General features: G+C 73.4%; 48 protein-coding genes and 1 pseudogene (2 of these 49 cut by a window edge). 23 read left to right on the top strand and 26 right to left on the bottom strand.

Features of this window, described 5'->3' with window-relative positions:
- From RM446_RS10710 to RM446_RS10700, 3 genes are all read right to left on the bottom strand, one after another.
- Positions 1-688 carry the start of an aminopeptidase P family protein gene (locus RM446_RS10710; protein WP_311545062.1) on the bottom strand. 824 nt of this gene lie to the left of the window's left edge, so the window shows 688 of its 1512 coding nt (coding positions 1-688); the start codon lies at positions 686-688; its stop codon lies beyond the left edge, outside the window.
- Positions 689-859: 171 nt separating this feature from the next.
- Entirely contained in the window at positions 860-1084 is a 225-nt protein-coding gene (locus tag RM446_RS10705; RefSeq protein ID WP_311545061.1) for a DUF3099 domain-containing protein, read from the bottom strand.
- 33 nt (positions 1085-1117) lie between these two features.
- Positions 1118-2155 carry an oxygenase MpaB family protein gene (locus RM446_RS10700; protein WP_311545060.1) on the bottom strand — a complete coding sequence of 346 codons (1038 nt, stop codon included), beginning with the start codon at positions 2153-2155 and terminating at the stop codon, positions 1118-1120.
- Between the two features lie 163 nt (positions 2156-2318).
- Between RM446_RS10700 and RM446_RS10695 the strand changes: the two genes are divergently transcribed.
- Positions 2319-3191, top strand: a complete 873-nt coding sequence (locus RM446_RS10695; RefSeq protein ID WP_311545059.1) for an alpha/beta fold hydrolase — start codon at positions 2319-2321, stop codon at positions 3189-3191.
- A 90-nt stretch (positions 3192-3281) separates the two neighbouring features.
- Here RM446_RS10695 and RM446_RS10690 read toward each other — a convergent pair whose 3' ends face one another.
- Positions 3282-4316 carry a nitronate monooxygenase gene (locus tag RM446_RS10690; RefSeq protein WP_398694909.1) on the bottom strand — a complete coding sequence of 345 codons (1035 nt, stop codon included), beginning with the start codon at positions 4314-4316 and terminating at the stop codon, positions 3282-3284.
- 91 nt (positions 4317-4407) lie between these two features.
- Positions 4408-4848: a pyridoxamine 5'-phosphate oxidase family protein gene (locus tag RM446_RS10685; RefSeq protein ID WP_311545057.1), complete on the bottom strand. Its 441-nt coding sequence runs from the start codon at positions 4846-4848 to the stop codon at positions 4408-4410.
- A 211-nt stretch (positions 4849-5059) separates the two neighbouring features.
- Between RM446_RS10685 and RM446_RS10680 the strand changes: the two genes are divergently transcribed.
- The gene (locus RM446_RS10680) at positions 5060-5296 is read left to right on the top strand and encodes a hypothetical protein (protein ID WP_311545056.1); all 237 of its coding nucleotides are present in this window, start codon (positions 5060-5062) and stop codon (positions 5294-5296) included.
- A gap of 60 nt (positions 5297-5356) precedes the next feature.
- On the opposite strand, the gene RM446_RS10675 is transcribed toward RM446_RS10680, so the two are convergent.
- On the bottom strand, positions 5357-6304 hold the full coding sequence (locus RM446_RS10675) for a threonine ammonia-lyase (protein ID WP_311545055.1): 948 nt from the start codon (positions 6302-6304) through the stop codon (positions 5357-5359).
- 64 nt (positions 6305-6368) lie between these two features.
- A pseudogene (locus tag RM446_RS10670) lies at positions 6369-6959 on the bottom strand (SDR family NAD(P)-dependent oxidoreductase); the annotation flags it as partial.
- Between the two features lie 403 nt (positions 6960-7362).
- Between RM446_RS10670 and RM446_RS10665 the strand changes: the two are divergent.
- Positions 7363-7968, top strand: coding sequence for a flavin reductase family protein (locus RM446_RS10665; protein WP_311545054.1), 606 nt, complete (start codon positions 7363-7365; stop codon positions 7966-7968).
- A 198-nt stretch (positions 7969-8166) separates the two neighbouring features.
- On the opposite strand, the gene RM446_RS10660 is transcribed toward RM446_RS10665, so the two are convergent.
- The 4 genes from RM446_RS10660 to RM446_RS10645 all read right to left on the bottom strand — a co-directional run bounded on the left by RM446_RS10660 (position 8167) and on the right by RM446_RS10645 (position 13815).
- The gene (locus tag RM446_RS10660; RefSeq protein WP_311545053.1) at positions 8167-10551 is read right to left on the bottom strand and encodes a beta-xylosidase/alpha-l-arabinosidase; all 2385 of its coding nucleotides are present in this window, start codon (positions 10549-10551) and stop codon (positions 8167-8169) included.
- Between the two features lie 107 nt (positions 10552-10658).
- Positions 10659-11564 carry a carbohydrate ABC transporter permease gene (locus tag RM446_RS10655; protein ID WP_398694906.1) on the bottom strand — a complete coding sequence of 302 codons (906 nt, stop codon included), beginning with the start codon at positions 11562-11564 and terminating at the stop codon, positions 10659-10661.
- Positions 11561-12532 carry a carbohydrate ABC transporter permease gene (locus RM446_RS10650; protein WP_311545052.1) on the bottom strand — a complete coding sequence of 324 codons (972 nt, stop codon included), beginning with the start codon at positions 12530-12532 and terminating at the stop codon, positions 11561-11563. Before RM446_RS10650 ends, RM446_RS10655 begins: the two co-directional genes overlap by 4 nt.
- Positions 12529-13815, bottom strand: a complete 1287-nt coding sequence (locus RM446_RS10645) for an ABC transporter substrate-binding protein (RefSeq protein WP_311545051.1) — start codon at positions 13813-13815, stop codon at positions 12529-12531. The genes RM446_RS10650 and RM446_RS10645 overlap by 4 nt, the downstream gene beginning before the upstream one ends.
- Before the next feature lie 172 nt (positions 13816-13987).
- Between RM446_RS10645 and RM446_RS10640 the strand changes: the two genes are divergently transcribed.
- The 4 genes from RM446_RS10640 to RM446_RS10625 all read left to right on the top strand — a co-directional run bounded on the left by RM446_RS10640 (position 13988) and on the right by RM446_RS10625 (position 19635).
- Positions 13988-15016 carry a LacI family DNA-binding transcriptional regulator gene (locus RM446_RS10640; protein ID WP_311545138.1) on the top strand — a complete coding sequence of 343 codons (1029 nt, stop codon included), beginning with the start codon at positions 13988-13990 and terminating at the stop codon, positions 15014-15016.
- A gap of 1398 nt (positions 15017-16414) precedes the next feature.
- Complete coding sequence (locus RM446_RS10635; RefSeq protein ID WP_311545050.1) at positions 16415-17548, top strand: endo-1,4-beta-xylanase; 1134 nt, start codon at positions 16415-16417, stop codon at positions 17546-17548.
- Between the two features lie 35 nt (positions 17549-17583).
- Positions 17584-18582, top strand: coding sequence for a helix-turn-helix transcriptional regulator (locus RM446_RS10630; RefSeq protein ID WP_311545049.1), 999 nt, complete (start codon positions 17584-17586; stop codon positions 18580-18582).
- A gap of 102 nt (positions 18583-18684) precedes the next feature.
- Positions 18685-19635 carry a MerR family transcriptional regulator gene (locus tag RM446_RS10625; protein WP_311545048.1) on the top strand — a complete coding sequence of 317 codons (951 nt, stop codon included), beginning with the start codon at positions 18685-18687 and terminating at the stop codon, positions 19633-19635.
- Positions 19636-19690: 55 nt separating this feature from the next.
- On the opposite strand, the gene RM446_RS10620 is transcribed toward RM446_RS10625, so the two are convergent.
- The gene (locus RM446_RS10620) at positions 19691-21508 is read right to left on the bottom strand and encodes a serine/threonine protein kinase (RefSeq protein ID WP_311545047.1); all 1818 of its coding nucleotides are present in this window, start codon (positions 21506-21508) and stop codon (positions 19691-19693) included.
- Positions 21509-21791: 283 nt separating this feature from the next.
- On the opposite strand from RM446_RS10620, the gene RM446_RS10615 reads away from it, so the two are divergent.
- On the top strand, positions 21792-22259 hold the full coding sequence (locus RM446_RS10615; RefSeq protein WP_311545046.1) for an NUDIX hydrolase: 468 nt from the start codon (positions 21792-21794) through the stop codon (positions 22257-22259).
- 101 nt (positions 22260-22360) lie between these two features.
- On the opposite strand, the gene RM446_RS10610 is transcribed toward RM446_RS10615, so the two are convergent.
- The 5 genes from RM446_RS10610 to RM446_RS10590 all read right to left on the bottom strand — a co-directional run bounded on the left by RM446_RS10610 (position 22361) and on the right by RM446_RS10590 (position 26897).
- Positions 22361-22837: a nitroreductase family deazaflavin-dependent oxidoreductase gene (locus RM446_RS10610; RefSeq protein ID WP_311545045.1), complete on the bottom strand. Its 477-nt coding sequence runs from the start codon at positions 22835-22837 to the stop codon at positions 22361-22363.
- Positions 22838-23132: 295 nt separating this feature from the next.
- Positions 23133-23849, bottom strand: coding sequence for a hypothetical protein (locus RM446_RS10605; protein WP_311545044.1), 717 nt, complete (start codon positions 23847-23849; stop codon positions 23133-23135).
- A gap of 222 nt (positions 23850-24071) precedes the next feature.
- Complete coding sequence (locus RM446_RS10600; RefSeq protein ID WP_311545043.1) at positions 24072-25214, bottom strand: hypothetical protein; 1143 nt, start codon at positions 25212-25214, stop codon at positions 24072-24074.
- 246 nt (positions 25215-25460) lie between these two features.
- Entirely contained in the window at positions 25461-25793 is a 333-nt protein-coding gene (locus RM446_RS10595) for a MoaD/ThiS family protein (protein ID WP_311545042.1), read from the bottom strand.
- A gap of 3 nt (positions 25794-25796) precedes the next feature.
- Complete coding sequence (locus tag RM446_RS10590; protein WP_311545041.1) at positions 25797-26897, bottom strand: WD40/YVTN/BNR-like repeat-containing protein; 1101 nt, start codon at positions 26895-26897, stop codon at positions 25797-25799.
- Positions 26898-27275: 378 nt separating this feature from the next.
- On the opposite strand from RM446_RS10590, the gene RM446_RS10585 reads away from it, so the two are divergent.
- The 8 genes from RM446_RS10585 to RM446_RS10550 all read left to right on the top strand — a co-directional run bounded on the left by RM446_RS10585 (position 27276) and on the right by RM446_RS10550 (position 37987).
- Positions 27276-30098, top strand: coding sequence for an AAA family ATPase (locus RM446_RS10585; protein WP_311545040.1), 2823 nt, complete (start codon positions 27276-27278; stop codon positions 30096-30098).
- Positions 30099-30263: 165 nt separating this feature from the next.
- Positions 30264-31058, top strand: a complete 795-nt coding sequence (locus tag RM446_RS10580; protein ID WP_311545039.1) for an ABC transporter ATP-binding protein — start codon at positions 30264-30266, stop codon at positions 31056-31058.
- Positions 31051-31773 (top strand): ABC transporter ATP-binding protein, encoded by a 723-nt coding sequence (locus tag RM446_RS10575; protein ID WP_311545038.1) that lies wholly within the window; start codon positions 31051-31053, stop codon positions 31771-31773. Before RM446_RS10580 ends, RM446_RS10575 begins: the two co-directional genes overlap by 8 nt.
- Positions 31774-31786: 13 nt before the next feature.
- Positions 31787-32638: a branched-chain amino acid ABC transporter permease gene (locus RM446_RS10570; RefSeq protein WP_311545037.1), complete on the top strand. Its 852-nt coding sequence runs from the start codon at positions 31787-31789 to the stop codon at positions 32636-32638.
- Between the two features lie 2 nt (positions 32639-32640).
- The gene (locus RM446_RS10565) at positions 32641-33720 is read left to right on the top strand and encodes a branched-chain amino acid ABC transporter permease (protein WP_311545036.1); all 1080 of its coding nucleotides are present in this window, start codon (positions 32641-32643) and stop codon (positions 33718-33720) included.
- 59 nt (positions 33721-33779) lie between these two features.
- A complete protein-coding gene (locus tag RM446_RS10560; RefSeq protein ID WP_311545035.1) occupies positions 33780-35108 on the top strand; it encodes an ABC transporter substrate-binding protein in 1329 nt (442 codons plus the stop codon).
- A gap of 821 nt (positions 35109-35929) precedes the next feature.
- The gene (locus RM446_RS10555; protein WP_311545034.1) at positions 35930-36634 is read left to right on the top strand and encodes a GAF and ANTAR domain-containing protein; all 705 of its coding nucleotides are present in this window, start codon (positions 35930-35932) and stop codon (positions 36632-36634) included.
- Between the two features lie 501 nt (positions 36635-37135).
- Positions 37136-37987, top strand: a complete 852-nt coding sequence (locus tag RM446_RS10550; protein WP_311545033.1) for a SigB/SigF/SigG family RNA polymerase sigma factor — start codon at positions 37136-37138, stop codon at positions 37985-37987.
- Positions 37988-38230: 243 nt separating this feature from the next.
- Here the strand turns inward: RM446_RS10550 and RM446_RS10545 are convergent, their stop codons facing one another.
- The 5 genes from RM446_RS10545 to RM446_RS10525 form a co-directional block, all read right to left on the bottom strand.
- Positions 38231-39475 carry a glycosyltransferase gene (locus RM446_RS10545; RefSeq protein WP_311545032.1) on the bottom strand — a complete coding sequence of 415 codons (1245 nt, stop codon included), beginning with the start codon at positions 39473-39475 and terminating at the stop codon, positions 38231-38233.
- Between the two features lie 462 nt (positions 39476-39937).
- On the bottom strand, positions 39938-42499 hold the full coding sequence (locus tag RM446_RS10540; protein WP_311545031.1) for an ATP-dependent Clp protease ATP-binding subunit: 2562 nt from the start codon (positions 42497-42499) through the stop codon (positions 39938-39940).
- A 68-nt stretch (positions 42500-42567) separates the two neighbouring features.
- Entirely contained in the window at positions 42568-42933 is a 366-nt protein-coding gene (locus tag RM446_RS10535; RefSeq protein WP_311545030.1) for a hypothetical protein, read from the bottom strand.
- Between the two features lie 653 nt (positions 42934-43586).
- Positions 43587-45182 carry an aa3-type cytochrome oxidase subunit I gene (ctaD, locus tag RM446_RS10530; protein WP_398694941.1) on the bottom strand — a complete coding sequence of 532 codons (1596 nt, stop codon included), beginning with the start codon at positions 45180-45182 and terminating at the stop codon, positions 43587-43589.
- Between the two features lie 216 nt (positions 45183-45398).
- Positions 45399-45626 carry a DUF3040 domain-containing protein gene (locus RM446_RS10525; RefSeq protein ID WP_311545028.1) on the bottom strand — a complete coding sequence of 76 codons (228 nt, stop codon included), beginning with the start codon at positions 45624-45626 and terminating at the stop codon, positions 45399-45401.
- 299 nt (positions 45627-45925) lie between these two features.
- On the opposite strand from RM446_RS10525, the gene RM446_RS10520 reads away from it, so the two are divergent.
- Positions 45926-46345 (top strand): CBS domain-containing protein, encoded by a 420-nt coding sequence (locus RM446_RS10520; RefSeq protein WP_311545027.1) that lies wholly within the window; start codon positions 45926-45928, stop codon positions 46343-46345.
- A gap of 82 nt (positions 46346-46427) precedes the next feature.
- On the top strand, positions 46428-47495 hold the full coding sequence (locus tag RM446_RS10515; protein WP_311545026.1) for a glycosyltransferase family 9 protein: 1068 nt from the start codon (positions 46428-46430) through the stop codon (positions 47493-47495).
- Between the two features lie 64 nt (positions 47496-47559).
- On the opposite strand, the gene RM446_RS10510 is transcribed toward RM446_RS10515, so the two are convergent.
- Complete coding sequence (locus RM446_RS10510; protein ID WP_311545025.1) at positions 47560-48036, bottom strand: DUF6194 family protein; 477 nt, start codon at positions 48034-48036, stop codon at positions 47560-47562.
- Positions 48037-48135: 99 nt separating this feature from the next.
- Between RM446_RS10510 and RM446_RS10505 the strand changes: the two genes are divergently transcribed.
- Positions 48136-48828, top strand: a complete 693-nt coding sequence (locus tag RM446_RS10505) for a MerR family transcriptional regulator (RefSeq protein ID WP_311545024.1) — start codon at positions 48136-48138, stop codon at positions 48826-48828.
- 98 nt (positions 48829-48926) lie between these two features.
- Here the strand turns inward: RM446_RS10505 and RM446_RS10500 are convergent, their stop codons facing one another.
- Positions 48927-49340 (bottom strand): ChaB family protein, encoded by a 414-nt coding sequence (locus tag RM446_RS10500; protein WP_311545023.1) that lies wholly within the window; start codon positions 49338-49340, stop codon positions 48927-48929.
- A 383-nt stretch (positions 49341-49723) separates the two neighbouring features.
- Here RM446_RS10500 and RM446_RS10495 point away from each other — a divergent pair, with 383 nt between their 5' ends.
- From RM446_RS10495 to RM446_RS10480, 4 genes are all read left to right on the top strand, one after another.
- A complete protein-coding gene (locus RM446_RS10495) occupies positions 49724-50107 on the top strand; it encodes a DUF3140 domain-containing protein (RefSeq protein WP_311545022.1) in 384 nt (127 codons plus the stop codon).
- 96 nt (positions 50108-50203) lie between these two features.
- On the top strand, positions 50204-50872 hold the full coding sequence (locus tag RM446_RS10490) for a dienelactone hydrolase family protein (protein WP_311545021.1): 669 nt from the start codon (positions 50204-50206) through the stop codon (positions 50870-50872).
- Between the two features lie 527 nt (positions 50873-51399).
- Entirely contained in the window at positions 51400-53331 is a 1932-nt protein-coding gene (locus RM446_RS10485; protein WP_311545137.1) for a glycosyl hydrolase family 18 protein, read from the top strand.
- Positions 53332-54167: 836 nt separating this feature from the next.
- Positions 54168-55427 (top strand): multidrug effflux MFS transporter, encoded by a 1260-nt coding sequence (locus tag RM446_RS10480; protein ID WP_398694898.1) that lies wholly within the window; start codon positions 54168-54170, stop codon positions 55425-55427.
- Between the two features lie 42 nt (positions 55428-55469).
- On the opposite strand, the gene RM446_RS10475 is transcribed toward RM446_RS10480, so the two are convergent.
- Complete coding sequence (locus RM446_RS10475) at positions 55470-56210, bottom strand: pentapeptide repeat-containing protein (RefSeq protein WP_311545020.1); 741 nt, start codon at positions 56208-56210, stop codon at positions 55470-55472.
- Between the two features lie 183 nt (positions 56211-56393).
- Positions 56394-56702, bottom strand: the final stretch of a protein-coding gene (locus RM446_RS10470; RefSeq protein ID WP_311545019.1) for a helix-turn-helix domain-containing protein. It continues 1368 nt past the right edge of the window; 309 of the gene's 1677 nt are visible here — the last part of the coding sequence; its start codon lies off the right edge, out of view; it ends in the stop codon at positions 56394-56396.

Genomic DNA, 56702 nt, shown 5'->3' with positions numbered 1-56702 from the left:
GCTGGTCGTGCAGGGCGACGGCCAGTTCCTCGTCGCGTTCGGCGGCGGCCGCGCCGTCCTCGGCCGTGTCGGCGCGCACGCCCGCGACCACGTCGTCCAGGGAGGCGTCGTGGCCGCGCAGGATGCGCACCGGAACCGCCGGCGCGTCGCGGAGCGCGTCGGGCAGGCGGCCCACGTCGTCGGTGTCGGCGCCCAGGCGCTGGGCGGACTCGGCGAGGCTGTGGCGGCGCCCGCTCCACAGTTCGCCGTGTCCGTCGAGCCAGAACTCGCCGTTCTCGCGATTGGAGCGGGGACGCAGGTAGACGGTGGCGTCGTGGCCGCCGCCCGGACGGGGCTCCAGCACCACGCACCCGTCGTCGGAGAGGTCGCCGCTGAGGTAGACGTAGTCGCAGGAGGGCCGGAACGGGTACTCGGTGTCGTTGGAGCGGGTCGTGAGGTTGCCCGCGGGGACGACCAGCCGCTCGCCCGGGAAGCTTGCGCTGAGGGCGGCGCGGCGCTTGGCCGTGTAGGCGGCCTGCTCGATCGGCTCGGGATCGCGGATCTCGGTGTCGGCCCACCCGGTGCGCATCCACGCGGCGAGTTCCTCCGACACCCCCTGGGACTGGCCGTTCTTGCGCGGGGTGAACACCGGTGCCTGGGCGGCGCCGTCCCCCTCCGCCTCGGGCTCGCTGCTGTGGTGTTCACTCACGGTTGTGCCTCCCGGTCACGGCTCGACGCTGGTGGGGCCGCTTGTGGCGGCCCCTCTCCATCCTACGGCCGGGCGGAGGCGCACACCGGCGCCGATCCGCCGCCTGCGGACCGCGGCCGCGCCCCCGGGCACAGCAACGCCCGCATCGCGGGGACCCGGCCGGGGCGGGGGTCAGCGCGGCGGCGCGTTCGGCCCGTATCGGGTGTCCCGGTCCTCGGGGTCGGAGGGGTCGGCGGAGTTGCCGACGATCACCGCGATGGGCGGCAGCACCATGGCCACGGCGCACATCGCCAGCGCCCACCCGGTGCCCAGCAGATGGTAGACGGGCAGCGACCCGCCGAAGAGCACCAGGCAGGCGGTCATCAGTCCGACATAGCGGCGCTTGCGCCGTCGCATGCTTCCAGCCTAGCTCCGATCCCGGCGCTCCGGTCAGCGGAGGCGCCGATCCGGCTGCGGGCGGCCCGGCGGGCGTGTCGGCCCGCCCGCGGCCCCGGACGCCGCCGCCGTCCCCCGCGCCGGCCCGGTGCGGCCGGCTGCCGGTCGGGCCGCACGCCCCCGCTCATGGGCGCTTTCCGCGTCCGGCCAGGTGGCGGGGTCCGTCAGGGCCGCCAACCCGCCGCGCACGTCGTATCCCGCGGCCGCCAGCCGCTCGCGGGCGCGGACGGCCCGCTCCACGGTGGCGCGGTCGAACAGGCGCAGGTAGAGCGGGGTGGGCATGCGGTCGAGACCGGCGCGCGCCGCCCGCAGTGCGGCGGTGGTCGCAGCGCCGACTCCGGGCGGCTCGGGCAGGACGCGGTACGCGCGGCGGGCCCAGTCGGGCAGGGCGTAGTAGGACAGCGCGCCCACCGGCAGCCACAGCGGTTTCAGCCACGCCAGTCCGCTGAGCCGCTCGGGCACCGCGGGCCACAGCAGGAAGCGCACGGCCGCGGCGGCTTCGGGCGTGGCCGACAGCAGCGGGCGCGTCCGCGCCAAATAGGCGCGCATCTGCGCGACCGAGGCGGGCACCTCGGCGGGGTCCAGTCCGACCAGGGCCGCGGTCCGGGTCTGCTCGGCGAAGTAGGAGTCGGCCTCGCGCCCGCTCAGCCGCACCCCCGCGCGTGTGACGACCTCCAGGTAGGAGACCACTTCGGCGCAGTGCACCCACAGCAGCAGTTCCGGCTCGTCGACGCGGTGCGCCCGCCCCGTTGCGGGGTCGGTGAAGCCCAGTCGGGCGTGCACGGCGCGCACCCGCCGGCCCAGGTCGGCGGCCTCCTGGGGGGTGCCGTAAGTGGTGGTGGCGACGAAGTCGGCGGTGCGGGTCAGCCGTCCTGTGGGGTCGTCCATGAAGTCCGAGCACTGCCAGACCCCCTGCATCGCCAGCGGATGCAGCGCCTGCAGCATGAGGGCGCGCACGCCCGCGACCCACATGGCGCGGTCGATCTGCACGCGCCACGTGGCGCTTCGGGGTGAGGCGACGGTCGGCTGCATCGGCCCGCTCCCTGTCCGCCCGGAACCGTGTCGGTCGGCCGACCGGCCGGAGTCCGGACGTTCACCGCGACGACGCCACCGAGTCTAGCCACCGCACGGGTCCCGCACAGCGGGCGGAGTAGCCTTACCCGGGCCGGGTTCCACCCACCAGCTGGAGGCAGACATGGCGGACATTCTCGCCCCCGACACCGAGGCGCTGACCCTGCGCCGCGGCGACCTGGAGTTCGACGCGCTGGCGGCCGGACCGGCCGACGGACCGCTCGTGCTGTTCCTGCACGGCTTCCCCGAGTTCGCCACGTGCTGGCGCCGGCACCTGGCGGCGGCCGCCGAGGCGGGCTATCGCGCGGTCGCGGTCGACCAGCGCGGCTACTCGCCGGGGGCCCGTCCGCTCAACGCCGAGGACTACGCGGTGCCGGAGCTGGTGGGCGACGTCACGGCCTTCGCCGACGCCCTCGGGGCCGAGCGCTTCCACCTGGTCGGCCACGACTGGGGCGGAGTGGTCGCCTGGCCCGCGGCGGCCCGGCACGCCGAGCGGGTGGCGAGCCTGACGGCGCTTTCCACACCGCACCCCGCCGCGCTGTCGGAGGCGGTGGCCGCATCGCCCGAGCAGCGCGAGGCGCTGTCCTACATCCGCCTTTTCCAGACCCCCGGCGCCGCGGAGGAGTCGCTGCTCGACAACGACGCCGCGGGCCTGGTCGGCGTCTACGAGGGCCGGGTGCCCGAGGACCTGGTCGCCGACAACGTCCGCCGCCTCGCGCAGGCCGGCGCGCTCACGGCGGCGCTGAACTGGTACCGCGCACTGGGGCTGGACGGCGGCTCCACCGACGCCCCCGCGATCAGCGTGCCCACGCTGTACGTGTGGGGCACCCGCGACGTGGCGTTCACCGCCCGGGCCGCGCGCGGCACCGGCGAGTGGGTCGCCGCGCCCTACCGCTACATCGAGCTGGAGGGGTTCTCGCACTGGCTCCCCGAGGAGGCGGCCGAGCGGACGATCCCGCCGCTGCTGGAGCACCTGGCCGCGGCCGAGGAGGACTGAGCGGACCCGCACCCCCGCCCTCCCCGTTGATCTTGTAGCTATCGTGAATTAAAACGATTTCCTTATACGATAGCTACAAGATCAACGGCGCTAGAGGCCGGCCGCGATGCCGGCGACCACGCGGGCGGCCGGCAGTTCGGACGCTGAGCGGAAGCCCGTTCCCGCCCACAGGTGCAGCGTTTCGGCGTCCGCGGTGCGGGCGGCGGCCGCGCGGATGGGCGCGGTCATGTGGTGCACCTGCGGGTAGGCGCCTGGAGCCACTCCGCCGTGCTCGGCCGCGAACCGGTTCGCCAGGGCGCGCGCCCGGCGCCCGCTGAAGGCGCGGGTGACCACGGTGCGGGTGAAGCGCTCCCGCGCCAGGGCGTCCTTATGCACCCTCGAAGCGCCGCTCTCCAGCGTGCGCAGCAGTGCGGTGCCCAGCTGAGCGGCGACCGCGCCGCCCGCGAGGGTGCGCGCCGCCGACGCCGCGTCGGCGATCCCGCCCGCGGCGACGACGGGCACGCGCACCCGGCCGCGCACCTCGGCCAGCAGCTGCGCGAGCGGGGTGCTGCGCTCGTGGGTGTCCTCGAACGAGGCCTGGTGGCCGCCCGCCTCGGCGCCTTGGACACACAGCGCGGCGGCCCCCGCTTCGGCGGCGGCGTCGGCTTCCTCTGCCGTGGTGACGGTGACCAGCACCTCGGTGCCCGCGCGCCGCAGGGCCGCGACCTCGTCCGGAGCGGGGCAGCCGAAGGTGAAGCTCACCATCGGCACGGGGTCGGCGCGCAGCGCAGCGAGCTTGTCCCGGTACCGGTCGTCGCCCCACAGCGCGGGCCCGGTCTCCACACCCAGGCGAGCGGCTTCGGCCGCCAGCCGCTCCCGGTAGGCGGACAGGGCCCGGGGGTCGGCGGCGTCGCGGTCGGGGACGAACACGTTCACCCCGAACGGGCGCGCGGTGAGCGCGCGCAGCCGGCCGATCCGCTCGGTCATCGCCTCCGCCGAAAGGTATCCGGCGGCGAGGAATCCCAGGCCGCCGACGGCGTTGACGGCGGCGGCGAGTTCGGGCGTGCTCACTCCCCCGGCCATCGGTGCCGCGACCACGGGAACGTCGAGCTCCTGAAGTATCCCCAACCCACATCCTTCTGACATGCCGGACAAACCGGCCATCAGCTTCGCACGGCGCCCCGCGCCGACGTGCACCCGGTCCTTGCGCGCGGGTGCGGCCGGCGCGGAGCGGACGTCACATCGCCAGGATGCGGGCCGGTCTGATTAGTACGGCGCTGCGGCGCTGCTCGGCCATCGCGCGGTCATAGGCGCCCCAGTCGTCGTGGGCGCCTCCGGCCGCGGTGAAAACCTCGCGCAGGAGCAGGCGCAGCCCTTCGCCGTCGACGCCGGGATAGGGGTCGTCGTAGCCGACGAGGTCCACCGCGCCCTCGGCGGAGGCCCAGTGGTAGCCCGACTGGAAGACGATCGTGGCTTGCGGGCGGCGGCGCAGGAAGCGGAGCTTGGCGCTGCGGCCGGCGGTGGTGAAGGCGACCACCCGTTCGCCGGAGACCGGATGACCGGCGATTCCGGCGGTGACGACGGTGGACTGGATCGAGCCGTCGGCGCGTGCGGTCGAGACGACGGCCAGGTGCCCGCCCTGGCCGATGACGCCGGCGACGTCTTCGATCGTGGCCATGGGCCTCCTTCCGTGCACCACCGCGGAGCGGCCGGGCGCGCGGTCGCCCGCTGTGGTCAGTCCTTCCCTCCAGGGCGGCGCCGACACCGGCCGGTCGCGCCCCGGAACTATGGCGCGACTCACGCGCGGAAACACCGGAAACCTTAGTTAACGGTGATTACTATCGAATCCGAAAGGCGTCACGCCCATCGAGCAGCGGAGGTGGCCCGCAGTGGTCGACAACGAACTCCTGATGACCGGACTCGTGGTCATCCTGGCCGGGATCGGGCTGATCCTGCTCGGCGGAGCGGCCTACATCGCCCATGAGGCGCGCGAGCGCCGCCTGGACGAGCGCGCGGGCATCCGCACCGGCGAGGGCGCGCCCGCAGACGCCGCGGCGGGCGCCTGCGAGCAGGCGGACGGCGGCGGGAAGTCCCGGCACCGACCGCAGGCGCACCAGCCCGCCTGAACCCGCGGCGCCGATTGGCGCCGCGGACCCGCGGCGCAGTGCGCGGCGCACCGCCGGGCCTCACCGCTCGGCGGCGACCGCGCGCGCCAGCACCTCGGGCAGCACGTTGCCTCCCGAGAGCACCGCGACGGTGCGCCCGGGAGGCGTACGGCCCGCCAGGTAGGCGGCCGTGGCCACAGCGCCGCTGGGCTCGGCCACCAGGCGCGCGCTGCGCGCCAGCGCGCCGACGGCGGCCAGGATCTCCTCCTCGCCCACCGTGACGATCCCGTCCAGCCGTGCGCGCAGGTGCGCGAACGTCAGCTCGGAGGGCCCGACCCGCACGCCGTCGGCGACGGTGCGCCCGGTACGCTCCGGCGGCCACGGTATGAGCCGCCCGCGTTCCAGGCTCTCCTTGGCGTCGGCGGCGAGTTCGGGTTCGACGCCCACCACCGCCGCCCCGGGGCACCGGGCCTTGACGGCGGTGGCCACGCCCGCGGCCAGCCCGCCGCCGCCCACCGGAACCAGGACCGTCTCGACGCCGGGCAGGTCGGCGGCGATCTCGCTGCCGACCGTGCCCTGGCCCGCGATCACGTCGGGGTGGTCGAACGGGGGCACGAGTGCCAGTCCCTGCTCATCGGCGAGTCCGCGGGCCGTCGCGGCGCGCCGGGCCGGCTCCACCTCCACGATCTCGGCGCCGTAGCGCTGCATCGCCTCGACCTTGACCCGCGGTGCATCTTCGGGCACGACCACGACGCAGCGGAGCCCGTGCGCGCGGGCCGCATAGGCCAGGGCCTGGCCGTGGTTGCCCGAGGAGTGGGTGATCACGCCCGACCGCCGGCGCTCGGGCGGAAGCCGGGCGAGCGCGTTGGCGGCGCCGCGCAGCTTGAAGGCGCCGACCGGCTGCAGGTTCTCGGGCTTCACCAGCAGTTCCCCGGGCGCCCAGTCGCAGGGCACCAGCGGCGTGCGCACGACGATCCCGGCCAGGCGCTCCGCGGCCGCGGCCACATCGGCGGAGGTGATCAGATCCATGCGGGCAGTATGCCCCTGCGGGGCACCGCGCGCCCGGGCGGCGGTCCTTCCGGCGCGGGTCCGCTCACCAGGGCACCGGCCCCCGGTCGTTGAAGAATCCGCCGGTGGTGGCGCCGTCGGCCACCGTGGCCAGGTCCACGATGATCCGGGCGCCCTCCTCGACGGTACGGGTGCCGCGATGCCGCGTGAGGTCGGTGGCGGTGAAGCCCGGCGTGGCCGAGTTGATCGTGATGTGGGACAACTCGGGCGTCTCCGCGAAGGCGCGAGCGTATTGGACGGTGAGCATGTTCAGCGCCGCCTTCGAGAAGGAGTAGGCCATACGGCTGCCCGCGTCCCCGCCGAAGTCGGTCCCGCCGCTGGTCATTGCCAGCGAAGCGGTGGTACTGGACACGTTGACGACGCGCGGCGCCGCCGCGTTCTTCAGCAGGGGCAGCATGGCGCGGATCACGGTGACCACGCCGAACGTGTTGACCTCGTAGTTCTGGCGCATCTCCGCTGCCGTGGTGTCGACCGCGAGCCGTTCCACCACCGTTCCGGCGTTGTTGACCAGCACGTCCAGCCGCCCGTAGTGGCGGTGCAGCATGTCCGCCACCGCCTGGACGCCGGCGGAGTCGGTCACATCGAGCCGCACCGGCACGGCCCTTCCCCCAGCGGAGACCCGCTCCGCGGCGGCGCCGCCGCGCCCCGGATCGCGAGGCCCAGGACGTCGTTTCGGGCCGGGAGTCCTGGCGCTACCGGCAGATCGAGGCGCTCGTACAGCGGCTGGCCGCCGCCGACCGCCTGCGGCCGCCGTTCGACGGGCGGCGGGCCACCGCGGTCGTAGGCGCCGCGACGAGCTTCCCGGCGTGCGACGAGGTCGCCAGCCGGCTCGGCTTGGACCCGGGCGAGCTGACGCACCTGCTGCTGCCCCTGCTCACCAGCGCCATCCGGCTGGACTGACCGGCCGCCCCGGCGGGATCCCGCGCTGGCGACCGGGCACCGCGCCGCCTCCCGCTGCTTCCGCGGGACGCGCGTCGCCGAATTGGCCCGCGGGCGCGTTGCCGTGGATACTGCGGACCATGCGAGTCGACTTCGATCCCCGGTCCACCGCCGGTTCGGACTTCTACCGGCTGCTGACGGCGACCGTCGTGCCGCGGCCCGTCGCGTGGGTTTCGACGGTCTCGGCGGCCGGGGTCGACAACCTCGCGCCGCACTCCTTCTTCACCGTGGCCTGCGCGAACCCGCCGATCGTGCAGTTCACCTCGGTCGGGCGCAAGGACCACCTGCGCAACGTGGAGCAGACCCGCGAGTTCGTCGTCAACCTCGCGCCGGAGTGGCTGCAGCGCGAGATCAACGCGACCGCGACCGACTTCCCTCCGGAGGTTAGCGAGTTCGACGCGGTGGGCGTGCGCCGCGAGCACAGCGCGGCTGTCGCGCCGCCGCGGGTGGCCGACTCCCCCGCCGTACTGGAGTGCCGGCTGCACTCGACGCTGCTCCTGGGCGACTCCACTGTCGTCTTCGGCGAGGTGGTGCACGCCGCGGTCGAGGAGTCCGTGCTGGCGCAGGGGCATCCGGAGATCAGCCTGCTGCGGCCGATAGCGCGCCTGGGCAAGGACGAATGGGGCACGCTCGGCGAGGTGACGTCGCTGCGCCGCATCCGCTACGCGGACTGGCCCGGCGAGTGAGCCGGGGAACCGCCGCGGCGCCCCGGACTCGGCGGACCGTCGCGCGCCGCGGAGCGGAGCCGGCCGGTTGCACCCGGCACGGCACCGTCGATCTTGTAGCCATCGTCACTGGAAATCGTTTTCCTTCACGATAGCTACAAGATCAACGGGATACAGGCCCCGCGCGCCGCCCCGGTGCCGCCTGCCGGAACATCACATCTAGTCGGCCACGGCGACCTCGCTCACCAGGTGGCGGGTGTGGTCGACCTCCCGGGTGGGGCCCTCCAGGCGCACGCGGACGGTGTGCCGCAGCTCCTCACACGAGGACCCCAGGGACAGGTCGAGGTCGCCGGCCTCCACGATGCGCCGCCCGTCGGGGGCGGTGTAGGCGGCCAGATCGGCCGGTACGGCGAACTCCACCCGCCGCTCCCGGCCCGGCTCCAGCTCGACCCGCGCGTAGCCGGTGAGGCCGCGCACCGGCCGGCTCACCCGGGCGACGGGGTCGCCCAGGTACAGCTGGACGACCTCGGTACCGGCGCGCGCTCCCGTATTGCGCACCGTGCAGCCCAGGGTGAAGGAGCCGTCGGTGGCGGTCGCGACCGGGTCGCCGGAGCCCGCGGGCCGCCCGTGCACCCGGAAGTCCGTCCACTCGAAGGAGGTGTAGGAGAGGCCGTGGCCGAAGGGGTAGAGCGCGGAGGGGTCCACCGAGCTGACCTCGCTGCGCCGACCCAGGGCCGGAGCCAGGTAGGAGGCCGGCTGGCCGCCGCCGTCCCTCGGCACCGCCAGAGGCAGCCGGCCGCTCGGGTTGACCCGTCCCGACAGCACGCCCGCGACCGCCGGGCCGCCCTCCTCGCCGGGGAAGAACGCCTGCACCACGGCCGCCGCCCGCTCGGCGAGGCCGCCCAGCGCATAGGGCCGCCCGCTCATCACGACCAGCACCAGCGGGGTACCGGTCTGCAGCAGCGCCTCGACCAGTTCGTGCTGCACGCCCGGCAGTGCCAGGTCGGCGACGTCGCAGCCCTCGCCCGAGGTCCCGCGGCCGAAGAGCCCGGCCCGGTCGCCGACCACGGCCACGCACACCTCGGCGGCCGCGGCGGCGGCCGCGGCCTCGGCGATGCCGGAGGTATCGGGGTCGTCCACGCCGCAGCCGCGCCGGTGGTCCAGCTCGGCGCCCCCCAGTTCGGCGCGCAGCCCCTCCAGCAGGGTCGGCACCCCGATACCGATCCCGATGTCGGGGTGGGAGGGTCCGACGTGGGCGGGGAAGGAGTAGCAGCCCAGCATGGCCTCGGTGGAGTCGGCCAGCGGGCCGACCACGGCCGTGCGGCGCCCGCCCGCCAGCGGCAGCGCGCCGGAGGGGTTGGCCAGCAGCACCACCGACTCCTCGGCCAGGCGGCGGGCCAGCACGCGGTGCTCAGCCGGGTCCAGGTCGATGTCGACGTCGGCCGCGGCGTCGCCGCCTGGGCCCTCCGCCTCCGCGGACTCGGCCGGAAACGGCGTCCAGTCGGGGTCGAGAAGGCCCAGCTCGCACTTCTGGGTGAGTACACGCAGCGCGGCCCGGTCCACGAACTCCTCGGACACGCGCCCCTCGCGCACGGCCTCCAGCAGCGGGGCGCCGTAGTTGCGCAGGGTCGGCAGCTCGACGTCGACGCCGGCCTCCAGCGCCGCGGCCCCGGCCTCGGCACCCGACCCGGCGATGCCGTGCAGGGTCTCCAGGAAGCTCACGGCGAAGTAGTCGGAGACCACGGTTCCTGTGAAGCCCCACTCCTCGCGCAGGAGGTAGGTGAGCAGGCCGGGGTCGGCCGTGGCGGGCACGCCGTCGTTGGCGGTGTAGGAGGGCATCACCGATCCGGCGCCGCCCAGCGCGACCGCCATCTCGAACGGGGGCAGCAGCAGGTCGGCGAACTCGCGCGTGCCCGCCGAGACCGGTGCGAGGTTGCGTCCGGCGCGCGAGGCGGAGTACCCGGCGAAGTGCTTGAGCGTGGCGACGACGCCCGTCGACTGCAGCCCGCGCACGTAGGCGGTGGCCACGGTTCCGACCAGGTAAGGGTCTTCGCCGATGGTCTCCTCGGTGCGGCCCCAGCGTGGGTCCCGGCTGACGTCCAGCACCGGAGCCAGGCCCTGGTGGATGCCGACACGGCGCATCGAGGTGCCGATCTGGGCCGCCATCCGCTCCACGAGATCGGTGTCGAACGACGCGCCCCAGGCCAGCGGAGTCGGGTAGACGGTCGCCTGCCAGGCCGCGAACCCCGAGAGGCACTCCTCATGCGCGATGGCGGGGATGTTGAACCGGTTGGCCGCCGCGATCTCCTTCTGGGAGTTGGCCAGCGCCTGCACTCCCATGGCCGGGTCGACGGGGGCGGTGCCGAAGGGGCGGGTGAGCTGGCCCAGTCCGTCGGCGATGACCCGCTGCCACTCGGGAGGCGCCTCGGCCAGGTCGTGCTGGTGGGGGGCGACCCCCTCACCGGATCCGTCGGCGCCCACCCAGACTCCGTAGAGCTGGGCGACCTTCTCCTCCAAGGTCATGAGCCGGAGCACCTCGCCCGCCCGTTCGGCGGCCGGACGCGCGGCGTCCTGCCAGGGGGCGAGGTTGGAATGCGGCGACATATACCGTCCTTATTCATTGGGGAGTCCCGCGCGGGACTCCCGGTGGCTGTTGGTTGCGGTGGGGGCGCGGCGGGCGCCCGCGACGGACCGCCGGCGCCCGCCGCCGGCTACTTTCCGCCGACGCCCATCAGGCCGCTTACCAGCGAGCGGCGGGCGACCAGGTACACGATGAACAGGGGGATCGTCGCCAGCACGACCGCAGACAGCAGACCGGGGATGTCGACGCGGTACAACCCCTGGAACTCGAACAGGCCGAGGGTGATGACCCGCTTGTCCGGGGACTGGGTCAGGATCAGCGGGAACAGGAACCCGTTCCAGGCCTGCAGCGCGGCGTAGACCGCGATGGTGCTGATGCCCGACCGCGAGAGCGGTACGACCAGCCGGAAGAACATGCGCACCGGTCCCGCGCCGTCCAGCTCCATCGCCTCGTACAGGTCGTCGGAGATGTCGCGCATGGACCCGGTCAGGATGAGGATGCATACCGGCAGGGCGAAGGCCGCGGTCGGCAGCATGACGGCGAGCAGCGAGTCGTACAGGCCCATCTCGATGATGATCAGGTAGACGGGGATGATCACCGCCTGGTTCGGGATGGCCAGCCCCAGCAGGAACACGCGGAAAAGCGAGTTGGTCATCAGGGAGCGCGTGCGCACGATGGCATAGCCCGCCGTCACGGCCAGTGCCACGACGATGGCGACTACGACCGCGGTCACCACGACCGTGTTGAGCACGAAGCCCGCAAGCCCGTTCTCGATCGCCCTGGCGTAGTTGCCCAGCGTCGGATCCGAGGGGATGGTCAGCGGTCCGGCCGCCCGGTACTCCGAGGTCTGCTGGAACGTGGCAACCAGCAGGGCGTACAGGGGCACGCCCACCACCAGCAGCCAGGCGAAGGCGCCCAGGCCCGCGACGGGGTTGGGGCGCTGGCGCCAACTGCGGAGGCGCCTGCCCTTGTCCGGTCCGGCGGCGCGCGGGCGCGGAGTCCGCCGGCCGGCGGTCGGCGGAGAGGTCGCGGTCACATCCCCTCCCGGGTGCTGCGCATGGAGCCGAATCCGGTGAAGCGCACCATCAGTAGCGAGGCGAGGGTGGCCACGGCCACCAGAACGCAGGCCACGGCGCTTGCGTAACCGTACTCGTAGTTCTCGAACCCGGCTTCGTACATCAGGTACGGCACGATCGTGGTGGCGTGCCCGGGCCCGCCTCCCGTGATGATCAGCACCGTGTCGAAATAGGTCAGCGATCCCACGATCATCAGCACCGACGACGTGGTGATCGTGTTGCGCAGCTGGGGAAGCGTGATGTGCCAGAACGCGCGGTAGCGTCCGGCGCCGTCGATCTCGGAGGCCTGGTACAGCGATTCGGGGATCTGGCGCGCGCCGCCCTGGTACAGCAGGGTGTGCAGCGGGATGAACTGCCAGGCGCTGACGAACAGGATCACGGTGAACGCACCGGACTCGCTGCTGAGCAGGTCCAGTCCGGGCGCCCCGATCAGGGGCCCGATCTGGGCGAGCGGGCCGAAGTTGGGGTCCAGCAGCGCCCGCCAGATGATGGCGATGGCTGCCGAGGACAGCAGCAGCGGCACGAAGTAGATCGCCGAGAGCACCGCGCGGTTGCGCTGGCGGCCCGATGCCCACACGCCGAGCAGCAGCGCGATCGGCGTCTGCACCGCCCAGCTCCCGACGGTGAGCATCAGGGTCAGGCCGATGGCCCGGTGCATGACGGAGTCGCCGAGCAACCGCGTCCAGTTGGCGAAGCCGACGAACTGCGGGGAGCCCAGCCCGCCCCAGGTGGTCAGCGAAAGGTAGACCACCAGCACCATGGGCAGCACGGCGAACAAGCCGAAGAACAGCAGTGCGGGAAGTCCCCACCAGGCGCTCGGACGTCCGGCGCGCGGCGCCCCGGAGCGCGCACCGCCGCGACCGGCGGTGCGCGCCTGGGACCGGGCCGACGCCGGGCGCTGGCTCCGGTTGGGCGAGAGAACGCTCACTGGAGGGCCGCCACGTTGTCGACGAACTCCTCGGGCGTGCTCTGCTTGTTGAACAGCTTCTCGATCTCGGTCACCATCGGCTCGGCCTGCGAGCGGGGCAGCGCCTGGTCCCAGGAGAGCTGGAAGGTGGGCGCGTCGCGGACCATCTCGTACTGGTAGGTGGCGAAGTCGGGGTTGGGCGAGTGCTTCTCGATCATCTGCTCGGCGTTGGTCGTCGTGGGGACCTCGCCGTTCTCGACCATCTCCTTGACGTAGGGGTCGCTGTAGGTCTGCTTGAGGAAGTCGACCTCGGCCTCGGTGTCGCCGTCGTCGGTGACGGAGAAGAAGTTCGTCGGGTTGCCGACCACGGCCTGGGGGTTGCCGTCGCCGTCGGGCAGTTCGGGGAACGCGGTGTAGCCCAGGTGCTCCTCGGCGAATTCGGGGGCGTCGGCCAACTGCGTGGAGTACTCCCAGGAGCCCATCAGGTGCATCGCGGCCCTGCCCTCGGAGAGGAGGGCCGAGGCGGCGCCCTCCTCATAGCTCACCGAGGCGTAGTTCTCGCCGAACGCGCCGCGGTCGACCAGGTCCTGCACGGTCTCGGCCGCCTCCAGCACCGCCGGGTCCCGCCATCCTTCGGGGTCGCCGTTCTGGATGCGCTGGAAGACCTCGTGCCCGCCCTTGCGATCGACCAGGTACTGCATCCACATCTGCTCGGTCCAGGGGGTGGCCCCGCCGAGGGCGAAGGGGGTGACGCCCTCCTTCTTGAAAGTGTCGACCAAGTCGAGGATGTCCTGCCAGGTTTCGGGCGGCTCGACGCCGGCGTCCTCGAAGACCTGCTCGTTGTAGAAGAGCATGACCGGCTGCGTGCCGCGCAGCGGGACGCCGTACTGGGTGTCGTTGACCTTGCCGGCTTCCAGGATGGAGGGGATGAACGCCTCCTCCATCTCGGGGTTCGCCTGCAGCGTCGCCCCCAGGGGCAGGAGCATCTCCTGCTCGATGTAGGGCTCGATGCTGCCGCCGCCCCAGTTGAAGAACATGTCGGGGGCCTGGCCCGAGCCCATGACCGTGCGCAGCTTGTCCTCGTAGCCGTCGCCGGGGACCTCCTGGATGACGGCCTTGGTGGAGTCGTGTTCCTGGTTGAACCGCTTCGCGGCGTTCTTCTGCACGACCGCGAGCGAGTCCTGGTACATGAGTACGTTCATCTCGCCGTCGCCGCCTCCAGAGCCTCCGGAGCCGCCGCATGCGGTGGCGGTGAACAGGAGCAGCGCGAGTGCGCCAGCGGTGCCGGCCCTATGGGGAGTCATGGCTACGTCCTATCGAAACTATCGGACAAGTTATCGCAATGCGTGCTGCCAGAATTTACGGCGCTGCCATGACAAGCGTCAATAGTCCACGAGAAGTTCGTCACCCTCCCCCTGCGGCACCACTGGGAGACGCCCAGTAAAATGCAGGCTTGTGACAGCAGAACCCGCCCCGATGCCCCAGGGCCCCGCCGGATCCGAGCCCGTGACGATCTCGAAAATTGCGGAGGCCGCAGGGGTATCCGTGCCGACGGTCTCCAAGGTCCTCAACGGGCGCGCCGACGTCGCGCCCGAAACCCGCGCGCGCGTAGAGGAACTCATCCACCGGCACGGCTATCGCCGGCGCCGGGGCCCCGGCGCCGGGCGGTCGCCGACGATCGACCTCGTCTTCCACGAACTGGACAGTGCGTGGGCGATAGAGGTCATCCGCGGCGTGGAGCGCATCGCCCGCGCCGAAGGCCTCAGCGTGGTGCTTTCGGAGTCCGGCGGCGAGCAGACCCCGCGCGACGCGTGGGTGGAGGCGGTCCTGGGCCGACAGTCCACGGCCGCGATCCTCGTCTTCTCCGACCTGGCCCCCGACCAGCGCGCGCGGCTGACCGCCCGCAGCATCCCGTTCGTGGTCGTCGACCCCACCGGCGACACCGACGAGGCGGTGCCGTCCATCGGCTCGGCCAACTGGAACGGCGGCCTGGTGGCCACGCGCCACCTGATCGAGCTCGGCCACGAGCGCATCGCGGTGATCGGCGGACCCACCGACGTGCTGTGCAGCCGGGCGCGCATCGACGGGTACCGCTCCGCGCTGGACGCGGCCGGCCTGCCGGTCGACCCCGACCTGGTGCGTTCGGGCGACTTCCACATCGAGGGCGGCCACAACCACGGCCGCGATCTGCTCACCTCGCCCGACCCGCCCACCGCGATCTTCGCCGGCAGCGACCTGCAGGCCATGGGCCTGTACGAGGCGGCGCGCGAGCTGGGTGTGCGGATTCCCGAGGACCTGAGCGTGGTGGGCTACGACGACCTGCCGGTCGCGCGCTGGGTCGGTCCGCCGCTGACGACGGTGCGCCAGCCGCTGACCGAGATGGCCGAGGAGGCCACACGGCTCGCACTGATGCTCAGCCGCGGCCAGCAGCCGCCCAACCTGCGCCTGGACCTCGCCACCAACCTGGTGGTGCGGCAGAGCACGGCGGCGCCGCGGCGCCGCTGACGTGCGGGCGGGGCGCTGCGCCGGTTTCCCGGGGCACCGCGCCGTATCGGCCTGTCACACACATGTACGAGGGGCGGGACCGCAGCCGTCCCGCCCCTCGTCATCGCGGCGCCCTCAAGGGGCGGGAGGACGCCGTCTTCCAGTGAGGGCTCGGTGTCGGCGGTGGCGCCGTCCGGGTTTGCCGGCCTGGGACCGGCCGCACGAGGCCGCAGTGATATGGATGCGGCCGGTCCCAGGGTCCGGGGCGACGCGCTGAGGCGTCGGTATCCGCCCTCGGCGGGCGCCGCGGGGGCGGAGCCCGCCAAGGCGCGGGGGCGCAGGCGTGTCCGGGCGCAGGGGATCCGCCCGGAACCGCCTGCCGGAGGCGGGTGGTGAGCCGGCGCCGGCGTCCGTGCCGCTCCCGTCCACCCCCGCGGTCGGCGTGCCACCCGCTCCGACGGCGTCCCGCTGGCGGGGTGCGCACACGCGCCGGCGGAGCCGGGCGCGACTCGGGTCGGTCATGGCGCTTCCTCACTGTCATGGTCCGTTGGCCGGGTGTCGCCGAGCGGCCGCGTGCGCGTGCCCCGGCCCGGATCAACGGCCGTGGCGGACAGGCGGAGGCGGTCGCGCCGGCGGCGATGGGCGGTCAACCGCGGCGGAGGGCGGCGGACGGGCCCGGGGGATCCGGGCGGGCGCCGTGCCGGGCCGCGTGAGCGGGCCGAGCTGCCGGCACCGCGGTGCGGTCGTCGGCGGAGGCCGATCCGGTGTGCGAGGGTGGAACGGCCGTACAGCTGCGTCGACGGGATGGTCGGCCCACGGGGTGCTCCCTTCGGGTCGTACACGTCCAGAACGGCGGCCACCTGCACCCCGATTGGGAGCGCTCCCAGACGTGATGAACTTAACATGGTCGCCATAAGACACCAAGGGGTCACATACCGAAATTAGCTCGAAACTCGGAAGCCGCACCTCAACGAGCCTCGGCCGCCCGAAATCCCCCGCCCTCTCCCTCACTGTTGCGGCGCGGCGGTTTCTCAGTCCCGCGGCGTCCGCGCAGTACTGGTCCGAGCCACCAGCCCGCCCGGCGGCGCGGGCACGCGGCGGGCGGCCGTTCTCGCGCGCCGCCCCGGCCAGCGCGCACCGGAGGCGGCCCGGCCCGAAAGCACCCGCAGGCCCGGGGGCGCGCCGGTTGCTCCCGGTCCGCCGAGCGGAGGGATCCGCGGGCGGGTACAGGGCCGCCGTGCGACACGCGATCGCAACCGGACAAAGTTCCCGGCGTTTCGCGGACGGACTGGGATGATCGAGATGCGGCCCGCTCTGCGGTGCACCGCCGGGCCGCCGGGCGCCGGACGCGCCGGCGCCCGCGAACCGCCAGCGAAAGAGGGCCCCATGGTCAAGCACCGAGCCCCGCGATCGCATCTCATGGCGATTGGCGCAGGCCTGCTGCTCTTCGTCCTTCTGGCCGCGGTCGCCGTGCGGGCGACGGCCGTACCCACGCAGGCCGGCGGTGTGCCGCTGCGCGACCTCGCCGCCGATCACGGCATCCGCATCGGCGCCGCCGCCAACCCGTACCTGTTGGAGAAGAACCGCGAATACCGGTCCCTCCTCGGCGAGCAGTACGGCTCGCTAACGGCGGAGAACGTGATGAAATGGGACACTGTGCAACCGGAGCGCGGTGTGTACGACTTCTCGCACGCCGACGCCCTGGTCGACTTCGCCGAGAAGAACGGCCAGAAAATGCGCGGCCACACGCTGCTTTGGCACAACCAGAACCCGGAGTGGCTGTCCGACGGGGACTTCGGTCCCGATGAGCTGCGCTCGATCATGCACGACCACATCCGCACCGTCGTCGGCGGCCATTTCAAGGGGCGGATGTACGCCTGGGACGTGATCAACGAGCCGTTCCGCGACAACGGCGGCGAGCTGCGCCGCAACCTGTGGCTTCGGACGCTGGGCGAGGGCTACATCGCCGATGCGCTGCGCACGGCCCACGCGGCCGACCCGGACGCGCGCCTCTACATCAACGACTTCAGCATCGAGGGCCGCAACGCCAAGAGCGACGCCCTCTACGCGTTGGCCGAGTCGCTGCTGGAACAGGGCGTCCCGCTGCACGGCATCGGCTTCCAGAGCCACCTGAGCGTGGGCGACGTCCCCGGCGACATGGTCGAGAACATGCGCAGGTTCACCGACCTCGGGCTGGAGGTCACCATCACCGAGCTCGACATCAGCATCGACATGCCCGCGCGCGAGGCCGAACTGCGCGCCCAGGCCGATGACTACCGCACGGTCGTCCGCAACTGCCTGAAGGTCAGCCGGTGCACCGGGGTCACGGTGTGGGGCGTGGGCGACGCCGACTCCTGGATCCCCTCCTGGTTCCCGGGCCAGGGCGCCGCACTGCCCTTCGACCAGGACTACTCGCCCAAGCTCGCCTTCGGTGCACTGCAGGAGGAGCTGAGTAAAGCGGGGATCGGCGGAACGCCCTTCTCCCCCGACGCGGCACCCTCCGGCCCGGGCGCCGCGCCCACCGGCTACGGCACACCGGCGCAGCACGACTGACTCCGGTTGTCAGGTACACGCCGCATACTGGGTGCATGCGTGCGAGCCGACTGGTTTCGCTGGTGCTGCTCCTGCAGAACCGCGGGCGGATGACGGCGGCCGAGCTGGCCTCGGCCCTGGAGGTCTCCGAGCGGACGATCTACCGCGACACCGAGGCGCTGAGCGGTGCCGGAATCCCGCTCTACGCCGACCGCGGCGCGGGCGGCGGATACCGCCTCCTCGACGGCTACCGGACCCGGCTGACCGGGCTGACCGCCGGCGAGGCCGACGCTCTGCTCCTCACCGGCCTGCCCGAGACCGCCGCGCAGCTGGGGCTGGGCGCCGAGATGGCCGCGGCCGACCTCAAGCTGTTGGCCGCGCTGCCCGAGCAGCAGCGCGAGCGCGCCGAGCGGGTGCGGTCGCGCTTCCACCTGGACGCGCCGGGCTGGTGGCGAACGGCAGAAGAGACCCCGCACCTGAGCGCGATCGCCGGCGCGGTGTGGGAGCAGAACACGGTCGACGCCGCTTACCGCCGGTGGGACGGTACCGAGGTGCGGCGGCGGCTCGACCCGCTGGGCGTCGTGCTCAAGGGGGGCACCTGGTACTTCCTCGCGCGGCCGCACCGCGACGGGCACCGGCCCGCGCACGCCGGACCGCTGCGCCCCCGCACTTTCCGGGTCTCGCGGGTGTGCGGCCTCCAGGTGCACGACGACGTCTTCGAGCGCCCCGCGGACTTCGACCTGGCCGCCTCGTGGGCGCAGTGGTCGCGCGAGTTCGAGGAGAGCAGGCACCGGCTGCGCACGCGGGTGCGGCTGACTCGCCGCGGTCTGGAATTGATGCGCGCCCTGTCCTCCCCGATCACCGCCGCCGGCGCCGACGGGCTGGAACCGGGCGCGGACGGCTGGTGCGAGGCCGAGCTTCCGGTCGAGTCGGTGGCGATGGCCACCTCGGAGTTCGCGGCCTACGGTCCGGAGATCGAGGTGCTGGAGCCCGCCGAGCTGCGCTCCGCCCTGGCCCGCTACCTGCGTGGCGCCGCCGCGCTCTATTCGCGGTGAGCCCGGTGCGGCCCCCGCATGTCCGGGCGCCCGGACACGTCTGCACCACCTCGGCCAAAGCCGGTTGACCCTCCAGTGAGGGGAGACTCCATGATGGCGGACATGGAACCGCAGGAGGGCCTGCACACCATCGGTGAGCTGGCCGGACGCACCGGGTTGAGCGTCAAGGCGATCCGGTTCTACGCCGACGAGGGCATCGTGCCGCCCACGGCCCGCAGCGCCGCGGGCTACCGGCTCTACGACGCCGAGGCCGCGGCCAGGCTGGACCTGGTGCGCACGCTGCGCGAGCTCGGGATCGACCTGGCGACCATCAGATCGATCCTGGACCGCGAGGCCGACCTCGGCGAGATCGCCGCCGCGCACGTGCGCTCGCTCGACGAGCGGATCCGGATGCTGCGCCTGCGCCGGGCGGTGCTGAGCACCGTCGCCCATCGAACGCCGACACAACGGGAGATCAGCCTCATGACCGACCTCGCCCGCCTGTCCGCCGAGGAGCGGCAGCGCATCATCGACGACTACCACGACGCCGTCTTCGGCGGACTCGACCTGGACGCGGACTTCGTCGCCCGCCAGCGCTCGGTGCAGGTGGAGCTGCCCGCCGAGCCCAGCCCCGAGCAGGTCGACGCCTGGGTGGAGCTGGCCGGCCTCGTCCAGGACCCCGGCTTCCGCGAGCGGGCGCGGGAGATGGCCCGCGCCCAGGAGCGCAGCCGGGCCGACGGCAGCTTCGCACAGCCGGCCGAGGATGCCTCCCGGCTCGCCGAGCGGATCGCCGAATCGGTCGCCGGCGCCCGCACCGCCGGTGTCGCGCCCGACTCCGCCGAGGCCCGGCCGGTGGTCGACGAACTCGTGGCCGCGGCGCTGGAGGGCGGGGCCGCCGACACCCCGGCGGAGCGGCGGCGACTGGCCGAGGAGTACGCCGTTTTCACCGACCGCCGTGTCGAGCGCTACTGGAAGCTCATGGGCGTGGTCAACGGCTGGCCCGCGTTCGAGCCGCGGGTGCCCGAGTGGGAGTGGTTCATCGCGGCACTGCGCGCGAGCGCCGGGACGGCATAGCGCCGCGGGCACGGGGCCGGGGCCGCGGGACGGAAGGCCTGCGGCCCCGCGGCGCTCAGCCCCAGAAGCCGTAGTAGTAGAGCATCCCGTTCGTGCCGGCGATGACGGCCAGTGCCAGCACGGAGCCGACCACGTAGCCGGTGCGCAGCGAGCGGATGAGGAACTCGACGCCCACGATGTTGTTCAGCAGGAAGTATCCCAGGTAGAGGGCGTGGAAGAACCCGTCGAGGGTGAAGATGCCCGGGTAGTACCACTGCTGGCCGCTCCACATCCCCGACTCGGTGGTGAACCACTGCCACGCGTAGGAGACGCCCGTACCCAACGGGATCTGGATGATCGGGATGATCAGAAGGGGCAGCAGCTTGGCGAAGCTCCACAGGCTGGGCTGGTCGGCGTGGCGGGCCTGCGCCTGGGCGCGGCGGGCGGCCTCCTGCTCGGCCCGCACGCGCTCGCGGTGCGCGCGCTCGGCCTCCTGCCTGCGACGCTGCTCCTCGTGCTGCTGCTCCTCGCGCTGGCGGCGGAACTCCTCGTCGCGGCGGCGCTGCTCGTCCCGGGGCTGCTGCCGGCCGGCGCCGTAGGCGTCTGCGGACCCGCCGCGGTACATGCCGGCGTAGGGGTCGTCCTGTGCCGGGGGCATCGCGGCGGTCGGGGGATGCTGCTGGCCGCCGGTGCCGTGAGGGGAGGTGGGAGCGGGGCCCTGCTGGCCGTAGGAGCGGGTCTGCTGCCCGTAGGCGGCGGTGGAGGGCGCCTGGTCGTAGGCGCGCGTCTGGTCCGGCCGCAGACCGTCGGGGTGGTAGGGCGGCGGCTCCTGTGCGGTGCGTCCCGCCTCGCCTGCCCCCATCACGGAGGTGGCGTCGGCGCCGCCCTGCCCGGCGGCCCGGGTCGGCGCGTCGTCGCCGAGTGCGGAGGCGGCCGCCGCACCGGCCGCGGCGCCGGCGGCCGCTCCGCCGAGCACGGAGGTCGCCCCGCCGGTGTCGGCGCCGTCGGTGGCGCCCGCGCCGCTGAGCGCGGAGTTGGTCCGGGCGATCTGCTCGCGCACACCGCGCATGACCTGGGCCGGGAGCCAGGACTCGCCGATGGGGACGTCGCCGATCGCGTCGAGCAGCTGGCCCGGCGACGGGCGGCCGCGCGCGTCCTTTGCCAGGCAGGCCGAGACCAGGCGCTGGAGCTGGGCGGGCACGGCGGAGAGGTCGGGGTCGTGCTGCATCACGCGCATGACCAGGGTGGGCATGGCGCCCTCGCCGAAGGGCCCGACTCCCCCGGCCGCGTAGACCAGCACCGCGCCGAAGGCGAACATGTCGCTGGCGGCGGTGAGGTTCTCGCCCTGAATCTGTTCCGGCGACATGAACCCGGGGGTTCCGATGACCGATTGGGTGGCGGCGGTGCCTTCGCTGGCGCGGGCGATGCCGAAGTCGATGACGCGCGGCCCGTCCTCGGCCAGCAGCACGTTGCCCGGCTTGAGGTCGCGGTGGATCAGCCCGACGCGGTGGATCTCGCCCAGCGCCTCGGCCAGGCCCGCCGCCAGCACGCGCAGCGTGTGCTCGGGCAGTCCGCCGTAGCTGCGCACGGCCTCGTCCAACGGGAGCGAGGGCACGTAGGAGGTCACCAGCCAGGGGACCCGGTCGTCGGGGTCAGCGTCGATGACCGGGGCGGTAAAGGCGCCGCTGACCTGGCGCGCGGCGGTGACCTCGCGGGCGAAGCGGTCGCGGAAGGACGTGTCGGTCGCCAGGTGGGGGTGGATGCGCTTCACCGCGACCGGGCGCCCGCCCGCCGACCGTCCGAAGTACACCTGCCCCATGCCCCCGGCGCCCAGTCGGCTGATCAGCCGATACCGGCCGATGCGCTCCGGGTCGCCGTGCTCCAACGGACCCACGTCCGTACCTCCGCTTTCGCGCTCTCTCGATGGGTGGCCCGATCCCTGCGATCGTAGCCGCACCGGGTGCGGTTCGAGTCGCTCCGCGACGCCCGCCCGCCGTCTCAGGTGCAGGCTGCAGCCCGCGCCTCGGTCGGCGTTCAGTCTAGGGGGTGGGCGCGTCGGCACAGGCGCCTTTACATCGTAGATTATTCCGTGTGTCGCCCGGCACGGCCGGGGTTTCGGCGTCCGCAGGTCCCGCTCCCGCGTCGCCGCGGCCTCCGGCACGGCCTACGCTGCGGGTATGGCGCAATTCCTTCCTCCCGAGCAGTGGTTCGCCTCGTTGCCCACGGCCTACCTGGCCGCGTTCGGGCTGATCACCGACGAGTCGGGCCGGGTGCTGCTGGTCGATCCCAACTATCGCGACCACTGGACGCTGCCGGGCGGCGTCGTCGAGGACGGCGAGGCCCCGCATCTGGCCTGCGAGCGCGAGGTCGCCGAGGAGGTGGGGCTGAGCCGCACCGCCGGGACTCTGCTGTCCGTGCAGTGGAACGCACCCCGGGGCGCGCGCCCCAAGCCGTTCCTGTCGTTCGTCTTCGACTGCGGCTCGGTGGACGCGGGCGTGCCCATCACGCTGCAGGAGGAGGAGCTCGACGACTTCGCCTTCGTCGAGCCCGACACCGCACCCGCAATGCTGCACCCCGCCCTCGCGCCCCGGCTGACCGGCGCTCTCAAGGCCCGAAGCGAGGGCGCGACCGTCTACGTCCCCTAGCTAGCCGACCCGGGGTGATGATCACCGGCCGGAGGGCCGCGGCCGCCAAGGCCGCAGAGGCGCCTTCCCGAACTCCCGTGTGCGTGCCCCGCCGGCGGCGCTCAGGCGCGGGGGCGCAGCCGGACGAACGGCAGTTCGCGCCCCGCGGCCCGGAAATCCTCCTGAGACCCGTCGACCACGAAGCCCATCATCCGCGCCAGCCGCACGGCGGTGCGCGGGTGGCCGCGGGCGTAGCGGGCGAGGAACTCGGCGCCCTCGTCGGCGCCGAGCGGTTCGGCCTCCGCCGTGAAGCGCCGCGCGCCCACCTGGACGAGCACCCGCGGATGCGCGAGCACGTTGCGGTACCAGTCGGCGCGCGAGCCGAATCCCGAGCAGACGATGGGGGCCCCGCCGTCTGTGCGGTCAACGACCTCCAGGACGGTCCTCCGGCGGAGTCCGGAGGTACGCCCGACGTGGTTGAGCAGCAGAAACCGCCCGCCGAGCAGCGGACCCAGGCCCCATCGGTACAGGTGGACCGGCGCGCGGAACAGCAGCCGGGCCGCTCCGGTCGGCGGCTGCGGGCGGTCGGCGATCTCCATCGGCCCCTCCTCTTGCTCGTGCTTTCAGCTTCCGTCGTGTCGGTCGTCGACCCCGCGGCCCAGGCGGCCGAGGAGACGCTGCGTACGCTCGTGCAGCGCCTCCCCTCCCGGCGGGCCGCGGAGCGTGCCCCCGGCGACGCCGACACATCACTGTCGATCATGTCGCCATCGCGAAGGAAAACGATTTCCGCTTGCGGTGGCCACAAGATCAACGGAGCTCGGGCCGGGTGGTCGGCTGCCCGATCCTGGCGCGCACGCCCGTGGCCGTGGGGCCGCAACGCAGTACACCGGGCGCTCAGCTGGAACCGCCACGTCCGTCGGTGTCACCGTCTGCGCCGCCGTCCTGCGGATACCAGGCGCCGTCGTCCGCGGCGCCGGAGTCGGCGCGCGCATCGCCGGAACCGGCGGCCGCGCCGTTGGGCCCGCCGCCAAGCGCCACCGTATCCGGCAAAGCGTCCGGCGGCGCCTCTGCGGCCGGACGCGTGCGGGCGTAGGCGAACGCGCCCGCTCCGCCCGCGAGCCAACCGGCCAGCAGCGCCCCCGCGGCGGTGCCCTCGGGAACGACCGACCCGCCGAGCGGACCGACGGAGGGTGCCGCTGAAGGACCCACCGACATCGAGACGGCGGTCTGGGAGCCGACGGCTTCCGGATCGTCGACCGACTCGCCGTAGTGGTACCAGCCGTAATACACCCCCGACGCCGCGGAGGAGTCGGGGCCGACGCTGCGCTGCAGCAGTTCGTCGCTCGTCACCGCGGCCCCCGCCGCGCCGACCGCTGCGGACAGCACGACGGCGCCCCAGCCCGCGACGAACACGGCCCCCACTCCCCGCTGCGCGTCGACGCCCGGCAGCACCGCGCTGACCAGCAGCCAGGCGGTCGCCAGCATCGCGGCCCCGCCGACGACGCCTGCAAGCATGAAGGGCCCGCTCCAACTCAGTCCGTACCCCAGCGCGATCAGGGCGGTGGGTGCGAGCACGGCGAGGGAGACGGCCTTGCGGCGGCGGGGAGTCATGGCCGAGCACTCTAGCCGTAGGCACCGACAGGCTGCATCCGCGCCGCACACGCCGCCCCCGGCACCGCGCCTGCGTGGCCCGCGGTTCATCCGGCCGGACTTCCGCGCCTTCTGCCCAGGTGCGGGCAGCGGGGCGCGCACGTGCTCCGTACACGCAGACCTCGCCTATGCGCAGCCCCGGCGTTGCGGGAAGGGACGACGCTCACGCCCCTTGAACGGTGCCTACCCCGCGGGCGCGGGGAACGGATGCTGCGCGCCGCGCCCGCAGTCGGCGCAGGAGCCGCGGCGACGCAGGTGGTAGCCGAGCGCGGCGACCGCCAGGGCCACGCCCCAGACCGGGAAGAGCGCGGCGAGGAGGCCGACCAGCACCTCCGCGCCGAACTGGCCGCTCGAATCCGCGAAACCCCCGGCCATGGCGGCATATCCCGAGACCATCGCGATGCCGCCGACGAACACCAGCACCGCCACGGCGCATGCGGGGAGCACGGCCAACGCGACCGGCACGCGCCGCCCCGCCAGGCCCGGCATCCAGCGGGGGAACACCTCGCCCCAGCGCTGGATCAGCCCGAGCGTCAGCACGGCGCCGACGGTGGCGAATCCGGCCAGGAACGCGCCCGCGGTCCACGAGCCGTCAGCCTGGCCCTCGCGCAGGAATTCGCGGGTGATCCCGATCGGAATGCCCAGCCACCAGGCGAACCGGGTGGCGGCGTAGAGCAGCGGCGGCGCCATCGCGACGTACACCGCGACGCTCCCCCACCGCGCTGCGGAGGCGGGCGAGGTCCACCCCCGCGCCTCGGCGTTGCGCCCGCAGCGGACGCATCCGCCCCCGCTGCGCCGGGCGTAGGCCAGGGCGGCCGCCGCCCAGAGGAGCCCGCCGGCCAGGCATGCCACCTGGTGCAGCATGCCCCCGGTCAGCGCCCGGGACAGGAACACCTCGCCCACGTCGTCGCCGGCCACCACGCCGACCAGCCCGTAGGGCACGTAGCCCAGGACCATCAGCAGCCGGACGTCGATCATGCAGAGCAGCAGCAGTGCCGCGACCAGGGCACCGGCGGCGATGAGCGGCCGCCGCCCGGTGCGCACACCCTTCAGCATGGCCGCGCCCACCGCCGCCGCGGGCAGCCCCACCAGCAGCACGGCCGCCGACGCCGGCCCGGCACCGAAGCGGGCGGCCAGCGGAGCCAGTGCCGGGTCTCCGTTCGCCTCGAAGGGAGGGGCCGCGGCGGTCAGCGCCCAGAACACCCCCATCAGCCCGTACCCCAGCGACCACAGCGGCGCCGCCGCCGGTGTCCAGCGCATCCACCGGCGCGGGCGGCGGGGCCCGCGCCCGCCCGCGGCCCCGCTCCCGGATCGTTCCGTCGTCATCGCGCTCTCCCTCATTCCGGCGGCCGCGCGGCCGCGCACCGGGTGCCGACGGCTCCCACTCTCGCCGGGGGCGCAGGCGCCGGGCATCCCGCCGGAGAGGGGTCGACTCCCCCGGTCTCCCCCGTGCGTGGGAGGTCGGGCGCCGGGGCCGCGCGGCGGAGTCGCGGCGCCGAATCCGGGGCTCGCCCCAACCGGCGCGCGCAGCGACCGCCCGGCGCGGTGCCGCCGGGCGGTGGGGAGCGCGGGTCAGCCGCCGGCCACCGACGGGAGCACGCGTACCTCCGTGCCGTCGGCGACGGGGGCGTCCAGACCGCCGACGGCGCGGCACTCGTCGGAGTCGACGAAGACGTTGACGTAGCGGCGCAGGCGGCCCTGCTCGTCGCGGATCCGGCGGTCGAGGCCCGGGTGGCGGCGAGCGAGCTCGTCGAGGACGGCGCGCAGGGTGGGCGCGGGGTCCGGCGGGGCGGCGGTGGGCGCCGCCCCGCCGGCGGGCGCTGCGGCGCCCAGCGCGATGTCGACGCGGGAGGCCCCCCCGGCGTCGTTCTGCAGGACCTGCGGCAGGACGACCGTCACACCCATGGCTCATACCTCCGTCGCGCGGACGCAGAGCACGTCGGGCAGGTGCGCGGCCACCCGGGTCCACTCGCCGACGGAGTCGGTGGTGCAGTAGACGTCGCCGCTGCGGGTGCCGAAGTAGAAGCCGGGGTCGGCGGCCCCGTCGGTGCAGGCGCCGTCGCGCAGCACGATCCCGTAGTAGGGGTCCTCGGGCAGGCCCGTGGAGGCCGGCTGCCAGCTGTGTCCCGCATCGTCGGTGCGGTAGACGGCCAAGTGGTCGGCGGGGGGCAGGTGCACCTCCTGGCTGACCACCGGGAAGACGTAGCCCGACCCGGGGATGTGCGGATGGGTGACGAAGGTGAACCCGAAGTCGGTGGGCAGGCCGTCGGCGATCGACGTCCAGCCCGAGGCGGGGTCGGTGCTGCGGAACACGCCGTGGTGGTTCTGGGCGTAGAACTCGCCGTCGCTGCCGACCGCGACCTTGTGCACGCACTGGCCGTACTCGGGATACTCCTCGGGCAGGAAGACGGCGGTGATGCCGTGGTTGGCCGGGTTCCAGGCGGTGCCGCCGTCGCGGGACTGGTACACGCCGCCGGTGGACATGGCCACGGTCATGGCCCGCGGGTCGGTGCCCTCGGCACTGACCCTCCCGGGGATCACGGTGTGGATGGCGGCCCCACCCGCGCCGGGCCACCAGTCTCCGCGGTGGGGGTGGTCCCACAGTCCGCGCACCAGCTCGAAACTCTCGCCGCCGTCGGTCGAGCGGAACAGGGCGGTGGGTTCGACCCCGGCGTAGACGGTTCCGGGCTCGTCGCCGAAGGCGAGCTGCCACACCCGGGTGAAGGAGGCGTCGACGTCCTCGGGGAACGCGATCGGCGCCTGGGACGGCTCGTGCCAGGTGGTGCCGAGGTCGTCGCTGGACCACACGCTGGGCCCGAAGTGGGAGCTCTCGGCTCCGACCAGGATCCGCCGCGTGCGCGGCTCGATACCCACCGCGTAGATACCGGCCATGTTGGCGTAGTCCGCGCTGTCGAGGCGGTGCGGTCCGCTTACCCGCCAGGTGCGGCGGTCCTCTGCCGTTGCGGTGAACAGGCCTTTGCGTGTCCCGATGACCAGGAGATACGTCATGATCGTCCCTAGAGGTGAGTGCTCGGCAGGCCGTGGTGAACGTGGGCGGGCGCTTTGCTGCGGGCGGACCGCCGGTGGTCGCGCGCCGCCGCGGGACTGCACTCCTGGGCGGCCGATGTGACCCAGAGCATACCGGAGCCGGGGTAAAAATCGTACAAGTGTTCGCCGCGTGTCGTTGACCGGGACGTGGTGCGGGCGCCGTGTGGGCACCGACCGGGCCCGCCCCGAGGGCGGAACACCCTGCGGCCGGCCCGCAGCCGCGGGCCGCGCCGCCGCTACCAGCCGCACCCGCCACCTCACGCAGCGCCCTATCGGTGAAATCACCAGTGTGTCCCCGGTCACCTGTCGGCAGGATTGACCGCTGTGTAACTTGAGGGCGTGCCCACAGCGAATCCCCCGCCGACTCCCGGAACCCGCCTCCGGGGCCGGGAGTCGGAGCAGCGGATGCTCACCGACGCCCTGGACGGCGCCCGCGCCGGCCAAGGCGCGGCGCTGCTGGTCTGCGGAGGACCGGGCATCGGCAAGACCGCCCTGCTCGACCACGCCTGCGACGTGGCGCGCACGCCGCAGGTCAACCGCAGCCGGGCGCCGCAGGATGCGGTGGTCCTCAAGGGCGCGATGGTGCTCAGCTCTGCCGGCACCGAATCCGAGTCGGCGATGGCCTTCGCCGGACTGCAGCGCCTGCTGCGCCCGGTCGCCGATCGCATCGGCGAGCTGCCGGCGCACCAGGCCGCGGCCATCGAGCAGGCGCTGGAGACCGGCCGCGTCGCCGAGAGCGACCGCTTCCCCCTCTCCATCGGAGTGCTGCGGACGCTGTGCCTGCTGGGCCACTCCGCTCCCCTGCTCGTCTGCGTCGACGACGCGCACCTGATGGACTCCGCGTCCTTGGACGCGCTCGCCTTCGCCGCGCGGCGGCTGGGCACCGACCCGGTGGCGGTGGTCTTCGCCGCCCGCGACGACTCCCCCAAGTCCGCCGTTCCCGGGATCCCCTCCGAAACGCTGAGCCCGCTGTGCGACTCGGCCCTCAGCGAGGTCCTCGGCGACGCCGCTCCGGGCGGCATCGCCGCCGGGGTGCGCGCCGAACTCGTGCGCGCCAGCCACGGCAACCCGCTGGCCGCCCGTGGTTACGCCGCCGCGCTCTCCCGCGACCAGCTCTCGGGAACCCGACCGCTGCCGCGCACCCTTCCGCTGCCGGCGCAGCTGCGCGGCGCCTACGCCCCGCGGCTGGACGGCCTGCCCGAGCCGACCCGCCACCTGCTGCTCCTCGCCTCGGCCGACCCCGACTGCGGGGCCGACGACCTGGTGCGCGCCGCCGGACGCCCGGAGACGACCGTGGGCGACCTCGAACCCGCCGAGAACACCGGGCTGGTGCGCATCGACGGCGCCCAGGTGGTCTTCACCGACCCGTTGCTGCGCGCCGCGGTCTATCAGGCCGCACCGGTGGTGCGGCGCCGCGCCGCCCACGCCCGGCTGGCCCGCGTCGTCGACCCCAAGCGCGAGCCCTCGCGCTACGCCCGCCACCGCGCCGCGGCCGCGGAAGGGCCCGACTCCGAGCTGGCGGCCGAGCTGGCCGCAGCGGCCGACACCGCCAAGGAGCTCAACGGACACTCGGTGGCCTCGGCCGCGCTGGAGCAGGCCGCCGAGCTGACGCCGATTCCCCGGCTGCGGGCCTGCCGGCTCTCCACGGCCGCGCAGGACGCATGGCTGTCGGGGATGCCCGAGCGGGCCTCGGAGCTACTGGAGCGCGCCGCGCCCGACGCGGTCTCGCCCCGCCAGGCCGGGGTGCTGGAGCTGATCCGCGGCCAGATCCGGCTGCGCGGGGGCAATGCCATCGACACCGCCGATGCCCTGCTGTCCACCGCCGAGCAGCTCCTGCCCCACGACCGGGAGCTGGCGGTGCGCTCGCTGATGCGCGCCGCCGACGCCGCGTCCTTCGCGGGAGACCCGGTGCGCCACGCCGCGGCGGCGCGCCGGCTGGCGCCGCTGGCCCGCGACAACGACCCGCCGGCCATGCGGCTGGCGTTCGCCTACATGGAGGGCTGCGCGCGCAGCTTCGCCGGCGACTACGCGGGGGCGGCCGAGCCCTTGCGGCGCACCACCGACCTGGCCGAGGAGGTCGACACGCCGGCCGAGCTGATCTGGGCGAGCATCGCCGGCCTTCGGCTGGGCGACGCGCCGCTGGTGCACGCGCTGGCGACCCGCGCGGTGGCGGTGGCGCGGCGCCGGGGCGCGCTGGCGGTGGTCCCCCAGGCGCTGGAGTTCCTCGTCTACTCGGAGTTCTGGAGCGGCAGGTTCCCCTCGGGTATCGGAAACTGCATGACGGGCCTGCGGCTGGCCCGCGAGACCGACCAGCCCAACTGCGCCACCCACCACCTCGCCGCGCTGAGCCTGCTCGCCGCCATCCAGGGCGACTCCGAGACCTGCCACGAACGGGCACGCGCCGTCGCCGAGCGTTCGTGCGAGAAGAGCCTCGGCCTGCCGATCGCCCTCAGCTCGTGGGCGCTGGCCCTGCTGGAGCTGGCCCAAGGCGACGCCCACAGCGCGTTCTCCCGCCTGCGAGTGCTCAACCACGCCGGGGCCGGCTACGGCCATCCGACGATGCGGCTGCTGACCGCTCCGGTGTTCGTCGAGGCCTGCGTGCGCACCGGCGAGCACGGCCGCGCCGAGGTCGCGCTGGTGCCCTTCGAGTCGTGGGCGGAGTCCACCGGAAGCCTGAGCAGCCAAGCCGTGGCGGCGCGCTGCCGGGGCCTGCTGGCCGCGCCGGACGAGGCCGCCGACCGCTTCGAGGAGGCGCTGCGGCTCCACCGGGCTTGCGGCGACGACGACGTGGAGCGGGCCCGCACCGCGCTGCTGTACGGCACCACGCTGCGCCGCAACCGCTTCCCCGGCCGCGCGCGCGAGCATCTGCGCGAGGCGCTGGAGACCTTCGAGTGGATCGGCGCGCGCCTGTGGGTGGAGCAGGCCCGGGGCGAGCTGCGGGCGATCGGCGACCCCGAACCCGCGGCCGGCTCCGAACAGGTCGAGCACGGTCTCACCACCCAGCAGCACCAGATCGCGCTGCTGGTGTCCGAAGGAGCCACCAACCGCGAGGTGGCCGCGCACATGTTCATCAGCCCGCGCACCGTCGAGCACCACTTACGCGGGATCTTCCGCAAGCTCAACATCCGCTCGCGGGTGGACCTGGCCCGCATGTTCCGCTGAGAAGGCCGCGGTTCCCGCGGAACGCCCCCGCGGGGCAGGGGAAACGCGACCGACCTCGACCCCCGACCCGCTGTCCGCTCCACCGCGGTATACGACTACCCCCTACATTCCAACCGGTCGGTATCAGTGCAGCGGATCCCGGCCCCGGCACGGAAAGCAGAGTGCATGAGACCCACAACGCCGGACCCCCTACTCACCGCCGAGGGGGTGACCGTGCGCTTCGGCGGCCTGACCGCCCTGAGCGACGTGGGGCTGTCGGTGGCGCCCGGCAGCATCGTCGGACTGATCGGGCCCAACGGCGCCGGGAAGACGACGCTGTTCAACGTCGTCTCCGGCGTCCTGCGCCCGCAGAGCGGCACCGTCGCGTGGAAGGGCCGCCGGCTGCGCCGGCACCGCCCCCACCACCTCGCCGACCTGGGCATCGCCCGCACACTGCAGGGCCTCAACCTGTTCCCCGGGCTCTCGGCTCTGGACAACGTCATGGTCGGCGCGGACCGGCTCTGCCGCGGGGGCGCGTTCGCCATGCTCACCGGCCTGGGTCGCTACCACTCCGACGAGCGGCGCCTGCGCGAGCGGGCGATGGCCGCGCTGGCGGAGTTCGGCGCAGCGCACGCCGCCCGGGCGATGCCGGGCACCCTGCCCTTCGGCGTGCAGAAGCGCGTTGCGCTGGCCCGCGCGGTGGTCGCCGAACCCGAGCTGCTGCTGCTCGACGAGCCCGCCGGAGGGCTGTCCGGCGAGGACATGCACGCCCTGGGCGCGGCCATCAAGTCCTTCCGCTCGCGCATGGGCGTCTTGCTGGTCGAACACCACATGGACCTGGTGATGGACGTCTGCGACCACATCGTGGTGCTGGACTTCGGCGAGGTGATCGCCTCGGGCCCGCCCGAGCGCATCCGATCCGACCCGGCGGTCGCCGAGGCCTATCTGGGCGAGCCGGAGGAGGCGGGTACCGATGGCTGAACAGCCGATGCTGACCGTGGAGGGGCTCACCGCCTGCTACGGCGCGGTGACCGCACTCAACGGGGTCAGCATGAGCGTGCCCCGCGGCGGCATCTGCGCCGTGCTGGGCGCCAACGGTGCCGGCAAGACGACCCTGCTGCGCACGCTCAGCGGCCTCAAGCGCGCCGAGTCCGGCCGAGTACTGCTGGACGGCGCCGACATCACCCGGCTGCCGGCCGAGCGCCACGTCCACCACGGCCTGGCGCACGTGCCCGAAGGCGGCGGAGTCATCGCCGAGCTGACCGTGGAGGAGAACCTGCGCCTGGGCGGCCTGTGGCGGCGCGGTCGTCGCGACCGGGCCCGGAGCGCGGCCGAGGTGCTGGAGCTGTTCCCGCCGCTGCGCGAGCGGGTGTCGCGTCCGGCCGCCACGCTCTCGGGCGGCGAGCGCCAGATGCTCGCGCTGGGCCGGGCGCTGATGGCCCGCCCCCGGGTGCTGCTGCTGGACGAGCCCTCACTGGGGCTGGCGCCGCTGGTCACCCGGCAGATCATGCGGATGCTGCTGGACCTGCGGGCCGAACGCGACCTGACGGTGGTGCTCGTGGAGCAGAACGCACGCAGCGCGCTGTCGGTCTCCGACCACGGCCTCGTGCTCAACCAGGGCCAGGTCGCCATGGCCGAGGACGCCGACCGGCTCCTGGCCGACGACCGCATGCGCCACGCCTACCTGGGCTTCTAGAAGAGGGAAAACCGTGGACCACTTCATCGACCTGACACTGAGCGGCCTGTCCGCGGGCGCGGTCTACGCGGCGCTCGCGCTGTCGCTGGTCATCATCTACCAGGCCACGCGCGTGGTGAACTTCGCGCAGCCGGCACTGGCGCTGATCTCGGTCTACATCGCCTACACGGTCTCGCAGGCCACCGGCAGCTACTGGCTGGGGTTCGGCGCCGCGCTGGCGACCGGCCTGGTGCTCGGCGCCGCCACCGAGCGGCTGCTGATCCGCCCGGTGCACGGGCGCTCGCCGCTCAGCGCCATCATCGTCACGCTGGGCCTGCTGCTGGTGTTGCAGGGGCTGGCCGGGATGATCTGGAGCAACGAACCGCACTCGTTCTCCTACCCGCTGGGCTTTCGCGGCCGGTTCTCGCCCTCCGACTGGTTCGCCCTGGCCTCGGTGGGCGGCGCGGCGCTGCTGCTGTTCGGGCTGTACCGCTTCACCCCGCTGGGGCTGCGGATGCGCGCGGCGGCCTTCCGACCCGAGGCCGCGCGGCTGAGCGGCGTGCGGGTGGGCCTGATGCTGACCACCGGCTGGGCCATCGCCTCGGTCATCGGCGCGCTGGCCGGGATGCTGGCGGCGCCGCCGTTCATCTTCCCCAACGTGCTCGACACCGTGTTCATCTACGCGATCGCCGCCGCTGTCGTGGGCGGGCTGGAGAACCCCTTCGGCGCCCTGGTCGGCGGCGTGCTTCTCGGCGTGTGCCTGTCCTATGTCTCCGGCTACGCCGGTCCGGAGCTGACCACCCTGGCGGCGCTGGCCATCCTCGTCCTGGTGCTGAGCATCCGGCCGGACGGCCTGTTCTCCCGACCGACCGCGCGAAAGGTGTAGTGATGGTCTCGCTGCGCAACAACGAGTCCACCGGCCAGGGCGCCCCGGCTCCGGGATCCCCCGCCCCCTCGCTCGCCGACCGCTGGCGGTCGCTGCCGGCCCTGGTGCGGTTCCCGCTGGCCGCGGCCGCCGCCTTCGGGGCGATCGTCGCGCTGATGGGGGTCACCGGCCCCACCGGCGACCTGCGCATCGGCAGCGTGGGCTACTTCATGCTGGCCATCGCGGGCCTGCAGCTGCTCATCGGCTACAGCGGACAGGTCTCGCTGGGGCACGGCGCGTTCATGTTCATCGGCGCCTACACCATGGCGCTGCTCGTGCTCAACCAGCCCGCCCTGCCGCTGTGGCTGAACATGGTCATCACCGTCGTGCTGAGCTGCGCGGCCGGCGTGCTGGTCGGCGCCGCCACGGCGCGGCTGCACGGCCCCTACCTCGCGGGCGCGACACTGGCGCTGGCCGTGGGCCTGCCCGCGCTGACGGTGCGCTTTCCCGAGCTGCTCGGCGGCAGCAACGGACTGGCCTTCTCCACCCGGGGCGCGCCCGCCCCTCTGGCGGGCCTGGTCACCGACACGCAGTGGCAGTCCGCGGCCGTGTGGCTGACCACGCTGATCGGCCTGGTCGTGCTGGCCACGATCAGCGCGGGACGGCTGGGCCGGCGGATGCGCGCGCTCCGCGACGACGAGTCGGCCGCGGGCCTGGCCGGAGTGCCGGTGGGCCGCACCAAGGTGATCGCCTTCGTCGTCAGCGCGGGCGCCGGCGGGCTCGCCGGCGCCTGCCAGGCCTACCTGCTGGGCACGGCCACCCCCAGCTCCTTCACGGTGACGCTCTCGCTGAGCCTGCTGGCGGCCCTGGTACTCGGCGGGCTCGGCAGCATGTGGGGCGCCTTCTTCGGAGCCGTCGCCCTGGTCTACGTGGAGGTGTGGGGCGAGGAACTGGCCCACACGCTGTCCTTGGACAGCGACGTCGCCAACAACCTGCCGATCGTGTTCTTCGGCGTGCTGCTCATCCTCATCGTGCTCGTGTGGCCGCAGGGCCTGCACGGGATGCTGCGCAGCCTCGCCGGACTGGTCCGCCGCGGGCGCTGACCAACCCACCCCGCCATCCCGCCCGCACCCCGTCCCCGATCCACCGCCCGGGAGAAACCATGAGATCACGCATCGCCCCGGCCGCCGCCCTGACGGCGGCGGTCCTGCTGGCCACCTCGTGCGGAGGAGCCGGCGAAGTGCAGGAAGGCGCAGCCGCCGACCTGGACGTCTCGACCGGCGTCACCGACAGCAGCATCAAGATCGGCTCGCACCAACCGCTGACCGGCCCGGCCGCCCCCGGCTACAGCCAGATCTCCATCGGCGCCCGAGCCGTGTTCGACTACGTCAACGAGAACGGCGGCGTCAACGGACGCGAGATCGACTACGTGGTCAAGGACGACGCCTACGACCCGGCCCGCACCATCGAGGTGACCCGGGAGCTGGTGCACCAGGACGAGATCTTCGCGATGCTCGGCGGCCTGGGCACACCCACCCACTCCAAGGTCGTCGACTTCCTCGACGACGAAGGCGTGCCCGACCTGTTCGTGTCCTCGGGCGCGCTGATGTGGAACCAGCCGAACAAGTACCCGCTGACCTACGGCTTCCAGGTGGACTACACCAAGGAGGCCAAGATCCAGGGCCAGTACATCGCCGAGAACATGCCCGACGCCAAGGTCGGCTACCTGCACCAGAACGACGACGTGGGCACCGACTCCGAGGCGGGCCTGGAGCAGTACGTGGCCGAGCAGCGCGTGACGGTGGAGTCCTACGACTCCGGAAACACCGACCTGGGCCCGCAGATCGCGGCGCTGAAGGAGGAGGGCGCCGACGTGGTGGTGTGCTCGTGCATCCCCGCCTTCACGGCGCTGGCGATCCTGGAGTCGGCGAGCATCGGTTACGACCCGCAGTTCGTGGTAAGCACCATCGGCGCCGACACCGCGACGCTGAAAGGGCTGCTCTCGGAGTTCGCGGCCGAGGCCGGAAACGACGACCTGCCTGTCGAGGAGCTGCTGAACGGGATGGTCTACACCGGCTACCTGCCCGCCGTCACCCAGGAGGACGACCCGTGGATCGAGCTGTACGCCCGGATCTACGACGAATACGCCGACAGCGACAGGCCGATGACCAACACCACGGTCTACGGCATGGTGCAGGCCACCCTGATGTCCAAGGCGCTGGTTGCGGCCGGCGACGACCCGACCCGGCAGAGCCTGGTGGACGCCGTGCAGGGCCAGGACTGGTCGGGTCCGGGGCTGGTGCCCTTCGCCTCCGGTGAGGACGACCACGGCGGGTACTCCGGAGCCCTGGTCATGGAGTTCCGTGCCGGCAAGGAGCCCGAGATCTTGCAGGAGGCCCGCGTCACCGACAACGCCGGGGGTGAGATCACCGAGGCGGGCGACGTCGAGCGGGCCTCGCCTGAGGAGTTCGGCTTCCACGGCGAAGGCTAGGCACGACCGGACGATCCGCCCGCCGCGAACGGCACGCGTGCGCACCCTGGGCCCGACGCGCGGGACGCATGGGCCCCGGCGGGGCGGCGGTCCGTAGGCGACCCCCGCCGGAAAACGGCGCCCGGTCCGAGCGGACCGGGCGCCGACCCGTGCCGGGGCACGGAGGCGCCCAGGGCTTGGGGCCCCTGCGGTCTCGGGCGCGGTGCGGACGCGCGAGGGCCTGCCCCGGGGCGAAGGTCGCAGAGCCCGGGAGGCGGAGCAGGCGCGGACGGGCGGGAAAGCGGGGTCCTCGGCAAAGCAGGGCGCGCCCATCACGACTCCTCCGCGCACATTCCCCCACCCGATTTCCGTTTGCAATGGATTGAACCCCCGATGGGGAATTCGGTGGCCAATCTCCAGGATCCCGGGACGAAGGTCCCGACTCCCGTCGCGCGCCCGTTCGATGCCGAACCGCGTGGAATCCGCCGCCCGCTGCCCAGCGGAGCGGTCCTGCGCGCGGCATCCCGGAAGCGGCCGCGTGAACGCCTCCACCGGCCCACTGCGGCACCGACACCGGAAATTCCGCGAGGTCTGCGGACCCGGGGGCCGCGAGGTCCGCGAATCGCCCCCGTCCGGCGGCAGGTACAGTCGTTGACACACGCAAGGAGTGCGGGCAATACTCGCATTCGATCGGGAAGGCCTACGACCGGATCGGTCGCACCTCGATTCTCACGCTGCGAAGCCATTCGGTCACCTGACCGGGCGCCTTGTGCTGTGCGCGGGCTTCGCGCCGGGGAGGCGATTCGAGTCGGCGCTCGAATAACGGCACAGGAGGGCGTGCGATGCTCAACAAGGACCACTCTCCCTCACCCCGAGGTTTCGCCGAGGTGGTGCGCTCGCTGTTCGTCCAACCGGACCTGCGCGCGACGCTTCAGCGGACGGTGGACCTGGCTGTGACCACCGTCCCCGGATGCGACTACGCCGGCGTGAGCCTGGTGGAGTCGCGGAGCAGGCTGCAGACCCCGGTGTGCACCCACGACATCGTGCGCCGCAGCGATGCGCTTCAGCTGCAGCTGGGCGAAGGCCCGTCGCTGGACTCGATGGGCAAGGGGACCTACGTCTACCTCCCCGACCTCACCTCGTCCACACGCTGGCCCAGGTACGCCGCCGAAGCCGCCAAGCTGCCCATCGGCAGCCTGCTGAGCTTCCGGCTGTTCACCGCGCGCGAGACCCTCGGCGTGCTGATCCTCTACGCGGGGCGCCCGCAGTCCTTCGGCGAGGACTCCCACGAGGTCGGAGTCGTCTATTCGGCGCAGGCCGCCTCCGCTCTGGCCGCCAACCGGCACATCTCCAACCTCAGCCGCGCCCTGGACACCCGCGAGACGATCGGCCAGGCCCAGGGCATCCTGATGGAGCGCCACCACATGACCGCCGACCAGGCCTGGGAGCGCCTGCGCGAGGCGTCGCAGAACCTCAACGTCAAGCTCGCCGAACTCGCCGAGAAGATCGCCCTCACCGGCGAGGACCCCACCTCACCCGTGAACTGACCCCGCCCCTCCTCCGCCCCGGCGCGCCCGGGCGGGCCGAGGCAAGCCGGCGCAATGTCCGGGCAAGCTCCTCGCGGCGGATGCGGGTGCCGCCACGACGCCCACCCGCGGCGCCGTCCTCCACGGACCGATGCCCCCGCAAACGCGTGCCGCCCCGGCACGGGAAAGCGGTCGCGTGAGATTCCCGATGGCAAAGGCCGCCGCCGCCTTCGCCCCGTCTACCCTGCAGCTTCGCAATCTCACGTGTTAATTAACCGCAAAACCAGGCGGAATCGGACGGGTTCGGCTGGCCTGATCGCGCATATCTCGATATGGTCAACGTGTTGTGCAGGAGGTCCGACAGCGCGGCCTATGACGCCATCATGTGCGTCCCGGCCCCCGCTGCGGTGAACCACCGCACACTACGGGGGAGTTACATCGCCGGCTTGGGGCACAACGCGCCGTGCGATCCGGGGGGCATGTGGTCGGTGGTCAACTCCGATCGCAGAAGGAACGTTGACGATGAGCGCATCGAGCACGCTCCGCGAACGAGAGACCGCAGTACCGCGTCCGCGCAGTTCCCGTGGGAACCACCGCGGGAACAGCAAAACCGACGAAGCCTACTACGCCCGCACTCGGGAACTGTTCGCCCAGCTCAAGGGTGGGTCAGCGGGCCCGGCCGAGCGCGATGAGATCTATCGGACCCTGGTGGATCTGCATGCGCCGGTCGTGCGCCGTATCGCCCGCCGCTACCGCAACCGCGGTGAGCCCGAGGAGGACCTGCGCCAGGTTGTGACAGTCGGCCTGGTCCAGGCGATCCGCGATTTCAAGCCCGAGTACGGCAAGGAGTTCATCTCCTACGCCCTGCCCATGATGACCGGAGAGGTCAAGCGCCACTTCCGGGACCGCACATGGGCGATCCGGGTGCCGCGCAAGTACCAGGAGAAGCGGCCCGAGCTCAACCGGGTGACAGCATCGTTCGCCCAGGAGCACGGCCGCTCGCCCACCGTCGCCGAGATCGCCGAACGGCTGGAGATGAGCGTCGACGACACGCTCGAGCTCATCGACGCCTCTTCGGCCTACAGCGCCCTATCGCTCGACGTGCCCTACGGGGCCGAAGAGGAGGACAAGACGCTGGGCGACACGCTCGGCGCGGAGGACCGCGACCTGGAGAGCGCCGCCGACCGCGCGTCGTTGCGGCCGGCACTGGCAACCCTCTCGCCGCGCGACCGGCGGATCGTGCTCCTTCGGTTCGCGGGCAACAAGACCCAGGCCGAGATCGCCGAGATCGTCGGCCTGTCGCAGATGCACGTCTCACGGACGCTCTCGGCGTCGCTGGCCAAGCTGCGCAAGCAGCTGGTACCCGACGTCTGAGGGAACCAGCGAGGGTGTCCCACGACCGGGCCCCCGGGGAAGCCGTGCTCCCCGGGGCCCTATGCGTGCACCGGGGGCCCGACCGGCCCGGCGGACTCGCCGCGGGCGGTGTCGTCGGCACGGCAGACCGACCGGGTCTGCATGCCGTCGCCTGAGGCGGTGACGGGCTCGGCGGCCGACCCCTGGCGGATGAGGTCGGGACCGCACGGCCGGGCGCCGGGGCGCGTTCCAGCCGGGGGTGCATCAGACGCCTCCCGCGGCCAGGGCGGAGGATTCGCCCCCCGGCCCGGGCAGCTCGCGGCCGCGTTCGCGCAGCACGCCCACATAGCAGTCCTCGGTCTGGCGGGCCACCAGCGGCCACGTGTAGCGCACGGCGGCGCGGTCGGCGGCCGCGATCCCCAGGCTCTCGCGTGTGACGGGGTCGGCGAGCAGCAGGCGGATCCAGTAGGCCAGGGCGCGGGCATCGCGCGCAGGTATGAGCCGACCGGTGACGCCCTGGACGACGGTGTCCAGGTGGCCGCCCACGTGGGAGGCGATGACCGGCACCCCGCAGGCCATGGCCTCGACGGTGCTCATGCCGAAGGGCTCGTACCAGGGCACGCTGACGGCGATGTCGGCCGAGCGCAGCAGCTCGGGCACCCGCGAGCGGGGAACGCCGCCGGTGAAGACGACGCGGTCGGCCACACCGGCGTCCCCGGCGGACGCCCGCAGTGCGGCGATCTCCGGGTCCGCGTCGATCCGCTCCGGCGGGGCCCCGCCGACGACCACCAGCTCCGCGTCGGGCACCCCGGCGAGCGCGCCGATGGCGGTGCGGATCCCCTTGCGGGGCACCAGTCGGCCCAGAGTGAGGATGCGGGGCCGGTCCCCGCGTTCGGCGGCGGGCCCTTCGGGGCGAAAGGATCCGCAGTCGACGGCGCAGGGGATCACGGTGATCCGGTTGTGGGCGACGTTCCAGGTGCGCAGCTCGCGGCGCTCTTGGCCGGACGTGGCGACGATCCGGTCGACCCGGTGTGCCACGTCGCGCTCGGTGCTCTCCCGCTCGGGAGGGCTCGTGTCGTCGGGCCCCTGGTGGCGGCGCTTCTCGGCGCCCAGCGCGTGGAAGGTCTGCACCACGGGGATGCCGGTCCTTGCGGCCGCGTCCAGGGCGGCGCGCCCGCTCATCCAGAAGTGGGCGTGGACGATGTGGGGGCGGTCGCGGTTCCACGCCTCGGCGAGGCGCTCGGCGAACTCGCCCATGTAGGGCGGCAGGTCGTCCTTGCCGAGCGGGTGCGGGGGTCCGGCGTCGACGTGGTGCACGCGCACGCCGGGCGCGGACTCGACCGTCTCGGGATCGCCGGGGGCACTGCGGCGCGTGTGGACCACGACCTCGTGGCCGCGCGCGCCGAGGGCCGCAGCCAGCTCGGCGACGTGCACGTTCTGCCCACCGGTGTCCTGCTCGCCGAGGGCTGCCAGCGGGCTCGCATGTTCGGAGACGATGGCGACTCTCACGGTGTCACCTCCTTCGGTATCCGGTCCCGGCCGCGGAGGAACCGATCGACGAAACAGCGGTGCAGGGCGGTTCGGCGCGCGGCCCGCCCTGCTGGGCGGCGCGGGGTGCGGGCCGGTTCGGCGCGCGGGCGGTGCTGATGGGCGTTGACGCCGAGGAAGCTCATGGGCCGTCGACTCCTTCCCCTGCCCGCGGTCCCCGGCTCGTGCGGCGGCGGATCCCCGCCCTGTGAGCGCGATCAGTGGACTACCGATCGCAGCGTCTCTGAAACGACCTGCCTCGCCTACGGGGAACTGTAGCCACGCTGTGTGACGAAATGCGGGATGAGCGCCGCACGGCCTGCCGTGGGCGGAACCGCCGGACATTGGCGCGGCGCGGATCGGCGGGCCTCCTGTCGGCACGGTCGTCCGAGGCCCCGCCGCGGCCCTCGGCGGCCGCGGAGTGACCGCCCGCGCCCCGGGCGGTCACGCCCGCGCGGCCCGGCTCTCCTCGGTGCGGCGGGCGCTGGTGTCCACGCTGAAGTCGAGCCCTTCGTCGCCGACCCGCACGGTCACGCGGTCGCCCGGCGCGACCTCGCCGTCGAGGAGCCGGGACGAGAGCGGGTTGCCGACGCTGCGCTGGATGGTGCGGGCCAGCGGGCGGGCGCCGAACTCCGGCTGGTGGCCGGTCGCCGCCAGCCAGCGCACGGCGTCGTCGGTGAACTCGATGCCGATGTCCTGGGCGTGCAGCCGGCGCGCCGTCTCCTCCAGCAGCAGTCGGGTGATCTTCGCCAACTCCTCCTCGGTGAGCTGGGCGAAGACGATGATCTCGTCGACGCGGTTGAGGAACTCGGGCCGGAACTCGTCGCGCAGCCGCGCCATGATCCGCTCGCGGGTGGCGCGGTCGCGCTCGCCCTCCTCGGAGCCCACGAAACCGATTGGCCCGCCGCCGGTGACGAACTCCGACCCCAGGTTGCTGGTCATGATGACCACGGTGTTGCGGAAGTCGACGGTGCGGCCCTGCCCGTCGGTGAGGCGGCCGTCGTCGAGCATCTGCAGCAGCAGGTTGAACATGTCCGGGTGCGCCTTCTCGATCTCGTCGAGCAGGATGACCGAGTAGGGCGAGCGCCGCACCGCCTCGGTCAACTGGCCCGCCTCTTCGTAGCCGACGTAGCCGGGGGGCGCCCCGACCAGGCGCGCGGCGGTGTGGCGCTCCTGGAACTCGCTCATGTCGAAGCGGATCATCTGCTCCTGGGAGCCGAACAGCGCCTCGGCCAGCGCCCGCGCCAGTTCGGTCTTGCCGACGCCGGTGGGCCCCAGGAACAGGAAGCTGCCGATGGGCCGGTCGGGCGGGGCGAGTCCGGCGCGCGAGCGCCGCACCGCCTCGGCCACCGCGGCGACGGCCTCGTCCTGGCCGACCACGCGGGAGTGCAGCCGCTGCTCCAGCCCCGTGAGCCGCTCGCGCTCCTCCTGGGTGAGCTGGGAGACGGGGATCGAGGTGATCCGCGAGACGACCTCGGCGACGTCCTCCCTCCCGACCACGGGCACCTGTTCTGGCCCGGTGTCGCGCACCTCGGCGATGGCCTCGCGGGTCCGGTTGGCCTCGTCGCGAGCCTGCGAGGCGGCTTCATAGTCCTCGTCGCGTACCGCCTGCTCCTTGCGGGCCTCCAGCTCGCGCAGGCGCTCCTCCAGCTCGCGGACGTCGACGCTGGGCCGCTTGGCGCGCAGGCGCACCCGCGCGCCCGCCTGGTCGACCAGATCGATCGCCTTGTCCGGAAGGAACCGGTCGGAGAGGTAGCGGTCGGAGAGCTCGGCGGCCGCCACCAGGGCGTCGTCGCTGAAGCGGACCTGGTGGTGGGCCTCGTAGCGGTCGCGCAGGCCGCGCAGAATCTCCACGGTGTCTGCGACGCCGGGCTCGGAGACCAGCACCGGCTGGAAGCGGCGCTCCAGCGCCGCGTCCTTCTCGACGTTCTGCCGGTACTCGTCGAGGGTGGTGGCGCCGATCATGTGCAGCTCGCCGCGGGACAGCGCGGGCTTGAGCATGTTGCCCGCGCTCATCGCGCCCTCGGCTCCGCCCGCCCCCACGACGGTGTGCATCTCGTCGATGAAGATCAGCAGCTTGTCGTCGTTGCGGATCTCCTCGATGATGTTGCGGACCCGCTCCTCGAAGTCGCCGCGGTAGCGCGTGCCGGCCACCACGCCGGCCAGGTCGAGCTGGACGAGCCTGCGCCCGCTGAGGGTGTCGGGGACGTCGTTGTCGGAGATCCGCTGGGCGATGCCCTCGACGATGGCGGTCTTGCCCACGCCGGGGTCGCCGATGAGCACCGGGTTGTTCTTGCGGCGGCGCGCCAGCACCTCGATGGTCTGCTCGACCTCGGACTCGCGGCCCACCACCGGATCGAGGCGACCCTCGCCGGCGAGGGCGGTGATGTCGGTGCCGAACTCGTCGAGGTTGGGCGTCGTACTCTCCTGCCGGGCGGCGGTGCCGCTCTGCGTACCTGCGCCCGCGGGCGCGGGGCCCGCGCTCGCCGCCGACTGCAGCGACTCGGGGGTGACGCCGGACTCGGCGAGCATGCGGCCCATCCGCGACTCGCCGTTGACCGCGAGCGCGAAGAGCATGTGCTCGGGCGCGATGAGGGGCCGGCCCATCGCCCGCGCTATCTGGTGTGCGTCGAGCAGGGTGCGCTTGGCCGCCGGGGTCAGCGCCGGTACTCCCGGCCGGGCCTGGGGTGCACGCTCGGCCTCGCTCCCGGCCGACGCCGCGAGCGCCTCGGGGTCGGCTCCGGTGCGCTGGACCAGCTCGCGGGCCGGTGCGTAGCGCAGGACCGCCCACAGCAGGTGGGCGGCGTCCAGATCGGTCCGGTCGCTCTGGGAGGCGCGCGCGAGCGCCTCCGACACCACCTCCCGGGTGGCGGTGTCCATCAGCTTGGACAGGTCGACGCGCTGCGAGGCGCTGCGCGCGCCGCCGGGACCGAAGAAGCGCGCCAGGAACTCCTCGAAGGAGCGGGGATCGTCGCCTCCGCCTCCCGCAGGGAAGTCGTGTGTCATCGCCGGGGCCTCCTCATGGAACAGGGCGCCCGGTCGGGCGCCCCGGTCGGCGTGTGGCGGGTTCTCCGTCACCCGTTTCCGGTGCCGGGCGGGTTGTCGCCCTTGGGCTTGGCAGGCTGCGCGGGCACGCCGTGCGGCGGCGGGTTGCCCGGGGGCGCCTGCCCGCCCGTGCCGACCCGGGATCCGCCCCGGGCCGCCTGCGGTGTCTCCGGGTGGAAGTCCTGGTCGCCGCCTGTGGGCTCGGCGCCGTTCTCCAGCTCCCGCAGCCGCGATCGGAGGATCTCCAGCACCTGGGGCCGGTCGGCGTGTGCGGCCTCATAGCCGATCAGGTCGCGCATCTGCTCCTGTGTCAGCGCGCGGACGCGATGCTGCAGCGTGCCGACGGGCAGGCCCTCATACCCTGCGATCGGCGGTGCGTGCCGCTCAGCGGACATGGAACATCACTCCGTTCCCCGCGCTCGGTCCCAGCGTCGGGGCGCGCGGTCGCGCCGCGCGCCGGTGTCGCCTTCGGGGCCCGCCGCTACCCGTGGCCCCTGCGGCGAAACCGCCGGTCGGAGCGGGGAGTGCCGAGGGCGGCGGGCAGCGCGCCCTGCGCAGCGGCTCCGCCTGTCGGAAGCGGCGACCCCTGGTTCGGCCGTGCCGTTATGGGCGGCGACTGTGTGCGCCGCGTTCCGGTCTCGGCCCACCCCCGGCACGATTCGGCGGCGGCGGGTTGAGCGGGTAGAATCCGGCCGGATCGTTCAATTCTCAACCAAATGCGGTGCCGGGCGGCCGATCCGGGAAGCGCGCCCGGCCCGTGCCGGTACACACCGCCCTCGCCGCGCCCCGGGCGCCCGCCCCGCCTCCGCGGCGCGGGGTCACGGCCCCCGGCCACCCGCGCAGGGCGTCGCGGGTGGCCACCCGGCACCCAGACCGCGCCCGCGAGACCGTCCGTCCCGGTCTCGCGGGCGCGCCCTTCGCTACTGCAGGGGGTCCGGGCGCGCTGCTCATGGCCGCCGCGTCCGCCGCAGCCACACCGCCATCGACCGGCTCGGCGTGCGGACGCCCTGCACCGGCCGGAGCGGTCCCGCGCGGTGCGGGACCGCGCTCAGCCCTCTACCGGGTCGGCGGCCTCCTGCGGCCCCGGCACACGCGGAAACTTCAGGTCGAACGCCGGCCGCTCGCTGCGGATCCGCGGCAGCGTGGTGAAGTTGTGGCGCGGCGGCGGACACGACGTCGCCCACTCCAAGGAGACCCCGTAGCCCCACGGGTCGTCGGTCTCGACCCGGGGCGCGTTGCGCGCAGTCCACCAGATGTTCCAGAGGAAGAACAGCGTCGAGGCGCCCAGCACGAACGACCCGATGCTGGAGACCATGTTCAGCACGGTGAACCCGTCTGAGGGCAGGTAGTCGGCGTAGCGGCGGGGCATCCCCTCTACGCCCAGCCAGTGCTGGACCAGAAACGTGGTGTGGAAACCGACGAACAGCGACCAGAAGTGCGCCTTGCCCAGCCCTTCGTGGAGCATCCTGCCCGTCATCTTGGGCCACCAGAAGTAGAAGCCGGAGAACATCGCGAACACGACCGTGCCGAAGAGCACGTAGTGGAAGTGGCCCACGACGAAGTAGGAGTCGGTGACGTGGAAGTCCAGCGGCGGCGAGGCCAGGATCACCCCCGTCAGCCCGCCGAACAGGAACGTCACCAGGAACCCCACGGAGAACAGCATCGCCGAGGGGAAGGTGAGCTGGCCGCGCCACATGGTGCCGATCCAGTTGAAGAACTTGATCCCGGTCGGCACGGCGATGAGGAACGACATGAACGAGAAGAACGGCAGCAGCACCGCGCCGGTGGCGAACATGTGGTGGGCCCACACCGTCATCGACAGCCCGGTGATCGTGATCGTGGCGGCGACCATCCCCCCGTAGCCGAACAGCGGCTTGCGCGAGAAGACCGGGATCACCTCGGTGACGATCCCGAAGAAGGGCAGGGCGACGATATAGACCTCGGGATGGCCGAAGAACCAGAACAGGTGCTGCCAGAGGATCGCGCCGCCGTGGGCCGCGCCGTAGACCTGTGCCCCGAGGATGCGGTCGGCGGCCAGCGCCGCCAGCGCCGCGGTCAGCACCGGGAACGCGAGCAGGATCAGCACGCCGGTGAGCACGGTGTTCCAGGTGAACAGCGGCATCCGGAACACGGTCATGCCCGGCGCGCGCATCACCGCGATCGTCGTCATGAAGTTGACCGCGCCGAGGATGGTGCCCAGGCCCGACACCAGTAGGCCCAGCACCCACAGGTCCCCGCCCAGGCCGGGCGAGCGCACCGCGTCCGACAGCGGCGTGTAGGCGAACCAGCCGAAGCTGGCCGCTCCCGACGGTGTGAGGAAGCCGCCGACGACCATCAGACCGCCGAAGAGGAACAGCCAGTAGCTGAACATGTTCAGCCGCGGGAAGGCCACGTCGGGCGCGCCGATCTGCAGCGGCACGATCACGTTGGCGAACCCCACGAACAGCGGGGTCGCGAACAGCAGCATCATGATCGTGCCGTGGACCGTGAACAGCTGGTTGTAGCCCTCGTGGGTCACGACCTGCATCCCAGGCCACATCAGCTCGGCGCGGATCAGCATCGCCATCACGCCCGCCGCGACGAAGAACGCGAACGAGGTGATGAGGTACATCTTGCCGATCACCTTGTGATCGGTGGAGGACATCCAGCCGACGAAGGTCGTTCCTCCGGCGATCGGACCGCGCTCATGCGACGCCTCCCGCTCCGAGCGCGCGGTCTGGGTCATCGATGCTCCGTTCGTCTCACCCGGGCAGCGACCGGGAGGTTCGTGAAGGCCCGCTCCCGGCCCGTTCGCCGGCCCGCGGGCACGCTCGCGACGGGGGAACCGGGGTGCCGCGGCGCGGACGCGGCGGGCGGGTGCTCAGTCGGCGCCCACGGTGGCGGCGAGAAGGATCAGCGCCGACGTGAGTACGGCCGCCCACACCACCAGGACGGCCGCCCAGGGCGCCGGCTCGCGGTCGGCCTCGCCGGCGTTTCGGGCGAGCCGGTCGGAGTACTCCCGCAGGCGCCGACGGCACTCGGGGTCCTCCCGGGCGAGGTTCCGGCCGATCCGGTCCAGCTTCGCCCTCTCACCGCGCTCCAGGGCCATCGCCGTCCTCCTGCTCTCCTCCACCGTCCGCGCCGCCCGACCGGCCGCGGATCGGCGAGCGCGCCGCTACCCGCGCCGACGCCGGCCTAACGTCGGCTCTGCGCACCCGTCGCGGCAGGTCACGGCCCGTTGCGGGCGCCGCGCAGGGCGCGGTTTGGCTTGCCCAGACCGCGGTAGAGGGCGCGCAGAGGCACAGGGGCGACCCGCGCGCCGCGTCCGGCGCACGAGCGCGGGCGCGGCGCGGGCCCTGAGCGAACCCGACATCCGAATCCGGGACAGCCGCAACGCAGGAGGATCCCATGGCCGAGCAGGTTCGGGAGATCATGACGCAGCCTCCCTACACCGTGTCTCCGCAGACGACGCTGTACGAGACCGCCGTCATCATGCGGGACAAGGGCATCGGCGACGTGGTGGTGACCGAGAACGACACGGTGCTGGGCGTGCTGACCGACCGCGACATCGTGGTGCGCTGCGTCGCCGACGGCACCGACTGCGGTACAGCCACGGCCGGCGGCGCGCTGAGCGGCCGCCTGTCGGTGGTGGGCCCCGGCGACAGCATCGACGAGGCCGTACGCGTGATGCGCGAGGGCGCGGTGCGGCGTCTGCCGGTCGTCGACGCCGACCGCGTCGTGGGCGTCGTCTCGCTGGGCGACCTCGCAGAGGAGCGCGACCCCTCGTCGGTGCTGGCGTCGATCAGCCGAAGCCGGGCCAACATCTGACCCGGCGCGCTCGGCGGCCCGGGGCGGTGCTCCGCCCGGGCCGGCGGGTTTGCGCCGCACGGGCTGCGGTAGCGGCGCCACCATGAGCGACGCCGCGGCGGGCACGAGCCCGCAGCGAGGCAGCGGGGAGGCGCGACCGCGCCTGCTGGTTTTGCGCGCGCTCGGCCTCGGCGGCTTCCTCACGGCGGTACCCGCGTTCCGGGCGCTGGACCGCGCCCGCCCCGGGGACCCGATCGACCTCGCGGCACCCCGCGCCCACGCCGACCTGCTTGCGCTCGCGGGGCTGGAGTGGACGCTGCTGCCCACCGAAGGGCCCCGGACCCCGCCGTGGCGCCATCCGGTCCCGCCCGGCGCCGCGGTGAACCTGCACGGCAGCGGCCCCGAATCCGTACAGGCGCTGCGCGCGCTGGGACCGGGGCGGCTGTGGACGCACGCCTCTCCGGCTGCCGGGACCCTGGGCCCCGAGTGGCCGCGCCAGATGCACGACGTCGACCTGTGGTGCCGCCTGCTCGCCTACTACGGCATCAGCGCCGACCCCACCGACCTGCGGCTGCCGCTTCCCCGTCCCCCGAAAGAGCACGCGGGCGCGGCCGTCGTGCACCCGGGTGCGGCCTTTGCCGCGCGGCGCTGGCCGCCCGAGCGCTTCGCGGCCCTGGCGCGGCGGCTGGCCGACTCGGGGCTCGACGTGGTGATCACAGGCTCGGCGGCCGAGCGCCGACTCGCGCTGGAGGTCGCGCACCGGGCGGGGCTGGACGAGCAGCGGGTGCCGGCCGGGCGGACGACGCTGCCGGAGCTCGGCGCCCTGGTCGCACACGCAGCCCTCGTGGTGTGCGGCGACACCGGCGCCGCACACCTGGCGACCGCCTACGGCACGCCCTCGGTCGTGCTCTTCGGACCGGTCGACCCCGCGTTGTGGGGGCCGCGCATCGACGCCGACCGGCACGCCTGCCTGTGGTACGGCGAGCCCGGGGACCCGAACGGCGGGGCGCCCGCTCCCGGGCTGCTGCGGATCGGCGTGGCCGAGGCCGCCGCGGCCGCCGAGCGGGTCCTCGGCCGCACGCGGCCCGCGGCCCGTTCCCCCTCCCCGCCGGCACCGCGGGCGCCGCACCGGCTCCGGGCGGCGCCCGCCTCCGCGTCACCGCCGCGCTGAGCTCAGTGCGGACGGTGCTCCGCGCGCCGTCCGCACGCGGAGCCGGGCGGCGCGCTCGCGGCCGTCATCGCCCGCTTCCCCGGCCGCTGGGCGCGCGGCGCTCGAACCGCTCACGCGCGCGGTGGTGGGCGGTCGCTAGCAGCTCCTCCACGGCCTCCGCGGTCCGCGGGCCGGGGTTGACCACGGCGAGCCAGCTCAGGCCGGCGTAGAGGGGATGGGCGCAGACGGTGTCGGCGGCGCTCGGGTCGGCCCCCGGAGGCGGCGGCTCCTTCGGCCCGTGCCCGGTCCACCGGCGGAACCCCTCGGCTCCGGCGGCCACGTTCACCCGGAAGAAGCCCGGGCGGTCGAGCCGGGAAGCGGTGTCGTCGGGGTAGTCCTTCGTCACGACGGTCGCGAACGGCTGCGACCTGGGGACGACTCCGTCGGGTGCGTAGTAGAAGAAGACGTCGCCCCAGGCGATCTCGGGGGTCCCGTCGCCCTCCCGCGGTTCGAGTACGAGGACGCCGTCCATCGCGCGTACGTGTTCGATGATGTCGTTCATCTCCATAACCTCAAGCGTTACATTGAAGTGCTTATGAAGACTTCCGATACTTCTTCCGCCGGTCGTAGCCGGAAAAGCCTGCAAGACCCGCTTCGGCCGGTGGACGTCGCCCGGCGGGTCGGCTGCTCGGTGCAGCAGATCCGGCTCTTGGAGAACGAGGGGGTGCTGCCTCCCGCAGCCCGATCGGCGTCCGGCTACCGGGCCCTGGGACCCGCCCATGTGGAGGCCGCACTCGTGTACCGCGCGCTGGCCGCCGCCGTCGACCCTGTCGAGGCCAAGCGGATCATGCGTGCCGCCCGACGCCCGCGGGCCGCGACGCTGCTCGCGCTCGTCGACTCGGCCCACGCGCGGCTGCACGCCGAGCGCGACGGCCTGCGGACTGCGCAGCGGGCGGCTGCGGAGATCACCGGGGAGCCGGTCGACGACGCCCGGCCCGCGGATGCGATGAGCATCGGCGAACTCGCCGACGCGCTCGGCGTGCGCCCCTCGACCCTGCGGCACTGGGAGGCGGAGGGCCTCCTCGCGCCTGCGCGGCCGGAGGGCCGCCGGCGCTCGTACGCGCCGACGGACGTGCGGGACGCGCGGATCGTCCACCAGCTGCGCCGGGCCGGCTACCGGATCGGTGCCCTCCAGGGCCTGATGCCCCGGCTGCGCCGGAACCGGGGGTGGGACGACGTCGCCGGCGCGCTTCGCGAGCGAGAAGCCGATCTCGACACCCGGTCCCGCCGACTCCTGGAAGCGGCCGCCGCACTGCACGCGCTGCTGGAGCGCTCGGAGGCGCAGGCCCGGTGACACCCCCACCCCGGCGGCGCCGGGCACAGGAGGCGGCCGGCCGCGAGGGGGCGGCCGGAGCGAGCGGCCGCCGCGCCGAGGCGGCGTAGCGGCTTCGGTCACGACCCGCGGGCCTCGCGGGTCCGGGTGCGGCTGGCCTTCTGCAGCGCGTCGACCAGCTCGCGCTTGCTCATCTTCGAGCGCCCCCGGACGCCGACCTCCTGCGCGCGCTCGTAGAGGTGCTCCTTGCTGGCGTTGGCGTCGACGCCCCCGGCGGTCGGCTCGTCCCCGCCGCGCCGCTTGGGCGCCTCGGGGTTGGCCGCCTGCTTGTCGGAGGGGCCCTTGCGCTCCTTCGGCTTCCAGTGGCCGCCCACCTTCTCGTACCGGTGCTTGAGCGCCGCGTAGGCCACGCGGTGGGCGCGCTCACCCTCGCCGTAGGTGTCGACGGCGGAGTCGTGGGCCTTGATCCAGGTCTCCTGGGCACCCTGCGGCGAGCGCCGCAAAGTGGCGGGAAGCTCCTCACGCGCCGGCATCGGCGTCCTCCTTCCGCTGTCGTGCGGGCGCCGGTGGAGAGCACCGCCGCCTCCGGCAGGCCCGGTGCAGCGCGGGGTCGGGCTCGGTGCGCGCGGTCTTGAGCTGGTCCACGCGTCGGCGTCGCCGGGGCCGCTCAGATGGCTGCGCAGGAACTCTTCCGCCTGTGTCGGCATGGTCGGAGCCCCTCTTCGGCTCGGTCACGGCAACGAAGGGCCTTGCCGCGCCGCTACCGACATCGACCCGCGCCAAACGCGGCGCCGGAGCGGCCCGGCCGCCGCGCGGGGCGGGTCCCGAGGGGTTTGGGGGCGAGGAGGCGCAGGTAGGTGGATAGTGACACGTGCGCCGCGCACACCGGTGGAGCCCGGACCTGCAGGAGGCCGACATGGTGCGTGAACGCCTCGACCCCGAGACGGCCGAGCTGTGGCGCGGGTTCCACGCCACGGTGAACATGCACGGCGAGGAGCTGCGCCGCTGGCTGCTCACCGACGCCTCGGGGCCCGACACCTTCTCCGCCGAGCCCTCGATGGACGTCTCCCGGCTCGGCCGGCGCATCGTGGAGATCCTGGACAAGCGCCGGGTCGACCTGACCTCCGATGACGTCGACACCATGCGCGAGGTGGTGGAGAACGCCGCCCGGCTGCTGGCGGTGCCCTCCGAAGAGCGCGGCGAGCAGTGGCGGCACGACCTGATGACCCTGGGCCACGACCCGCTGCGCCCCGACCCCGCGAGCCCGGAGGAGGATCCCGGCGCCGAGGGCACCCTGTAAGCGCCGCTGAGGGCCGCCGCCGTCGCGGGCCCGCGGGGTTTCGGACCGCCGCGGGGCGGTAGCAGAGGCGGGGCGACGACGGGGAGGAACAGCGAGATGAACGTGCAGACGGTCACGGTGGCGCACGGGGACGCAGAGCTGGCGGGGGATCTGACGACGGTTCCCGACGCCGGGGGCGTGGTGCTCTTCGCCCACGGCAGCGGCAGCTCGCGCCACAGCCCTCGCAACAGGGAGGTCGCCGACGCCCTGAACAAGGCGGGTTTCGCGACCCTGCTCCTCGACCTGCTGACCGAGGACGAGGACCGCGCCGACCAGGCCACTCGGGAACTGCGCTTCGACATCGGGCTGCTGACACGGCGGCTGACGGCCGCCGTCGACTGGCTGGCGCGGGACGCCCGGACGGCCGAGCTGGACGTGGGCCTGTTCGGGGCGAGCACGGGAGCGGCCGCGGCGCTGACGACGGCGGCCGACCGCCCGCGCCAGGTGGGCGCGGTGGTCGCCCGCGGCGGCCGGGTGGACCTGGCCGAGGACCGCCTCGCCGAGGTCTCCGCGCCGGTGCTGATGATCGCGGGCAGCGCCGACGAGCCGATCGTGCGGGTCTCCTTCGCCGCGTCGGAGAACCTGCACGTCCTCAACGAGGTGCACCTGGTGCCCGACGCCACCCACCTGTTCGAGGAGCCGGGGACGCTGGAGCAGGTCGCCGGTGCCGCGATGGCCTGGTTCCGCGACCACCTGGGCGCCGACCGCTCCAGCGGTCAGCGCTGAGACGGCACCGACGGGCGGAGCCGCGGGCCCCGCGCGCCGCGCCGTCCCCTGCCCTGACCCGACCTGCACTCCCCCACTCCGTCGCACCGGTCAACGTGTGTTCGTGGCCGGATTCGGCCAACACTGCCGAGTGCACCGCGCGACCCTGTACGCGACCAGCTCACCGACCGTTCCGGTCACCCGCCGCGTACACACGGCGATCGGCGCCGCACCCTGATCCCCTTCGTCCCATTGCTTCGCCAAGAACTAATAGTTAAGTTTCCTAAAAAATAAGCGAAGACCAATCGCAGTACGGACGGAACCCGATGAGCGTGCCTTTCCCCTGCGCCGGCAACGCCCGCGCGCCCCCGCTGCCGCCCGCCTCCGCCGCGCACGGCGGCGGCCCGGCCCCCGGCCCGGCGCCCTGCCGCCCCACCGGCCGAGCGAGCGGCCCGACCCGCGCGCCCGGCACCGCATTCCCCCCGCCCCGCTCGGCGCAGTAGGAGCGAACGAACGTGAAGATCCCCCGCATTAGACCGGCGGCCGCGATGGCGCTCGCCGCCGCGCTCGCGGTGAGCCCGCTGCACGCCGCACCCGCGGCGGCCGCCGCCGAGGCCACCGTCGTCTACACCGAGGGCCAGACCTGGGAGACCGGGTACAGCGGCCAGTTCACCATCATCAACGAGGGCGACACCGCCCTGCGGGACTGGACGATGCAGTTCAGCCTCCCCGACGGCACCGCCGTGAGCAGCATGTGGAACGCCGACGTCGCCGAGTCCGGCGGCACCTACACCGTCACTCCGCCCTCCTGGGGCGCGCCGGTCCCCGCCGGCGGGAGCTACGGGATCGGGTTCAACGGCTCCTTCTCCTCCGGTACGACCGCCACCGAGCCCACGACCTGCACGATCGACGGCGCACCGTGTTCGGGCGGCGCGCCCTCCGAGGACACCGAGGCGCCCTCGGTTCCCGCGAGCCTGCGATCCGGCGCCCAGACCGCCGACAGCGTCACCCTGAACTGGGACGCCGCGAGCGACGACGTCGGCGTCGCCGGCTACGAGGTGCTGCGCGGCGGCGAGGTCGCCGCCTCCACCACCGGTACCGCGACCGGCACCACCGTGGGCGGGCTGGCGGCCGACACCGAGTACACGTTCTCGGTGCGGGCCTACGACGCCGCGGGCAACCGGTCGGCGGCCGGCGACCCGGTCACCGTGCGCACCTCCCCCGCCGACGACGGCGGCGACCCCGGGCCGGGCGGCGACCGCAGGGTCGGCTACTTCACCCAGTGGGGCATCTACGCCCGCGACTACCTGGTCCAGGACGTCGACACCAGCGGCACTGCCGAGAAGCTGACCCACGTCAACTACGCCTTCGGCAACGTCTCGGCCGACGGCCAGTGCTTCATGGCCAACCAGCCGGGCGAGGGCGACGCCTACGCCGACTACGGCCGCTCCTTCGGCGCGGCCGAGAGCGTGGACGGCAGCGCCGACACCTGGGACCAGCCGCTGCGCGGCAACTTCAACCAGCTGCGCGAGCTCAAGGAGAAGCACCCCGACCTCAAGGTGCTGATCTCGCTGGGCGGGTGGACGTGGTCGAAGAACCTCTCCGACGCCGCGCTGACAGCCGAGTCTCGCGAGCGGCTCGCCAGCTCCTGCGTGGACATGTACCTGCGGGGCAACCTGCCGGTCATCGACGGAGCCGGCGGCACCGGATCGGCCGCGGGACTCTTCGACGGCATCGACCTCGACTGGGAGTGGCCGGCCTCGGCGGGCCACCCCGACAACACCTTCCGGCCCGAGGACAAGCAGAACTTCACCGCCCTGGTGCAGGAGTTCCGCGAGCAGCTCGACGCCCTGGAGGCCGAGAACGGCCGCTCCTACGAGCTGAGCTCCTTCATGGCCGCGGACCCGGAGAAGATCGAGGCCGGCTACGAGGTGGGCGCGCTGATGGAGGACTTCGACTTCGTCACCGTGCAGGGCTACGACTTCCACGGCGCCTGGGAGGACACCACCAACCACCAGTCCAACCTCACGCCGATCCCCGGCGACCCCGGGCCCGACACCTACAGCACGCAGGAGACGGTCCAGGCCTACATCGACCGCGGCGCCGACCCGGCCGACCTGGTGATGGGCGTCCCCTTCTACGGCCGCGGGTGGACGGGAGTCTCCGCCGGGCCCGACGGCGACGGGCTGCACCAGCCCTCCTCCGGCGCGGCGCAGGGACCCTTCGAGAACGGGATCGACGACTACAAGAACCTCAAGGACCTGACCGGCTACACCCTGCACCGCGACGACGAGGCCGGAACGGCCTGGCTCTACGACGGCTCCACCTTCTGGACCTACGACGACCCGACCGCCATGCGGCAGAAGGTCGCCTGGGCGAAGGAGCAGGGCCTGGGCGGGATCATGGCCTGGTCCCTGGACGGCGACGACGCCCAGGGCAGCCTGATGGCGGCGATCGACGGCGCCCTCGACGGCGCCTGACCGGCCGCACTCGGGGGCCGGGCGCTCCTCCCGGCCCGGCTCCCGCGGGCGTGCGGCCGCTGGGGTCAGCGGGGGCCGCACTCCCTCCGCCGTGCACCTCGCCGTGCACGCGGCCCACCGTCCCGCCGCCGACCGGACGCCCGGACCGGCGGCGGGACGCGGAACGAGCGCACGCGCGCCCCCGCAGCGCGTGCGCTCGCCGCATTCAGACTGCGGGCACCGGCCGGCGGGGCCGCGGATGTGCCGGTACGGACGGCCGGGGCGCCGGCTGCGGACGGACCGCGCCCCGGCCGGGATCATCCCCCGCGCCGTCCGGGCGAGCAGGCACGCTGCCCGACGCGGAAGCGGCCGGCGCCCGCGGCTCCCCCCGAATACCGCAGGGCGCCGGCCTTGGGACGGTTTCCGCGCTGCGCGTACTCCCGTCCGCGAGTCCGGGTGCCCGTGGGGACGAGCACCCCCACGCGGAAGAGGCCCTCGACTCTTCCCATCGCGTGTAGGGGACCGGCTATCCGCACAACCTCCGATCATGCATGCGGATCGCCAAGAATTCGCAACGCCGGCGGTCGCGGGTGCCGCCGGACGGCAAAGCCCCGCCGGGCGGCGCACAATCGTGCGCGCGCTCACATTCGCCTGAATCCCGGCTCTGCGGGCGCTCCAGCACCGTAATTCACATCACGGGCAGATAAACGACCTACCGGGACTTAGCAAACGGGGTCCCGTGTTGCAGCGACGGTGCCCCGCGATGGGGCCATTCCGCGCACCGGCCCTCCCGCGGTTTCACGGTGCCCCAGTCCGCCGTTTTCCGGTGTTCCTTCGTCATGCCTGCTGGAGTGTGAGTGAGCCTTACCGCTGTGCGCCCGCGGACCGACGCCGCGCCGCAGACGCCGACTCAGCGTGCCGACCGTCCCCGGCGGTCGATCGTCCTGCTCGTGTTCATCCTGGGGGTCCTGTCCGCGACGAGCTCCCTGGCGACCGACCTCTACCTGCCCGCGTTCCCGCAGATCGCGGCCGACCTGAACGCCCCCGAGTCCCGGATCCAGCTCACGCTGACCGCCGTGATGGTCGGCCTGGCCCTGGGCCAGCTGGTCATCGGCCCGCTCAGCGACCAATTGGGCCGCCGAAAGCCGCTGCTCGTGGGGATCGCGGCCTTCACCGCCACCTCGCTGCTGTGCATGGTCGTGCAGTCGGCCGAGGTGTTCACCGCGGTTCGCTTCGTCCAGGGGTTGGCGGCCGCGGCCGGGATGGTGATCTCGCGCGCCGTGGTGCGCGACACCTTCGACGGCGACTCCGCCGCCAAGTTCTTCTCCCGGCTGGTGCTGCTGGTCGGGCTCGCCCCGATGCTCGGCCCGCTGCTGGGGGGTCAACTGCTGCTCGTCGGCCCCTGGCAGCTGATCTTCGCCGTGCTGGGCGGTGCCGGCCTCGCCGGGTTCGCCCTGGTCCTCTTCGGGCTGCCGGAGAGCCTGCCGGCGGGACAGCGCGTGCGCCAGGACCCCGGGCAGATGCTGCGGCTCTTCGGCCGCCTGGTGGTCGACCCGCGCTTCATCGGCCCGGCGCTGACCATGGCGCTGAGCTTCGCTATGACCTTCACCTACATCTCGGCGTTCTCGTTCGTCTCCCAGGAGGAGTTCGGCGCGACGCCGCAGCAGTTCAGCCTGATCTTCGGGATCAACACGCTCGGCATGATCCTGGGAAACCAGGTCAACGCCGCGCTCGTCGGCCGGATGCACGCCGCCCGGCGGCTGCTGCTGGGCCTCGTCGGCGCCCTCGCCTCGGTCGCCGTGCTGCTGGCGCTGCACCTGACCGGACTGTCCGGGCTGGTCTCGGTGACGGCCGTGCTGTTCGTGATGATGTTCTGCACCGGCCTCATCTCGCCCAACGCCACGACCCTGGCCATCGTGAGCCAGCCGGCGTCCTCGGCCGGCAGCGCCTCAGCGCTGCTGGGGACCCTGCAGTTCGCCATCGGCGGCACCCTCGCCGCCACGGCCGGGCTGCACGGCGGGACCACGATGGCGAGCATGGCGCTGGTCATGCTGGTCACCGGGCTCGCGGCGACCGGCGTATTCGCCTTGACCGCGGCCCGCGGGCACACCAGGTAGACCGCGCCCGCGGTCACACCAGGGAGACCGCGGCCCGGGCCCTCAGCCGGGACCCGGGCCGCTCTGCTCGGCGGCGTCCGCCAGCATCTGGATGCCCAGGCCCGCCAGCAGCATGTGCGCCTGCTGCGGCGATACCGTGGCACCGCGCAGCACGACGACGTCGGCCGGGTCGATCTCGCCCAGGTCCGCGCCGCGCAGGTCGGCATCGCCGAAGTCCGCCCCGGCGAGCGTCGCGCCGCGCAGCCGGCTGCCGCTCCACACCGTCGCCCGCAGGTCGGCCTCCGTCAGGTCGGCTTCATCCATCCGCACCCCGGTGATCTCCTGGCCGCGCAGCGAGACGCCCTTGAGCCGCGCGAGCATCAGGTTGCAGCGGGGGAATGCGTAGCCGATGCCGCGCAGGCCGCTCAGTTCGGCGCCGGTCATCCGGCAGGCGGTGAAGGCGGCCTCGGTCAGCACGGCGCGCGCCCATTCGGTGTTGGCCAGGTCGACGCGGTCGAAGGCCGTGCCGATGCACTCAGCCCCGGTGAAGCGCGCGCCTGCGGCGCCGCCGCCGAGGAAGCGTGCGCTGTCGAGCGCGGCCTCGTCGAACTGCGCGCCGTCCATCCGGCAGCCCTCGAACACCGCTCCGACCAGGTGCGCCCCGCGCAGGTCGGCGCGGGTCAGGTCGCACTCGGCGAACACCCGCGGCGCCGCCGGCTCCCGCTCAAGGTCCGCACGCAGGTCGCGGTCGGCGAGGTCGGCCCCGCGCACCTCGCCGCCCGCCGTCAGGTCGTCAGCACTCATGCGGCGACCGTAGTGCAGGCGGGTGACAGCCGGGCAGGGCGCGCGCACGCCGGGACTCCGCGACCGGCTCGCATCAGCCGAATCCCGTTGATCTTGTAGCTAGCGCGAAGGAAAGCGATTTCCATTTGCGATAGCTACAAGATCGGCGGCGATGTGTGCCGGAGCATCGCCTGAGCATCGCATCTAGCGGTGCAGCTTCAGGGCGAGGTAGAAGTCGACCCGGTCTTCGAGGCGGGCGAGGTCGCGGCCGGTGAGCTCCTCGACGCGGCCGATACGGTAGCGCAGGGTGTTGACGTGCACGTGCATGGCCGTGGCGCAGCGCTGCCAGGAGCCGGAGTAGGACAGGAACCGCTCGAGCGTGGCCACCAGGTCCGAGCGGTGGGTGCGGTCGTAGTCCAGCACCGGGCCCAGGAGCCGGTCGCGGTAGGACGTGCGGACCTCTTCGGGTACGGCGGCCAGCAGCAGCTCATGGGAGTCCAGCTCGGTGCCCGC

This window comes from Streptomonospora wellingtoniae (genome assembly GCF_031845375.1).
GTDB classification, from domain to species: Bacteria; Actinomycetota; Actinomycetes; order Streptosporangiales; family Streptosporangiaceae; genus Streptomonospora; species Streptomonospora wellingtoniae.
Note: the sequence above shows the minus strand (reverse complement) of the source record. Positions and strands in the feature narration are given on the sequence as shown.

What these genes read in the sequence shown, in the direction of transcription:
- RM446_RS10705 (WP_311545061.1), bottom strand. Translation starts at nt 1,084, where the DNA reads ATGCGACGGCGCAAGCGCCGCTATGTCGGACTGATGACCGCCTGCCTG.
- RM446_RS10700 (WP_311545060.1), bottom strand. Translation starts at nt 2,155, where the DNA reads ATGCAGCCGACCGTCGCCTCACCCCGAAGCGCCACGTGGCGCGTGCAG.
- RM446_RS10695 (WP_311545059.1), top strand. Translation starts at nt 2,319, where the DNA reads ATGGCGGACATTCTCGCCCCCGACACCGAGGCGCTGACCCTGCGCCGC.
- RM446_RS10690 (WP_398694909.1), bottom strand. Translation starts at nt 4,316, where the DNA reads ATGTCAGAAGGATGTGGGTTGGGGATACTTCAGGAGCTCGACGTTCCC.
- RM446_RS10685 (WP_311545057.1), bottom strand. Translation starts at nt 4,848, where the DNA reads ATGGCCACGATCGAAGACGTCGCCGGCGTCATCGGCCAGGGCGGGCAC.
- RM446_RS10675 (WP_311545055.1), bottom strand. Translation starts at nt 6,304, where the DNA reads ATGGATCTGATCACCTCCGCCGATGTGGCCGCGGCCGCGGAGCGCCTG.
- RM446_RS10665 (WP_311545054.1), top strand. Translation starts at nt 7,363, where the DNA reads ATGCGAGTCGACTTCGATCCCCGGTCCACCGCCGGTTCGGACTTCTAC.
- RM446_RS10660 (WP_311545053.1), bottom strand. Translation starts at nt 10,551, where the DNA reads ATGTCGCCGCATTCCAACCTCGCCCCCTGGCAGGACGCCGCGCGTCCG.
- RM446_RS10645 (WP_311545051.1), bottom strand. Translation starts at nt 13,815, where the DNA reads ATGACTCCCCATAGGGCCGGCACCGCTGGCGCACTCGCGCTGCTCCTG.
- RM446_RS10640 (WP_311545138.1), top strand. Translation starts at nt 13,988, where the DNA reads ATGCCCCAGGGCCCCGCCGGATCCGAGCCCGTGACGATCTCGAAAATT.
- RM446_RS10635 (WP_311545050.1), top strand. Translation starts at nt 16,415, where the DNA reads ATGGCGATTGGCGCAGGCCTGCTGCTCTTCGTCCTTCTGGCCGCGGTC.
- RM446_RS10630 (WP_311545049.1), top strand. Translation starts at nt 17,584, where the DNA reads ATGCGTGCGAGCCGACTGGTTTCGCTGGTGCTGCTCCTGCAGAACCGC.
- RM446_RS10625 (WP_311545048.1), top strand. Translation starts at nt 18,685, where the DNA reads ATGGAACCGCAGGAGGGCCTGCACACCATCGGTGAGCTGGCCGGACGC.
- RM446_RS10615 (WP_311545046.1), top strand. Translation starts at nt 21,792, where the DNA reads ATGGCGCAATTCCTTCCTCCCGAGCAGTGGTTCGCCTCGTTGCCCACG.
- RM446_RS10610 (WP_311545045.1), bottom strand. Translation starts at nt 22,837, where the DNA reads ATGGAGATCGCCGACCGCCCGCAGCCGCCGACCGGAGCGGCCCGGCTG.
- RM446_RS10605 (WP_311545044.1), bottom strand. Translation starts at nt 23,849, where the DNA reads ATGACTCCCCGCCGCCGCAAGGCCGTCTCCCTCGCCGTGCTCGCACCC.
- RM446_RS10600 (WP_311545043.1), bottom strand. Translation starts at nt 25,214, where the DNA reads ATGACGACGGAACGATCCGGGAGCGGGGCCGCGGGCGGGCGCGGGCCC.
- RM446_RS10595 (WP_311545042.1), bottom strand. Translation starts at nt 25,793, where the DNA reads ATGGGTGTGACGGTCGTCCTGCCGCAGGTCCTGCAGAACGACGCCGGG.
- RM446_RS10590 (WP_311545041.1), bottom strand. Translation starts at nt 26,897, where the DNA reads ATGACGTATCTCCTGGTCATCGGGACACGCAAAGGCCTGTTCACCGCA.
- RM446_RS10580 (WP_311545039.1), top strand. Translation starts at nt 30,264, where the DNA reads ATGAGACCCACAACGCCGGACCCCCTACTCACCGCCGAGGGGGTGACC.
- RM446_RS10575 (WP_311545038.1), top strand. Translation starts at nt 31,051, where the DNA reads ATGGCTGAACAGCCGATGCTGACCGTGGAGGGGCTCACCGCCTGCTAC.
- RM446_RS10565 (WP_311545036.1), top strand. Translation starts at nt 32,641, where the DNA reads ATGGTCTCGCTGCGCAACAACGAGTCCACCGGCCAGGGCGCCCCGGCT.
- RM446_RS10560 (WP_311545035.1), top strand. Translation starts at nt 33,780, where the DNA reads ATGAGATCACGCATCGCCCCGGCCGCCGCCCTGACGGCGGCGGTCCTG.
- RM446_RS10555 (WP_311545034.1), top strand. Translation starts at nt 35,930, where the DNA reads ATGCTCAACAAGGACCACTCTCCCTCACCCCGAGGTTTCGCCGAGGTG.
- RM446_RS10550 (WP_311545033.1), top strand. Translation starts at nt 37,136, where the DNA reads ATGAGCGCATCGAGCACGCTCCGCGAACGAGAGACCGCAGTACCGCGT.
- RM446_RS10540 (WP_311545031.1), bottom strand. Translation starts at nt 42,499, where the DNA reads ATGACACACGACTTCCCTGCGGGAGGCGGAGGCGACGATCCCCGCTCC.
- RM446_RS10535 (WP_311545030.1), bottom strand. Translation starts at nt 42,933, where the DNA reads ATGTCCGCTGAGCGGCACGCACCGCCGATCGCAGGGTATGAGGGCCTG.
- ctaD (WP_398694941.1), bottom strand. Translation starts at nt 45,182, where the DNA reads ATGTCCTCCACCGATCACAAGGTGATCGGCAAGATGTACCTCATCACC.
- RM446_RS10525 (WP_311545028.1), bottom strand. Translation starts at nt 45,626, where the DNA reads ATGGCCCTGGAGCGCGGTGAGAGGGCGAAGCTGGACCGGATCGGCCGG.
- RM446_RS10520 (WP_311545027.1), top strand. Translation starts at nt 45,926, where the DNA reads ATGGCCGAGCAGGTTCGGGAGATCATGACGCAGCCTCCCTACACCGTG.
- RM446_RS10515 (WP_311545026.1), top strand. Translation starts at nt 46,428, where the DNA reads ATGAGCGACGCCGCGGCGGGCACGAGCCCGCAGCGAGGCAGCGGGGAG.
- RM446_RS10510 (WP_311545025.1), bottom strand. Translation starts at nt 48,036, where the DNA reads ATGAACGACATCATCGAACACGTACGCGCGATGGACGGCGTCCTCGTA.
- RM446_RS10500 (WP_311545023.1), bottom strand. Translation starts at nt 49,340, where the DNA reads ATGCCGGCGCGTGAGGAGCTTCCCGCCACTTTGCGGCGCTCGCCGCAG.
- RM446_RS10495 (WP_311545022.1), top strand. Translation starts at nt 49,724, where the DNA reads ATGGTGCGTGAACGCCTCGACCCCGAGACGGCCGAGCTGTGGCGCGGG.
- RM446_RS10490 (WP_311545021.1), top strand. Translation starts at nt 50,204, where the DNA reads ATGAACGTGCAGACGGTCACGGTGGCGCACGGGGACGCAGAGCTGGCG.
- RM446_RS10485 (WP_311545137.1), top strand. Translation starts at nt 51,400, where the DNA reads ATGGCGCTCGCCGCCGCGCTCGCGGTGAGCCCGCTGCACGCCGCACCC.
- RM446_RS10475 (WP_311545020.1), bottom strand. Translation starts at nt 56,210, where the DNA reads ATGAGTGCTGACGACCTGACGGCGGGCGGCGAGGTGCGCGGGGCCGAC.